Consider the following 56,460-nt stretch of genomic DNA (forward strand, 5'->3'; position numbering starts at 1 on the left):
CCGCCACGATGAACAGCACCGGGCTTTGATCAGCCACCGCCGGGCGGCGGGGTGGAACGGCGCAGGCGCTGGCGGGAGTGGGGCGCCGTAGCGGTGCGGCTCGGGGCTGCCCGGTGAAGCTGCAGAACGGCGCCGGGCCGATGACCTCGATCTCGGTCTTGTCACGGCTCCCGGTTTCGACGCCGTGGCCGGACCTGGCACCGATGTCGTCTTCGGGACGTGGATGCGGCCGCTGGCGGCGGCGTGGATGACGGTGTGGGTTGGAGGGGCGTCGTCCGGGTGGTCATGGCGTGGGTGTCCGGCTGTGGGGGGTGTGGAGAAGGTCGTTGATGAGCTGGGTGGTTTCTGGTTCGGGTGAGCAGTCCAGGTCCCGGTTGATCTGTTGCACGCGGGTGATCGCGGTGTGCAGTCCGGAGCGGTTCCCGCGGGCAGCCTCCAACCTCATCCAATCCCGGTAAAGGAGCTCCGCCGTGGGGTCGACGTCGAGGCCAGTGGCGACAGCCTGGCGGGCGGCTGCGAGGTCGTCGTGGGGGCCTGTGGGGGTGCGGTGGGTGGCCACGGTGCGCGCGACGTCGATGATCCGGGTGGTCATTTCCTGCTGCAGGGGTTCGGCCCAGGGCAGTGGCTTGCCGCCGAAGGGCTTGCCTCGTACCAGGCCCAGTGCGCGCTCCAGGTTGCCCAGTCCGGCGGGGCCCAGCGGCAGCGCGCGCTCGACGAGTCGGAGGAAGCGCGCCCAGTCGCAGCGGACGCTGGGGGCGAGCCGGTAGGGGGCCTCTCCGGTCTTGCGGCGCGGCACGTAGAGGTTGCCGGATGAGTCGCTGCCCAGGCAGCTGCGCAGGCCCTGCATCCGCGCGTTGAGGGTGCTGGTCGACCACGGGCTGACGGGGTCCATGTCGGCACACAGCACGTCTGCGCTGCGTCCGGGCCGGAAGAGCAACGGTGCGGCCAGCTGTGCCATTCTCGGGCCGTGGCCGGTGCTGTCGACGCCCGTCACCTCGACCGGCCCGAGGACCCGGATCTCCGGGGCATGCAGATCCTGCGCTTCACCTCCTTCTTCTTCTTCGATCGTGGTGGGCTCCTCGACGGCGGCCGACGGATCGTCACCTTCCGCCGCCTGCGCCCGGCCGGCAGCTCCTGCTTCGGTCATAGACGGTGGGGCTGCAGGCCGACTGCTCCGGTTTCACCGGTTGGGCCGTGCGACCAGGCGGCGGGGGAGAGGAGCCGGGCGCGCTGTCGGGCTCGTTCGGAACGCCTTCCCAGGGCCCCTCCGCAGGGTGGGGCGCTGAGCCGCCCTGCCTAGTCCTGCGGTGCCAAGGTGCGCAGGACGTCGAACTCGTTGCCCTCGGGGTCGGCCATGACCACCCAGCTCCGGTCGGGGCCCTGGCCGACGTCGACCTTGACGGCGCCTAGACTGAGCAATCTGGTCACCTCGTCCTCGGTGCTTGCGTCGATCGGGCTGACGTCGAGGTGGAGCCGGTTCTTGACGGTCTTGCCCTCGGGCACCTGGATGAACACCAGGGTGGGCGGCATCTGGCGGGCCCGGACCTCCTCGACGGTCGGCATCCACGAGCCGATCTCGACCTTGCCCTCGCTCCGGTCGATCACCTCGAAGTCCAGGACCTCGCACCAGAAGGCCGCGAGTCTCTCAGGATCGTGGCAGTCGACGGTCAACTCGGTGAACCTGCTTGTCATGCTTCTCCCCGATAGTGCGGACGGGGCCCAGAGTAGGTCGCCCGCCCCGCAGATCCGGGGTCTTGCCGACGACAGACCTTCAAGTGGGCTTGATCCGGACGCCGTTGCTACCGTGCGGGGATGGAGGAACTGGGAAGTGTGCCGTGGCCGCCCGAGCCGATCCGGACCGAGCGGCTGGTGCTTCGTGCGCCCGAGGCACGGGACCGTGGGGCGTTCGTCGACCTGCTCGCCTCGCCGGAGGTGCACGCCTACCTCGGTGGTCCCCGCCCGCGTGACGAGCTCGAGCGCGACATGCCCGAGGTGCCCCAGCAACGGCCCGGGAGCCTCGTCGTCGTTCTCGACGGGGCGATGATCGGCCAGATCCTGCTCAGGAGGAATCCGGGCACTGCCCGCCCGGCCGCCGCGGGGAAGGCCGATCTCGGCTATCTGTTCCTGCCGCGGGCGTGGGGGCGCGGATACGCGACCGAGGCGTGTGCGGCGGCACTGGGCTGGCTGGAGGGCGTGCTTCCCGGTGAGCCGGTCGTGCTCACCACCCAGACCGCCAATCGCGGCTCCCTGCGTCTGGCGGCGAAGCTGGGGTTCAGCGAGGTGGAGAAGTTCGAGGCCTGGGGGGCCGAGCAGTGGCTCGGCATACGGTGGCCCCGCACGCCGTCCGGCTGAGTACGGTGGCGGGCCCTGGCCACCGTACTCGCGCGGCGGCGTCAGGGCGTGGCGTGCGGCTGTACGGCGGCTTCGGTGAGGCGCTGGAGGACCCGCCGTTCGGAAGGGGTCAGCGGGGGCTCGGCCAGCTGGGGCAGGGGAGAGCCGTTCACCGTGGCCAGCAGGGCTCCTGGGCGCAGGGCCCGTGCCGGACCCGCCGTCAGGCTGGTGATGTCGTAGAGGGCTGCCGCCGCTTGGAGGGAGCCGGTCGCCGCTCGCGTCAGCCGGCGGGCGAACGCCGTGGTCAGACGGTCGGCGAGCGTCGGCGTGCCGCCCTTCGTGTCCGGGTAGAGGACGTCCATCGCGACCGCGGTGGACCAGGCCGTGTCCACGTGACGGGCCGCGTCGTGGAGCACGCGACGGGCGAGGCCCGGCCGGGAGAGGCCGTACTGTCGCAGTGCCCGCAGGAGGTCCTGCGCGCCGAGCGCGGCCACCGACATGCCCTGCCCGTACGCCGGGTTGAAGGTCGCCAGCGCGTCGCCCAGGACGAGGAACCGCTCGGGCCACACCGGCGACTTCTCGAAGTACCGGCGGACGTTGCTGGTGCTGCGACTGACCGCGACGTCCGTGAGGGGTTCGGCGGCGGAGAGGAGCTGACCGACGATCGGGTGCGGCAGGCTGGAGATGTACTTCAGGAAGCCCTGCGGGTCGCTCGGCGGTTCGCCGCCCCTGGTGCCGCCCGCACTGACCATCCACCGGTTGCCCTCGATCGGCAGCACCATGGCGCTTCTGCCGGGGCGGCCGCTGTAGGGGTTCGCCTGGAGCATGGTCAGCGGGAAGGACTCGGCACCCGCGGGAGTGCGGTAGATGCGGGTGGCGTTGGTCAGTCCGCAGTCGACCTGACGCTCCTCGACGCCCTCGACACCGATGTCGCGGAGCCAGCGCAGGTTGTGCGAACCCCGTCCGCTCGTGTCCACCACGAAGTCGGCTTCGATCCGGCTGCCGAGGTCGGAGCCGGCGCCGCTGACGCGCACCCCTCGGACGCGCCGCGCGTCGCCGATGAGCCCCTCGACGGTGGCCCGGTGGATCGAGAGGTTGGGTGCCTGTTCCGACAGGCCGTCGCGGACGACCCAGTCCAGCAGGGCACGGGTGCAGGTGATCATGCGGGAGCCGTTCCACCGGTAGCGGTGGAACCAGCCGGCGTCCGCGGTGAGGGCGAGCATGCCGCTGCCCAGGGAGATCTCGCGGGCACCCGCATCGAGGAGGCGCTCGCGCATGCCGCCCTCGAAGAGGGTCTCCATGGCGGACCACCCTCCGGCCATGAGCAGGTGGGCGTGCCGGCCCTGGGGAACGCCCCGGCGGTTCTCGGGGCCGTCGGGGAGTGCGTCCCGGTCGAGCAGGAGGATCTCCGTCTCGGGCGCGGCCCGGGACAGCGCCGCTGCGGCGAGCAGACCCCCTATGCCCGCTCCGATCACGACAGCTTTCTGCGACACTCGCTCTCCTTGGTGCAGGTGAAACGTCTTCAGTGGGCGCGTACCTGATGGGACGTCAGGTCGTGCAGCGGGCTCACGGCGAGTGCCAGCTCGGCGAGATCGACGGTGAGGCGGAACTCGTCGGGCGGATCGGCGGCGCCGGTGGTCCGGCCCGAGGCCCGCAGGATCGCGTCGACGATCATCGCCTTCTCCGCGGCCACGCGGGCCTCGTCCTGGCTCTTGCCGGCCTCCAGCGCGGCACCTCGGGCGGCCTCGCCGACCCCTTGGTCGAAGTGAGCCGTCAGGTCCAGCAGGGCGTCGTGGATCTGCGCTTCGAGCAAGTACAGACGGATGCTGGGCAGTTGTCGCCACAGTCGGCGCCGCGGCTCGGTCCGGGGCGTACTGGTGATGTCCTTGAGGGCCGCCCAAAGGGGCATCAGCGCACGGTAGTCGGCCAGGCTCTGTTTTTCCGACGCGGCCGAGACCAGGCGTGGCAGGACGAAGCCCGCGGAGTAGATGAGGGCGCCGAGGGACACGGCGGGCGGTGCCACCGTGGTCGACAGGAAGTCGAGGTCGTATCCGTACCAGCGCGCGACGACCGCGGTGACCTTGGTCAGTTCGAAGCCGAGGACGTCCAGGAGCAGTCCCGCGAGGATCAGACGCAGGCCGACGCGGAGCAGACCCGTCACCTCGCCCCGTATCCACTTCAGGCAGACCACGCTCAGCACGATGGTGCTGGCCAGGTGACCCAGCAGATAGAGAACGATCATCTCGCGCATGTACGGGGTGTTGGCGTAGTACGTGTCCAGGTCCCGGAGCCGCTCGGTGTCCGCGTCCGCGAGGAAGAACAGCACGATGATGGCGACGATCAGGGCCGAGTAGACCGCGATGCTGAGGCGGACCATCCGGCGGATCCGGTCGCGCGGTCCACCCCGCCAGTAGATCAGCAGGATGATCAGGGAGCAGCTGAACGCGGAGATGACGCTGTACGTCAGGGGCGCGCCGAAGTTGGGGATGCCCGTGGCGCTGTTGACCGCGGCCAGTGTCGCCGGCGCCGCGCAGATGAAGCACACGGCGCCGAGGAACGCGGTCGCCCGCGTGGGTACCGTCAGCGGCGTCCGCGGAGTCGTGCGGGACCGGCGGATCATCATCGCGGCCACGACTAACAGCACGGCCGCCGCGTAGACGACCAGACTCATGTCGGCGGCTCCGTTCCCCCCGCTGCGGGGGTGTGTCCGTGCGGGCGCGTCACAGCGACCCGGCCCTGGCCGGGCCCGCCGCGAGGCAGCGTGCCCGGCGTTCCGAGCGCTTCACGGCGTCGGCGATCTGGACGAGCGCCTTGGGGTCCCGCGGCAGCGGCAGCGGGGCCGTGTCGCCGAACGGGCCGGCGGACGGCTGAGCGCTTCGCCGGGCGGCCGCCGTGATCGTGACCGCCCACGCGGACGCCACGGCCCGCCCGTGCGCCCCGTCCTCCGGGTCCGGGCCGCCCGCCCCGCCCGTCTCCCGCAGTCGCTTCAACTCGGCGTCGTGGACCTGTTCGTAGAGCGCCTTGTCGAAGAACACCTCGATCTCGTGGAGGCCGTTGAGGATGGTGCTGCGGCGCCAGGTGCCCCACAGCAGTGGCGAGCGGGGCCGTTCGACGCGCAGGGCGCGGTCCTCGAGGACCGGGTCGAGCAGGGCGTCCAAGGGCGCGAGCCGCACGAAGTCGGCCCACGCCGACAGGTGGTGGCCCGCCATGGGCAGGAGGAATCCGGCGACCGTCAGCAGCGCGCCCAGGCCGGCGCACAGCGAGGACACCGACGTTCCCACCGTCACCCAGTCCTGGCCGGACCACCGCGCGGCGATGGCGGCCAGTTTGCTGATGCTGTATCCGGTGCTGAGTGCGGTGCCGGTGCCGATCGTCAGCAGGCTGGCCCGCAGCCAGGGCCGTCGGCGCACCTCCGGCTCGCGAGCCCAGCGCAGCGACCACACGGCGCTGACGGTCGCGGCCGTCAGATGTGCGAGCAGGTACAGGACGACCATCTCGGCGACCCAGGGAGTGGTCGCGTAGTAGATGTCGAAGTCGGTCCGCCGCTCCTCGGCGGGGTTGCCCACCGCGAAGAGGACGGCGATCCCGATGAGGACGCCCGCGTAGCTGCAGATCCAGTTGCGGGCCGTCCGGCGGATGGACGGGCCGCCGCGCCAGCAGGCGATCAGGACCAGTGAGGACGCGCTGTACGCGGTGATCGCGGCGTAGGTCAGCGGGGCGGCGAGGTTGGGTGTCCCGGTGACGCTGTTGATCAGGGCGACGGTGGGGGGTGCTCCGAGCAGGAAGCACATCGAGGCGAACCCGAGCACGGCGATGATGGCCCGCAGGGAGGGCTCGGACCAGTGGCGCCTGAGGTCGGGCAGCCGGAACAGCAGCGCGATCCAGAGCAGACCGCAACTCAGGTAGTTGATCGCCCCGCTCATCTGCGGTGCCTCTGATAGCCGAGGGAGTCGGCGATGCGACGGGCCGTGTCGCCGACGATCACGTCGCGGTCCATCAGCGAGCGCATCTGCTGGCCGATCAGAAGGCCGAACAGCTCCGCTTCCTTCTCGGGGTCCTCGTCGAAGCGGGAACGCGCGGCGGCGGGCCGGACCTCGTGCGGATGCCCCGAGGCCAGGGCCGAACAGCCGTCCGCCGCCGAGTCCTCGGGTGACAGGCTGTCCTTCTGCCGCATGTGCCACAACTCGTGGCCGAGGATCTGGGCCTGGTGCCAGACCTCGGCGTCCTGCTCGACGATCACGTCGTCCCGCTGCTTCCGCTCGACCCACATCCCGGTGGCGTGGAACGTGCGGGGAATGCGCACGCGGTGGACCTCCAGCGTGCGGTCACCGCGCCACCGCCGGGCGGACTCCACCAGGGCCGCGAACAGCGCCTCGGGGTCCACCGGATGCTGCTGTCCCGATGCGGCGTCCTGCTCGGCGAAGAGCTTCTCCCGGATGGGAGCGATGAGTTCCTCGGCGAACTGGTGCATGTCCCTGTCGCGCTGCCGCAGGCGCCGCCACTGCCGGAAACCGGCGAGAGGATTCACCGCCTCACCGACCACGATGTCTCCCCGCCCCTCTTCGCGCGTAACGTCGTTGACGTTGACCTGACATTACCGGAGAAGGGCTGGGTAAGTCGGCCCGGAAGGAGAGAGCTTGTGGGTCCGTCAGGACCCGGACGTCACGGGTGAGGCTGCGCGGGTAGGGAGGGGCACACGGGTCGGCCTTCGCCTGCGGTCAGTTCGTGATCTCCGGCTGTGGTTCCCCGCTCTGGGAGCGCAGTTGTTCGTTGATGCGCTGGGCTTCCTCGAGCTGGTCCTCGAGGACGACTATGCGGCAGGCGGCCTCTATGGGGGTGCCCTGGTCGACGAGTTCGCGGGCGCGGGCGGCGATGCGCAGCTGGTAGCGGGAGTAGCGGCGGTGGCCGCCCTCGGAGCGCAGCGGGGTGATCAGGCGGTGCTCGCCGAGGGCGCGCAGGAAGGCGGGGGAGGTGCCGAGCATCTCGGCGGCCCGTCCCATGGTGTAGGCGGGGTAGTCGTCGTCATCGAGGGCGGTGACGGGGTGGGTACTGCGAGGGGGCATAGACCTCTTCTTCCGGGGACGCGTCGGGGGGCCCGGGTGCCGTCCTGGCACCCGGGCCCCGAGCTTTCAACACCATCTACCGGCTTACTGCGCCGGCCTTCTTCGTCCGCGGCTGCCGCCGGTACGGCGGGGCTGCGGGGATCGTTGATGCGTGACCGAGGATCACCTTCCAATCCGGGGCCTGCGATACCCGGGCGGACAGTTTCTTCGCCCGGGCGATCCTGATGGCGTGTCGCTCCTTTACCTTCGATTACTCGGCTGTACTGCTCGATACTGCGGTACTGCTCACGGACCCGAAGGTCCGCGTCCTGCTGTCCTGCTTGCGGCATTCCGTGCCTGCCGCGTCTTCTTCGACTTCCTGCGTACACCACATACGGTAGCCCCGTGACGGGCCAATGTCTACCGCCGCCGCGACAGATTTTGTCCGCTGCCAAGGCGTGATCTTCTGCGTCCCCGAACGGAGGGGCCGTCGGGGTCCCGTCGGCGCGGCGCCGCTGTCGTCCGCGGCGTGCGGTGCTGAAACGGCGCTGGTAGGTGGCGGGGCTGATGGACAACACGCGCGCGAAGACCCGACGCAGGCTCCAGGCGAGCGATCACCGCACCGAACCGCGACGCCGGCGTCGCCGGGCTGGCCCTCGGACGGCTGGACGTGCGGATCGGGGCGATCCGCGCGATGACCGAGGCGGCTGCCGCCTTCGCCCCCGAGAAGCGCGTCTCCGGCCGGACGATCATCCAGGTCGCCGAGGAATGAGGGTCACATCGAGCTGGTGTCCAGCCGGGTGTCCACGGAGGGCTCGGTCGTGGGTGATCCGAGAGCGGCGTTCACCGTCGGGGCGATGGGGAACATCGTGTCGAGACCGAGTACGTGCCACACCTGCTGGTAGTGGTCGCTGAGCTCGGCGATGCGCAGGGCTCCGTCGTGCTCCTCGAGGGCCCGGGTCACCATCAGCAGCATGCTGATGCCCGAGGAGTCGAGGTACTGCACCTGTGAGGCGTCCAGGACGAGAGTGCGGCAGCCCAGCTCGATCAAGGACCTGCACTCGTCACCGAGGTGGGAAGCGGTGTCGTAGTCGACTGCCTCGGGCAGCCGTGCCACTGTCGTTTTCCCTTGCCGCATCCGCACTGTGAGCATGGATTGCCTGCTCCCGTCTAGACCGTTCACGCCTTGCCGTCGTTCTTCCGCGTCCTTGAGCCCTTACCCGGAATTTGAGTTCTGTCGCATTTTTCTTTGCACCGGCCCTCGTTCACGGCCGCTCGGGCAGCTCCGTGTGAAGGCGTATCGTCGTGCCCTCGGCGGGCGTGGAGCGGATCTCCACGAGGTCGCAGAGCTGGTGGATGAGCCACAGGCCGCGTCCGCCGACCTGGGTGGCGGTCGGCCTGATGCGTCCGGCCAGCGGATCTGCGATGTAGCCGGCGTCACGGAACTCGCACACGAGCCGGCCGTCCTCACTCCACAGGCGCAGCACGCCACGTCCGCCGCCGTGGTGGATGCTGTTCGCGGCCACCTCCGTGGCGGCCAGATGCAGTTCGCGCAGCCGCCGCTCGGCCAGGCCGTGTCGTTCGGCGCAGGCTGCGATCTTGTCCCGCAGAGCGGGCAGGTCACCGTTGCCGTAGGCGAATTCGTCGTGCGGATCGCAGGGATGGGTGAGCGGGGCGAAGGCGTACGCTGCCTGCGGATCGTAGTCCTCGCACGGCGACGTCCGGCCGTCCCTGCGCATCTCGGGGTGGCAGCGGGCCATCTCCCTCAGCGCGGCCCTGCTGTCGGCGACGTCGTAGGGGCACAGCAGCCACCAGGCCGGGCCCTGCGCGAAGGCCTTGTTGAGCAGCCACTCGTGGTAGCGCAGTTCCGCGGCCTCGGCCGGGCTGCGCACGTCCTCCCAGGGGGATTCGCCGATGCCGCGGACGGGCCGCCCGTCCGACGCGTGCCCTTGGAGCCACTCCTGCCAGGCCGCGATGAGCCTGCCCGGATGATGCGCCACCTCGCTGGTGTCGACGTAGCGCACGGCCTCGTCCTCGCGGATCTCGGCACGCAGCAAGGACGCCTTGTGGTGCGGAACGGCCACCACGACGGCCTCGCCGCCGTCCAGGGCGTCCTGGATGAAGCTCGCGGTGCCCTCGACGAACTCCTCCCGGCCGGAGTAGGGATACAGCTCGTGCCGGTAGCCCGTGTCGGGTGCGGTGGGAAGGGGAGGGGAGGACGTCACGACGCGATCACCACCGGGATGTCGGGTACCGCGAATCCGGACAGCTCCCAGGCCAGCCGTACGGTCTCGTTGGTGCCTTCCAGGATGACCTTGCGTTCCGGAAGGTGCCTGGCGGCGTCGGCGAGCGCGCTCATCCCGGCGGCGTCGAAGAACTCCACCGCGTGGCACAGCAGACGGACCGTCGCCGTCTGGGCGAGGAGCGTGCACAGGACGGTGCTGAAGGCGGTGGCGCCTTCGCTGTCGATGATTCCGCTCACCGTCCATCCCTCCTTCCCCGTCCGGTAGACCTGGAACGCGGGTGGCCCGGAACTGCTGCCCAGTCGGTGGGGGTGTACGCACCGGATCTGCTGCAGCGTGAGGAGGTCGAAGTCGCCGCTGTAGGCGCACACCACCATGGCCCCGGTGTCCGCGGCGAACTCCTCGAGATCGAGTTCGCTGCGCAACAGCTCCTTCGTACGTCCGGTGCGGCAGCCGAGCGTGACATGGCGCAGCACGCGCAGTGAGCGGAAGCCCTCGCGGTCGGCGTTGGCGGCCTCGCGACGCACCGCGGCGAGGAGGGAGCCGCCCAGCCGGGCCGGATCGAGGACCAGAGAGCCGAACTCGCTGTCACGGTGGAGGGCCGGTCCCACGATCACCACTTTGTCGCCGTGGAGTGCCCCGTCCGCCACGAAGGCCCGGCTGCGGTCGACGACGTCGTCGGTGCGCTTGAGCATCTGGCAGACGTGATCACCGGCGTCGACCTCGTCCAGGGTCGCCAGGGTGCGCGACGCTCTCAAAGCTTCTCCCCTCGCTTGCCCGTCAACTTTAGAGGACCGGCACGCGGCCCCGGCCGTCGGTGTGGCGGTCCGTGACCGGCTGACCTCGATGGTTGCGGGCGGGACGCGGTGCGGCTTGACCTCAAGCGCTTGAAGTGTCGGAGGCTTGCGGCATGGCAGCGATCGAAGAGCACGCCGCGGGGCTGACCATCCAGGAGATGGCACGCCGGTCGGGCTTCAGCGAACCCACGCTCCGCTACTACGAGAAGATCGGCCTGCTCGGAACGGTCGCCCGCGAGGACTCCAGCGGGCACCGCCGGTACGGGCCGGCGATCGTGGAGCGCGTCCTGGCGCTGTCCTGCCTGCGGTCTTCGGGCATGACCGTCACCGGGATGCGCCACTACCTGGACCTGCGCGCCCGCGGAGACGCCGCCGCGGCCGAGCAGCACGAGTTGTTCGCCGCGCACGCCGACAGGCTGGCCGCCGAGATCGACCGGCTGCGCCTCCGCCTCGCCTATCTGCGCGGCAAGGCGGACCTGTGGGACGCCCGGGCCCGCGGGGACGAGGACGCCGAGAAGCAGGCCATCGACGACGTCACCGACGTCATGGACCGATTCACCGACTGAAGGACCGCACCTTGAGCACAGACCATGTCACCGCATCCCCCGCAGCCGTCGGAACGGTGCTCGTCACGGGAGGCACCGGTTTCGTCGGCGGTCATTCCGTCGCCCGGCTGCTCGCCGAGGGACACCGGGTCCGGGTGACGGTCCGCGAGCCCGGACAGCAGGCCCAGGTCCTGGCCGCGCTGCGGCGGGCCGAGGTCGACCCGGCCGGCCGGCTGGAGTTCGCCGTCGCCGAACTGGGCGCCGACCGCGGCTGGGCGCAGGCCATGGACGGGGTCGGCCACCTGCTGCACCACGCGTCCCCCTTCCCCGTCACTCCGCCCGAGACGGAGGACGAACTCGTCCGTCCGGCCCGCGACGGCGCCCTGCGTGTCCTCGCCGCGGCCCGGGCCGCCGGCATCCCGCGGGTGGTGATGACGTCGTCCTACGCCGCCGTCGGATACACGCCGAAACCCGGCGACCACTACTCCGAGACCGACTGGACCGACCCCCACACCCCGGGCCTGCCCGCGTATCACAAGTCCAAGGTGCTGGCCGAGCGAGCCGCCTGGGAGCATGTGCGCGCCCACGGCGACATCGAGCTGACGGTCGTCAACCCCACCGGCATCTTCGGTCCGCAACTCGGCGACCGGCCGTCGGGCTCCCTCGGCCTGGTCAGAAACATGCTGACCGGGCGGATGCCGGTGGTGCCGGTCATGTACTTCGGCGTCGTCGACGTGCGGGACGTCGTGGACCTGCACCTGCGCGCCATGCTGCACCCGAAGGCGGCGGGCGAACGTTTCATCGCCGTCGGCGGGCCGGCCGTCAGCCTCCTCGGCATGGCGCGGATCCTGCGCGAGCACTTCCCCGCCGCGGCCGGACTGCTGCCCTCCGCGGAAATGACCATCGAGCAGGTACGGGAGGCCGCCGAGACCGAACCGGCCCTGCGGGACGCCGCTGCTCTGGGCGGCCGCATTCCGGTCATCAGCAACGACAAGGCGCGTGCGGTGCTGGGATGGCGACCCCGGGACGTCGTGGAGACGATCGTGGCGAGTGCCGAGAGCCAGATCCGACGGGGACTGGAGCTGCCGGACGCCGGCTGAGCCACCGGGCGGGACGAGTCTGCCCTGCCCCGTGCCGCGGACTTACCCGATTCTTGACGAACGCGCGGGACTGGCAGGCCGATCCAGGGCAATGAGCGAGGGGTGATACGCAAGGCAATCGTCGCTCTGTTCCTGGCGGGCGGCATCGCGGCCGCCGTCGCCGCGGCCGTCCTCTCGCCCTGGTGGTGCCTGGCCGCCGTACCCCTGTGCCTGCTGGGGCTCGTCGGCGCGGCCGACCTGCTGCAGCGGGAGCACTCCGTGCTGCGCAACTACCCGGTCCTCGGGCATGCCCGCTTCCTCATGGAGCGCATCCGCCCCGAGCTCCAGCAGTACTTCATCGAGCGCAACTACGACGGGCGGCCCTTCGACCGGGACGTGCGCAGCATCGTCTACGAGCGGGCGAAGGGCACCGAGGCCGAACAGCCCTACGGCACCGAACGCGACGTCTACCAGCCCGGTTACGAGTTCCTGGTGCCGTCGATGGCTCCCTGCCCGGTGCCCGAGACGCCGCCGCGGGTGCGGATCGGCGGCCCGGACTGCGCGCGCCCGTACGACATGGCGCTGCTGAACGTGTCGGCGATGAGCTTCGGCTCGCTCTCGGCGAACGCCGTCCTCGCCCTCAACGGCGGCGCCGCCGCAGGGGGTTTCGCCCACGACACCGGAGAGGGCGGACTGTCGGAGTACCACCTGCGGCCGGGCGGGGACCTGGTGTGGGAGATCGGCACCGGGTACTTCGGCTGCCGTACTCCCGACGGCGACTTCGACCCGGGCGAGTTCGCCGACAAGGCGGCGCACGACCACGTCAAGTGCGTGTCCCTGAAGCTGTCGCAGGGGGCCAAGCCGGGCATCGGCGGGGTGCTGCCGGGCGCGAAGGTCAACGCCGAGATAGCGAAGGTGCGGGACGTGCCCGAGGGGAAGACGGTGATCTCACCGCCGTACCACCGGGTGTTCTCCACCCCGCGCGAACTCGTCCGGTTCATCGCGCGGATGCGGGAGCTGTCCGGCGGCAAGCCGACCGGGTTCAAGCTGTGCGTCGGCTCGCGCCGTCAGTTCCTCGCCGTGTGCAAGGCCATGCTGGCCGAGGGGACCGCGCCCGACTTCATCATCGTGGACGGCGGCGAGGGCGGTACCGGCGCCGCGCCCCTGGAGTTCGCCGATCATGTGGGCACGCCCCTGACCGAGGGGCTGCTCACGGTGCACAACGCCCTTGTCGGCACCGGCCTGCGCGACCGTGTCCGGATCGGCGCGAGCGGCAAGATCGCCACCGGTACGGATCTGGTCAAACGTCTGGTGCAGGGCGCGGACTACGGCAACGCGGCCCGGGCGATGATGTTCGCCGTCGGCTGCATTCAGGCCCAGCGCTGCCACACCAACACCTGTCCCACCGGCGTGACGACACAGGACCCCCGGCGGGCCCGCGCCCTCGACGTGCGCGACAAGACGCCGCGCGTCCAGCGGTTCCAGGAAGCCACCGTGGCGAGCGCCCTGCAGATCATGGCGTCCATGGGCGTGACCGACCCCGCCGACCTGCGCCCGCACATGCTCCGCCGGCGCATCGACCCCTACACCGAACGCTCCTACGAGGAGCTGTACGAGTGGCTGGAGCCGGGGCAGTTGCTCGCCGGGTCCCCGCAGTCCTGGGCGGCCGACTGGAAGGCCGCCGACCCTGACCACTTCACCGTCTGACCTTGGAGGAGACCATCGTGGCCCGTACCGTCGCCCGCGTGATCGTGGACGCACTGAGCGAACTCGGCGTGCGCCAGGTGTTCGGCGTCGTGGGAGACGCGCTCAACCCCCTGACGGACGCCGTGCGCACCACCGAGGGCCTGGAGTGGGTGGGCTGCCGGCACGAGGAGGCCGCCGCGTTCGCCGCGAGCGCCCAGTCGCAGCTCTCGGGCACCCTCGGAGTCTGCATGGGCACCGTCGGACCCGGCTCCGTCCACCTGCTCAACGGGCTGTACGACGCGGCCAAGAGCCACACCCCCGTCCTGGCGATCGCCGGGCAGGTGCCACTGGCCGAACTCGGCACCGACTACTTCCAGGAAGTCGACAACGACGCCCTCTTCAGCGACGTCGCCGTCTTCCGCGCCACCATCACCTCGGCCGACCAGATGCCGCAGATGCTGGAGACGGCAGTCCGCCACGCCCTGGGCCGCAAGGGCGTCGCCGTCCTGACGGTCCCCGGCGACCTCGGCGAACGCGAACTGAGCACCGACCGCCCCGCCCGGTTCGCGCTCGACGCGCCGCTCAGCCGACCGGAGGAGCCCGCGGTGCGGCGCGCCGCCGAGCTCCTGGACCGCTCCGAACGGATCACGCTGCTCGTCGGACGGGGCGCACACGGCGCCCGCGAGGACGTCCTCGCCCTGGCCGACCGGCTGGCCGCGCCCATGGTCCTCACCCTCAAGGCCAAGGAAGGCTTCGAAGGCGACGCCAATCCGTTCCAGGTCGGCCAGACGGGCCTCATCGGCAACCCGGCCGCCGCGTCCGCCCTCCAGGAGGCGGACACCCTGCTGCTCCTGGGCACCGACTTCCCCTACCGGGACTGGTATCCGGAAGGCAAGACCGTCATCCAGGTGGACACCGAGGCCGCCCACATCGGACGGCGGGTGCCCGTCGAGGTCGGTCTCGTCGGCGACACCGGTGCCACCGTCCGCGACCTCCTCATCCACCTCACGGCCGCCCCCGCCGGGTCGGACGGCGCACGGGACCGTTCGCACCTGGACAAGGCCCGGGAGCGGTTCGAGCAGTGGCGCGAGGGGCAGGCCCGGCTGGCCGACCCCGCACACGACAAGGGCCTGCTCGGCCGCATGCGCTCGTCGTTGGACAACCGCACCCACGACATCCGCCCCGAGGCGCTGGCGGCCGTGGTGGACCGGCTGGCCGCCGACGACGCCGTCTTCACCTCCGACACGGGCATGGCGACGGTATGGCTCTCGCGCTTCGTGGAGATGCGGGGAGAACGGCGCCTGATCGGCTCCTACAACCTCGGCTCCATGGCCAACGCCATGCCCCAGGCGCTCGGCGCACAGTGCCTCGACCGCGAGCGGCAGGTCGTGGCCTTCTGCGGCGACGGCGGGCTGAGCATGCTCCTGGGCGACCTCATGACGCTCAAGACGCAGCGGCTCCCCGTGAAGCTCGTCGTCTTCGACAACCGCCGTCTGGGCATGGTCAAGCTGGAGCAGGAGCAGGCCGGGCTCCCGGAGTTCGGCACCGTCCTGGACAACCCCGACTTCGCCGCCGTGGCCACGGCCATGGGCATCACCGGCATCCGGGTCACCGACCCGGGCGACCTGGAGAAGGCGGTGCGCCGGGCCTTCGACACCCCCGGCCCGGTGCTGCTCGACGTCCTCACCAACCCCGACGAGATCGCCGTACCGGCCAAGCCGACCGTCGAGCAGGGCTGGGGATTCGCGGTGGCCAAGGTGAAGGAGATCGTCCGCAGCCACGGGGACGGCGACGCGCGCTGAACCGGGCAAGATGGTGCGTTCGAGGCCGTCCGGGGGCGGTCCGATTTAGAAATCGGCGTCTGTGGGGACACGTAGCTGCGTGGTCTCGATGACGTGAGGCGGTGACCTGCCGGTGAGCGACGTGCCGCGTCGGCCGCCCCGACGTCCGGGTGCGGGCCCAGGAGCCGGCCGCGGGGCGAGTCGTGGCCCGCGGCGGATGCGGTACGTCGTGCTCGGCAGCCGGCCCGCGCGTGGCGTCGGAACCGTGGCCCGGGCCCGCAGGGCCGCTACGGAAGAACGGTGCCCCGACGGCGTGGCCGTGCACCACGGGCTGAAGGTGGGCGCCGCGTACGCCTGGCGGCTGCTGGTGTGCGGGGCGGCCGTGTACGCGGGCTTCGTGATCCTCGGGCGGCTGCAACTGGTCGCCGTGGCGCTGTTCCTCGCCCTCGTGGTGACCTCCGTCCTGCGCCCGCTCGCCGATCTGCTGGCGCGCCGGCTGCCCCGAGCCCTGGCGGTCGTGATCAGCGTCGTGGGCAGCCTGATGGCGGTCCTCGGCCTGCTGGCGCTGATCGGTGAACTGGTGGCGAGCGAGTGGAACAAGCTCGGCCGGGAGTTCAGCGGGGGCATCGGGCGCATCGAACGGTGGCTGCAGGGACCGCCCTTCCACGTGAGCCCCACGGTGATGTCGGACCTTCAGGGCAAGCTGAACACCTTCGTCTCCGAGCACCGCTCCACACTGATCAGCAGCGCCGTGAGCGGCGCCGGACGGCTCGTGGAGGTGCTGACGGCAGGCGTGCTGGCGCTGTTCTGCTCGCTGTTCTTCATCCATTCCGGCGACCGCTTCTGGACCTGGTTCCAGGAGTGGCTGCCGCATCCGGCCCGGGACCCGTGGAGCCGTGCGGGCCGTGCGGCGTGGCGGACCTTCGCCGGGTACACGCGGGGCATCTTCATCGTGGCGGCGACCAACGCGGTACTGGTCGGCGTCGCCCTGTTCGTGCTGCGGGTGCCGCTGGCGCTGCCGCTGACGCTGCTGGAGTTCTTCGCCGCGTTCATCCCGCTGGTGGGGTCGCCCATCGCGCTGGGCGTGGCCACGGTGGTCGCCCTCGCCTCGCGCGGTCCGGTCATCGCGATCGTGGTCCTCGCGCTGATCGTCATCGTCGGCCAGATCGAGGGCCACGTCCTGCACCCGCTGGTGATGAGCTGGGCGGTCCGGCTGCACCCGGTCGTCGTGGCCCTGTCGGTCATCGCCGGCGGCGTCCTGGCCGGCGTGGTCGGAGCGGTGGTGGCGGTGCCGATGGTCTCGGTGGCCTGGGCGGTGCACGGCGAACTACGCGGCCGCCCGGTGCCGTGAGGGAGAACTGCGCCGTCGCCGCACGTCGCGCCGGTCAGGGACTGGTGCTGGTGTAGCGCACGCCGGGACCCCACTTCTCCTGGGCCGCCGCCATGCACCACCGGCACAGCGGGCTGCCGCCGGAGCCGTACTTGTGGGTCTTGCGCTGGCAGGCGGCGCACGGGCCCACCTTGTCACCGGGGCAGGTGAGCGCGGACGGATCGGGCTCGCTGACCGGAGGCGGGGGAGTCGTCATGGGGAGAGATCCTGTTCTGGGCGATTGGTTCATATCGCCCAAGATTCAGGATATCGGGCGATATCGTGCGTCGATCGAACGGCGGCCGGTCCTCCGCGGGGATAAGTCCACGACGTCGAGCTGGACGTCGGGCCGGCAGTGGGTGCAGGCCGTGAGGCCCGTGGCGAGGAGGCGGCGGGCCTCGTCGCGGCCGACGGGCCGGCGCCGCGAGCCGGCCATGTGGCAGTCGCCGGCGTGGACCTGGACGGGCCGGCGGCCGGTGCCGATGCCGAGTTCGACGATCCACTCCGGTGGCCGCGGCCGGGTGCGCCGGCCGTGTTCGGCCTCGGCCTGCCGCAGTCGCAGCGCCTCGATCTTCGCGTCGATCCTGGCCAGCCACAGGGCGTGCCAGACGCGCAGGGTGTGCAGGCGGTCCAGGTCGGGCGGCAGGTCATCGAACACGTTTTTGATTCTATGCTCATGATCCCCGCCGCGCGCCCTCGCGTGTTCGATTTAATGTTCGATAACGTGGGGTGCGGGAGGTGAGGGTCGTGACGAGGGCTCGTGAGGTGTCGACGGTGATGCATGTGCGCTGCCCGGACGGGCTGGGGGAGGAGGGCTACCGGCAGGTCCTGGAACAGCTGGCGGAACTCTCACCGGTGGTACGGGCGCTCCCGCCCGGCGCGGCGCTGGTGGAGCTGAAAGGTGCCCTGCGCTACCACGGCGCGGACGCGCGCCGCCTGGGGGAAGTACTGCGCGTACGCACCCTCTCCCGCCTCGGCGTCGACATCAGGGTCGGCATCGGCCCCACGATCACCGTCGCCGCCACCGCCTCCGCCAGGGTTCCCCGCCCCGGCGGCGTCCTCGCCGTCGACCCCGACCAGGTCGCCTCCTGGCTGGGCCCGCTGCCCGTCGAGGCCCTGCACGGCATCGGCCCCCGCCAGGCCGACGTACTGCACGACTACGGCATCCACAGCGTGGGCCTGCTCGCCGCCGTCGAGCCCGCCACCGCGCAGCGTCTGCTGGGCGGGAAGGCCGGCCGCACGGCGTCCGACCGGGCCCGCGGCATCGACCCCCGGCCCGTCGTCCCGCGCGAGCTGCCCACCACGGCGGCCGTGAGCCGCGCCTTCGACCGCCATGTCCTGGACGGCGCCGACGTCCGCGCCGCCCTGCTGGAACTGGTGGTGCGCCTCGGCCTGCTGCTGCGCCGCCGCGACCAGGCCGCCCGCGCCGTGACCCTCACCCTGCGCTTCGCCGGCGGCAGCCGCTGGGAGAAGACCCGCCGCCTCGTGGAGCCGTCCGCCCACGACGACGACCTGCGCGTGCTCGCCTACCGGCTGATGGACGCCGCCGGTCTGCAGCGCGGACGGCTGACCGGGCTCGCGCTCAAGGGCGAGGACCTCGTCGACGCCGGCGAGGTCGCCCGGCAGATCAGCCTCGACGACGCCCGGGAAGCCCGCCTGGTGGCCGAGGAGGTCGTCGACCGGGTGCGGGAGAAGTACGGGCCCGACGTCATCGGCCCGGCCGCGGTCTTCCGCCACGCCTCCTGACCGATCCGTCGCGCCGGTGGGGCCACCGCCGGCCCGGTCCGGGCTCGCCGGTTGACCGCCGACCCGGGAAACCCCAGCTCACAACCGGTTTCCCGGCCGGTCTCGGGACGGGCAACAGGAAACCCGTCGACCCCGGCCGTGGCCCGGGACAGGCTGATCCCCGTCAGCTCGAAGCACGGCCTGCGACGACGCAGGAGACCCATCAGGGGGAAACATGCGCAAGATGTTCAGTGCCGCCGCCGCGTTCGCGACCGCGGCCACGGTGGTGGTGGCGATGAGCGGCGCCGCCCACGCCGCGCCCGCCGGCGACGCGTGGGACGGATGCCCGTACGGCGCGGTCTGCGTCTACGGGCAGGGAGTGGAGCCGACCGACAACCCGCACCCGACCGACGTGTACTACAGCTACGGCGCCCACAACCTGAGCAACCAGTTCGGCAACCACTGGGTCTACAACAACCAGTACGGCGGCGCGTCCATGAGCCTGTGCAAGGGCTACAACGGCACGAACTGCGGTACGCCGGTCCCTGAGGGGTACGCCGTCTACGCCGACCTCACACCCGTCAACTCCATCACCCTCAACCGCCCGTAGCGCATCCAGCGCCCTTCGCCACGGGGGAGCGACCGCCGGGACCGGCCCCACACCGGTCCCGGCGGTCCCGTTTTTTCGCCACTCCGGGTGAAAGGCTTGGTTCCGTGTCCGACCCCCGCAGTAGCCTGGGCATCCGCCGTCTCACGATCCGGGCAGGCCAGTGCCATGGGGGACGTCTTGGGGGACCAGGAACACGTACACGCGGGCGTCGACCGGACCGACCAGCCGGAGAACCCCGCACAGGCCACTCAGTCATTTCCCGCGCAGCTGAGACGGCTGCGCCGGGAGCGCGGTCTGTCGCTGGCGGACCTCGCGCGCCAGACCCACTACAGCAAGGGCTATCTCAGCAAGATCGAGACCGGCGTCAAGCGGGCGACCCTCGACGTCGCCCGCCAGTGCGACCACATCCTGCGCGCCGACGGCGAGTTGCTCCGGCTGGTGCGGGAGAGCGCCCCGGTGGAGCGCGGCGGCGGGCCGGCCGCCGACACCGGTGCGGCCGCCTGCCCGTACCGCGGCCTGGCGGCGTTCACCCCGCAGGACGCGGCCTGGTTCTTCGGCCGGGAGCAGGCCACGGCCGCGCTCGTCGAACGGGTCTTCCAACGCGTCGGCAACGGGCCGCTGTTGCTCGTCGCCCCGTCCGGCGCCGGCAAGTCCTCCCTGCTGAACGCCGGTCTCGTCCCGGCACTGCGGCGCCCCGGCGGCTTCCCCATGCCCGGCGCCGACCGCTGGCCCGTCATCGCCCTCACCCCCACCGCCCACCCGCTCGACGAACTCCTCGAACGGGCCACGAAGGTCCTCGGCAGCGATCTCGACCTCACCGCGGCACGGGTTGCCGACCACCCCGAGGCCCTTCTGGAAGCCGTCCGCGCCCGCTCCCACGACCCCGCGCCCGACCCTGACGGCCGCCGACCGCCACCGGTGCGACCCGTGCTGCTCGTCGACCAGTTCGAGGAACTGTTCACCCTCTGCTCCGACGAGGACGAGAGACGGACCTTCGTCCGGGTCCTGCGCGCGGTGTCCACCTGCCCCGACCCGGCCGTCGTCGTGCTCGGCGTCCGCGCCGACTTCTCCGGGCACTGCCTCGAACTCCCCGAACTGGCACCACTGTTCACCGACGGACTGTTCGTACTGCTCCCCATGACCGTCGCGGAACTGCGCCAGTCCATCACCCGCCCCGCCGAACTCGCCGGGATCACCCTGGAACCCGGCCTCGTCTCCCTGCTCCTGCGTGACGCGGGCCTGCGCGACGAACCGGCCGGCGCGAGCGGCGCCGCCGCCCCCCAAGGCGCCCCGTCCGGTGCGCTGCCCCTCATCTCGCACACCCTTCTCGCCACCTGGCAGCAGCGCGAGGACACCACCCTCACCGTGGCCGGCTACGAACGCACCGGCGGCATCCAGGGCGCCGTCGCCCGCACCGCCGAGACCGTGTTCGCCCGTCTGTACCCGGCCGAGCAGAAGTCCCTCCGGCGCATCCTGTCCCGCCTGGTCCACGTGTCCGACGACGGGACCGTCGCGACCCGGCGCCGCACCGGCCGCAACGCCCTCATGGAACAACTCGGCGACGCGGACGCCGCCGCGGCCGCCCTCGACGCCTTCGTCCGGGCCCGGCTGATCACCGTGGACCGGGACACCGTCGAGATCACCCACGAGGCCCTGCTGCACGCCTGGCCCCGGCTGCGCGACTGGATCCACGCCGACCGGGCCGGTCTGCTCGTCCACCAGCAACTCGCCCACGCCGCCGCCGAATGGGAGCGTGAGCACCGCGACCCGTCCGCCCTGTACCGCGGCACCCGCCTCGACACCGTCCGCTCCTGGGCGGACGAACTCGACACCCGCAGCCGTCTCGGCCCGGGCGAAGAGGCCTTCCTTCTCGCCAGCCAGGCCGAGGAGGACACCCGCAGGCTGCTGGCCAGGCGTCAGACACGCCTGAAACAAGCCCTGTCGGTCGTCCTGGCCGTCCTGCTCGGGCTCGCCGTGACCGCGGGCGGCCTCGCCTACCAGCAGCGCTCCGCCGCCCTCGACCAGGAACGCGTCGCCCGCTCCCAGGCACTCGCCGTGCAGTCGACCTCCCTGGCCGGCGGCCAGCCCGAGGCGTCCATGCTGCTCGCCGAGGAGGCCTACCGCGCCGACCGCACCCCCGAGGCGCGCGGCGCGCTGCTGAGCACCCAGGCCCAGGCGTTCTCCGCCCGCCTCGTCGGCCACGACGGGCCCGTCAACGCGCTCGCCTTCGCCCCGGACGGCCAACTGCTCGCCGCAGCCGGGGCGTACGGCACCGTGCAACTGCGCCGTACCGCCGCCGACCACCGGACCGTCGCCACCTTCACCGTCCCCGGACGGGTCCGCTCCGTCGCCTTCAGCCCCGACGGGCGCACGCTCGCGGCGACGTCGACGGACGGGCCGGTACGGATCTGGGACACCGCCCGCCACCGGCTGCGGACCCTGCTGCCCGCGGCCAGCGGCGGAGCCCGGTCGCTCGCCTTCGACCCCCGCGGCCGTACCCTCGCCGTCGCCGCCCGCGACGGATCGGTGCAGCTGTGGGACACCGGCGGCGACCACCCCACCGCCAGACGGCTCGTCGGCCACACCGGACGGGTCGACTCGCTCGCCTACTCCCCGGACGGGCGGACGCTGGCCTCGGGCGGCTCCGACGGGACCGTACGGCTCTGGGACACCGACCGGGCCCGCCCCCTGGCCGTCCTCAAGGGACATACCGACGAAGTGCTCGGGGTGGCGTTCGCCCCGGACGGGCGGAGCGTGGCCTCCGGAGGCGGTGACCGGACCGTGCGGCTGTGGGACGTGGCCACGCACCGGGCCACGGCGACGCTCACCGGACACAGCGACGACGTCAACGCGGTCGCCTACACACCGGACGGCACCACGGTCGTCAGTGCGGGCGGCGACGGCACCACCCGCCTGTGGGACGTGCGCACCGGCCGCCCGGCCGCGATCCTCGCCGGGCACACCGACTACGTGATGTCCGTCGCCGTGAACTCCACCGGGACGACGCTCGCCACCGGGGGGTTCGACCAGTCCGTGGTGCTGTGGGACCTGCGCGGCCCGGTGCTGACGGCGCGACCGTTCACCGAGGTCTCGCAGGCCGCGTACAGCCCCGACGGAAGACTCCTGGCCACCGCCGACGCGGACCACACCGTACGGCTGTGGGACGTCGCCCGGCACCGGATCGTGAAGACCTTCACGGGCCACCGCGAGAGCGTGTTCTCGGTGGCGTTCGCGCCGGACGGCCGCACCCTGGCGTCCGCGGGCGCGGACGGCACGGTCCGGCTGTGGGACATCCCGGCGCACCGCGCGCTCGCCACCCTCACCGGCCACACCGGGAACGTCTTCTCGGTGGCCTTCGCGCCGGACGGCCGCACCCTGGCGTCCGCGGGCTCGGACGGCACGGTCCGGCTGTGGGACATCCCCGCGCACCGCGCGCTCGCCACCCTCACCGGCCACACCGGGAACGTCTTCTCGGTGGCCTTCGCGCCGGACGGCCGCACCCTCGCGTCCGCGGGCGCCGACCGCACGGTCCGCCTGTGGGACGCCGGGACCCACCGTCAACTCGCCGTGCTGCACGGGCACACGGACTTCGCCAACGATGTCGCGTTCAGCCCCGACGGCCGCACTCTGGCCAGCGCGGGGGACGATCTGACGGTACGGCTGTGGGACACGGCCGGCCACCGTCTGCTCGCCACCCTCACCGGCCACACCGGCGCCGTCCGGGGCGTCGCCTTCAGCCCCGACGGAACGACCCTCGCGAGCAGCGGCAACGACGGCACGGTCCGCCTGTGGGACGTCCGCCACCGCCGTCTCGAGGTCTCCCTGACCGGTCACGCCGGCTCGGTCCGCGGCATCGCGTTCTCACCGGACGGCCGACTCCTCGCAAGCAGCGGCAGCGACCGTACGGTTCGGCTCTGGGACGTGCCCGGACGGCGCCCCTGGGCCACGCTCACCGGGCACACGAACGCGGTGTGGGGCGTCGCGTTCGCCCCGGACGGGCGGACGGTGGCCAGCGGCAGCACCGACGGGACCGTACGGCTGTGGGACCTGGACCTCGGCGCCCGGCTCGCGCGGATCTGCCGGCTGCGCCTGGCGATCGGACCGGAGGAACGCAGGGCGCTGATGCCGGGACTGCCCGTCCCCCTCGACCCGGCGTGCGCGCGACCCTGATCGCGGCGGGGCCGGACTCCGCTGGTCGCAGGGGGTTTCCCAAAGGTTTCCCGTTGCCTCTCGGGGTGGGGTGACGCCGGGTCCTCGACCGGCCGGTGCCCGGTGGGCAGGCTGAGGCACGACCATTCACGCATCACGGAAAACGGGGGTCCCGGCATGCTCCGGCGGACCGGAATCATCGGCACACTCATCGGGTTACTGACTCTTCTCCTCTGGGCGCCCGCGGCAGTCGCCGCGCCCGCAGCCCCGGCGGCGAGCGGCTGCGGCGTCCTCGCCTCCGGCGGCTCCGCGGCCGCCGAGCGCGCCATCGCCGCCGCCTGCGCCCAGGTCGACGCGGGCACCTGGTACACCTGGGGCGGCGGCCACGGCGCCCAGCCCGGCGCCACCTACGGCCAGGTCGACCCCACCGACCCGGCCAGCGCACACGACCCCGAGCGGCTCGGCTTCGACTGCTCGGGCCTGGTCCGCTACGCCTACGCGCAGGCCGCCGGCTCCGACATCCTCAACGGCGACGCCGGCCAGCAGTACTACACGGTGCGCGCCGCCGCTCGCTTCACCGCCGACCAGGGCACCGCACCGTTGCTCCCCGGTGATCTGCTGGCCTACGGGACGTCGGCGGACCTGCACCACATCGCGATCTACCTCGGCGCGGGCAAGATGGTCGAGGCGAAGCAGTCCGGCACGCATCTGATGGTCAGCGACGTCCGCCTGGGCGGCGACTACTTCGGTGCCGTCCGCGTCGACACCGGCGCGGTCACCGGGCACGTCTTCAAGACCTGGGGCACCGGCGTCTGGACGAAGAAGGCGCCCTCCGTCGGCGCCGGCCGCGTCTACGCCTTCCCCGGCCCCACCACCATCCGCGTGGAGTGCCAGAAGCACGCGGAGGTCGTCACCTCCGACGGCTACACCAACGACGCCTGGGCCTACCTGCCCGACTACAAGGCATGGATGACGAACATCTACATCCAGGGCCCGGCCTGGCTGGACGGCGTGCCCACCTGCGCCTGAACCGACCTCGGCCCCACCGCGCAGGGCTCCTCCCGCACGTCGCATCCGTCGGCGCGTGGGAGGAGCCCGCCCTCATGAGGGCTGAGGTGCGATCCTGCCTCGATGAACGACTTCGGCGACGCGCACCTGCGCAGGTGGACCCTGCACATCACGGCCCTCCTCGCGGCGGACGCTCAGGACCAGCTCGCCTGGCTGGGGAAACGGGAGTGGGACACGGGATCCGTGGTCTACTAGAAAATCAGCGCCATCTCCAAGCCCTCGGCCGCTGCCTCGCCGAGATCGACACCGCCCGGCGCGCCGGCCTCTGGAACGACGCCCTGACCACCGACCCCGCGTGGTCCGACATACGCACGCACGCCCGCCGGTTCCTCCTCACGACGCTGGGCGACTGGCACCAGCCACTGCCACGCCATTTCCCCTCACACACGGTGCACCGCTGACCGCCCGGGTGCGGCGGCCGCCGAGGCGACATCGCCAGTGGGGGATCAACGGGCGTCGGCTGCAAGGAAGGTGGAGACTCGCAGGGGCGCTTCGGTGCGGGCGATGACGTCCTCCACCGTGACGCCCGGAGCGGTCTCGGCCAGGCTCAGGCCGCCGGGGGTGACGTCTAGGACGGCGAGGTCGGTGATGACCCGGTGGACGCACCGTTCTCCGGTGAGCGGGAGGGTGCACTCCTGGAGGATCTTGGGGCTGCCGTCCTTGGCGGTGTGGTCCATGAGGACGATGACGCGGCGCGCGCCGTGGACGAGGTCCATGGCGCCGCCCATGCCCTTGACCGTCTTGCCGGGGATCATCCAGTTGGCGAGGTCGCCGCCGGCCGAGACCTGCATGGCGCCCAGCACGGCGGTGTCGATGTGGCCGCCGCGGATCATGGCGAAGGACAGGGCGGAGTCGAAGAAGGCGGCGCCGGGCCGCACGGTGACGGTCTCCTTGCCCGCGTTGATGAGGTCGGGGTCGACCTCGTCCTCGGTGGGGTAGGGGCCGGTGCCGAGGATGCCGTTCTCGGAGTGCAGGGTGACGTGCACGCCGGGCGGCAGGTGGCCGGGGATCAGGGTGGGCAGGCCGATGCCGAGATTGACGTAGGAGCCGTCGGTGAGTTCGGCGGCGGCGCGGGCGGCCATCTGGTCGCGGGGCCAGGCCATCAGGAACGTACCGTCCTCTTCTCGATCTGCTTGTCGGCGGCCTGAACGGCCGTCAGTTCCACCACGCGCTGCACGAACACGCCGGGCAGGTGGACGTCGTCGGGGCGCAGGTCGCCCGGTTCGACCAGTTCCTCGACCTCGGCGATGGTGACGCGGCCGGCCATGGCGGCGAGCGGGTTGAAGTTCGCGGCGGCCTTGCGGAAGCGGAGGTTGCCGTGGCGGTCGCCGCGCCAGGCCCGTACGAGGGCGAAGTCGGTGGTGATGCCGTGTTCCATCACGTGCGGGCGGCCCGCGAAGTCGCGGGTCTCCTTGGGCGGGGAGGCCACGGCGACGGAGCCGTCGGGGGCGTGGCGCCAGGGCAGGCCGCCCCGGGCGACCTGGGTGCCGACGCCGGCCGGGGTGTAGAAGGCGGGGATGCCGGCGCCTCCCGCGCGCAGGCGTTCGGCGAGGGTGCCCTGCGGCACCAGTTCGACCTCCAGCTCGCCGGAGAGGTACTGGCGGGCGAACTCCTTGTTCTCGCCGACGTAGGAGCCGGTGACGCGGGCGATGCGGCCCGCGGCGAGCAGCACGCCGAGCCCCCGGCCGTCGACGCCGCAGTTGTTGGAGACGACCCGCAGGCCGCTCGCGCCCTGGTCGTGCAGCGCGCGGATGAGCGTTTCGGGCACGCCGCTGAGGCCGAAGCCGCCGACGGCCAGCGAGGCGCCGTCGGGGATGTCGGCGACCGCCTCGGCGGCGCTCGCGCGGACCTTGTTCATACGGGGAGTCCTTTCAGGGGGTCGCGCCGGGCAGGACGGCGGACCAGCCGCCGTCGACGACGAGGTTGGCGCCCGTGATGTACGCGGCTTCGTCGGAGGCGAGGAAGACGGCGGCGCTCACGACCTCGTCGGGGAGTCCGACGCGGCCGAGGGGGATGTGCCGGGCGATCTCGCGCATCGGATGGTCGTCGGCGAGGAGGTCTGCGCGGGTGCCGTCGGTGTCGATCATTCCGGGGCTGACGCAGTTGGCGCGGATGCCGTGCGGGGCGCCCTCTGCGGCGAGTTGGCGCGTCAGGGCGATGACCGCGCCCTTGGAGGCGGAGTGGGCGGTGCGCCGGTTGGTGAGGGAGCCGGTGAGGCCCGCGGTGGAGCCGACGGTGAGGACGCAGCCGCGACTGCTGGTCAGGTGCGGCCAGGCGGCCCGCACGGTCAGCCACACCGAGTCGAGCTCGGCGCGCATCGTGAACGCGAAGTCCGCATACGGCTGGTCGGCGATCGCCCCGAAGCGGACGGCACCGGCGTTCGCGTAGACGATGTCGATGCCGCCGAACGCGTCCACGGCCGCCTCGGTCCAGGCGCGCACGGAGTGCTCGTCGGTGACGTCGAGCGGGCCGGGGGTGAGCGCGGTGCCGCCCTCGCGGGCGATGAGCCGCTGGGTGTCCAGGGCCTGTTCGTGCAGCAGGTCGCCGCCCACGACGAGCGCGCCCTCGGCGGCGAAGCGCAGCGCCGCGGCCCGGCCCGGCCCCGTGCCGTCCCGGAGATCAGGGCCACCTTGCCGTCGAGCCGCTTCACCGGCCGCCCCCCGTCATGAGCGCGTCCGAGAGGGACTTCACACCGCCGTGCGCGGTCAGGCCGCCGTCGACGGGGATCTCGGCGCCGGTGATGAACGAGGAGTCGTCCGACAGCAGGAACACCACCAGCGGGGTGATCTCGTCCACGGTGCCGGTGCGGCCCAGCGGGGTCTCACGGATGTTCGCCTCGCGGAAGGCGGGGGCGGCGGAGGCGGTCATCTCGGTGTCGATGTAGCCGGGGTGGACGGTGTTGACGCGGATGCCGCGCGGGCCGAGTTCCAGGGCCGCCGTCTTCGACAGGCCTCTGAGGGCCCACTTGCTGGTGGTGTAGGCGACCGGGTAGTGGGCGGTGAGGGCCGCCGAGGAGCCGATGTTGACGATGGAGGAGCCGGGCGGCATGAGCGGGGCGAGGTGCTGGATGCCGAGCAGCGGTCCGGTGACGTTGACGGCGTGCACGCGGTCGAGGTCCTCGGGCCGTACGTCGCCGAGCCGGGCGCGCCAGGTGATCCCGGCGTTGTTGACCAGGCCGTGGACCTGCCCGTACGCCGCCTTCAGCTCGGCGGCGAGATCCGTCCAGTCCTGGTCGCTGGTGACGTCGAGGCGTCGGCAGCCGTCGGCGGGTTCGACATCGGTGGCGATGACGCGGGCGCCCTCCCGGACCAGGGCTTCGGCCTCGGCGGCGCCCTGGCCGCGGGCGGCGCCGGTGACCACGACGACCTTGCCGAGGAGCCTCTTGGGGTGCAGGTCGCTCACGGCCGCTCCCGGGAGCGGCGCCGGCCGGCGGGCAGGGGGACGGGGGCGGCGCCGGGGACGACGGTGTTGGTGAGGGTGCCGATGCCGTCGACGGTGAGGGTGACGGTGTCTCCGGGCTTGAGTGGCGGGGGGCTCTGCTCACCGCGACGGCCCCACAGTTCGGCGAGGCAGCCGCCGTTGCCGCAGGTGCCGGAGCCCAGGACGTCGCCGGGCAGCACCCGGGTGCCGCGGGAGGCGTAGGCGACCATCTCCTCGAAGGTCCAGCTCATGTTGGACAGCAGGTCGCGGCCGACGATCTCGCAGTTGACCTCGGCGGTCAGCGCGAGCCGCAGGAAGCCGTCCTCGTCGCGGTGCTCGTCCAGTTCGTCGGCGGTGACGAGCCAGGGGCCGAGGGTGGTGGCCGTGTCCTTGCCCTTGCAGGGGCCGAGGCCCACCCGCATCTCGGCGGACTGCAGGTCGCGGGCGGACCAGTCGTTGAGGACGGTGTAGCCGACGATGTGGTCGCGGGCCTGCTCGGGGGTGAGGTCGCGGCCCTCGCGGCCGATGACGGCGGCGACCTCCAGCTCGAAGTCCAGGACCGTGGAGCCGGGCGGCATCGGGATGTCGTCGCCCGCCGCGTGGACGGCGTGCGGGTTGGTGAAGTAGAAGGTGGGGGCCGCGTACCACTGCTCGGGCACTCCGGCGGCCCGGTCGACGGACCGTCGTACGCCTTCGACGTGTTCCTCGAAGGTGACGAAGTCCCGTATCGAGGGGGGCTGGAGCGGTGGCAGCAGGCGAACCTGGGAGACGTGCGGCCCGGGCGGGACGTCGAGGGTGGCGGCGCCGAGGTCGAGGAGTGCGGGCAGGCCGTCACCGGCGGCGAGGGCTTCGGTGAGGGAGCGGACGCCGGGCACCGGGTACAGCACTCCGTCGTCGTCGACGACCGCGAGGCGGCGCTGGTCGTGGTGGGCGTAGGCGGCGAAGCGCATGAGCGGGCTCCTGGCTGTGGGCTGGGCCCGGGGGCACGGCGGGCGGTGCGTCAGGGCAGTTGACAGGGCTGCCGTGCCCCCGGGAGTCGGGGCGGGGGGTCAGACCGGAGGGGCGACGAAGCAGCCGCGGTCCGGGTCGTTGAACGACTCCTTGGCGATGAGTTCGTTCATCGGGTTGGCGGTGCCCCACTGGTCGGTGACCTCGGGCCGGGAGAAGTCGTAGACGTGCGGGTGCCAGGTGTCCTCGTCGAGGAGCTCCAACTCCGTCGTGTACTCGACCGTGTTGCCGTGCGGGTCGAGGAAGTAGGTGAAGGTGTTGTCGCCCGCCATGTGCCGGCCGGGGCCCCAGATCTTCTGGAAGCCGGCGCGGATGACGCGGCCGGAGCCGCGCATGTACTCGTCGAGTCCGCGCATCTCGAAGGAGACGTGGTGCAGCGAGGTGTGCGGGCCCTTGGCCAGGGCCATCGAGTGGTGCTGGTTGGAGATCCGCATGAAGTGCATGACCTCGCCCATGTGCGGCGAGCTGAGGGTGTCGGACAGCCGGAAGCCGAGGTGCCGCTCGTACCACTCCCTCGTGCAGTCCAGGTCGGGGGAGTTGAGCACGACGTGGGACAGCTTGACCGGGATCGCCTCCTTCTCCTCGATCTTGCGGTGCCGGCGGACCTCGACGTCGGCGGAGACCTCGATCGTGCGGCCGTCGACGTCGAAGAAGCGGAAGCCGTAACCACCGCCGGGCGTGTCCACCTTGCCCGGCCGCGTGATCAACTGCACTCCACCGGCCAGGAGTTGCTCGGCGAGCGTGTCGACGTCGGCCGCGCTCGCGGCGCCGTAGGAGACGAGGTCGAGGCGCTTCTCGTCGGCCTTGCGCAGCCGGACGACGTACTGCTCGGGGGAGCCCTCGGCGGCGAGGAAGGAGATGCCGGAGTCCTCCTCGACCTTGGTGAGGCCCCAGACGCCGGCGTAGAAGTCGAGTTGCCTGTCGTAGTCGGGCACGGCGAGGTCGACGTGCCTGAGGTGGGTGAGAAGGCGTGCGCTCATGATGTCGCTCCCAGGGAGAGGAGGGCGGCGGCGTTGCCACCGCGTACGGCGTGGAAGTCGGCCTCCGGCAGGCGTGCCGTGCGCAGGGCGCCGACGGGGTCTTCGGTGCCCATGTCGAAGGGGAAGTCGGAGCCGAGCAGGACCCGGTCGGGTCCGGCGATGCGGATCAACTCCCGCAGCACCGACGGGTCGTGGACGAGTGAGTCGAAGTACAGGCGCCTGAGGTAGCTGCTGGGCGGGTGGGCGCAGCCGGCGCCGGCGTCGGAGCGGGCCGTCCAGGCGTGGTCGGAGCGGCCGATGTGGGTGGGCAGGTAGCCGCCGCCGTGGGCGGCGATCACCTTCAGCCCGGGATGGCGGTCCAGTACGCCGGAGAAGATCAGGTGCGACAGCGCGACGGCGTTCTCGGTGGGCTGGCCCACGGTGTTGGACAGGTACCACCGGTCCAGCCGCTCGTCGAGGGTGCAGCCGAAGGGGTGCAGGAAGACGAGCGCGCCCGTCTCCTCGGCCCGCGTCCAGAAGGGTTCGTACGCCGGCTCGGACAGCTCCCGGCCCGGCGCGTGGCTGGAGATCTCCACCCCGGCCAGCCCCTGTTCCAGGGCGTGGTCCAGGGCGGCCACCATCAGGTCCGGGTGCTGCAGCGGGACGAGTCCGAGGCCGCGCAGCCGGCCGGGGGCGGCCGAACAGTGGGCGGCGGTCGCCTCGTTGGCGAGGCGGCACAGCTTCTCGGCGGTCTCCTCGTCCGTCCAGTAGTGGTAGTGCGAGGGGGAGGGGCTGACGAGCTGGACGTCCACGCCCTGGGCGTCCATCGCGGCGAGCCGTGCGGTGAGGTCGAGCAGCAGTGGGACGCGTTCGCGCACCATGGGGCCGTTGACGGCGAGGGCGGCGGGGCCGTTGCGCCGGGCGTCCAGCGCCTTGGCCTCGGCCAGTCCGGGCAGGCCCTCCACCAGGGCCTCGACATCGGGCAGCAGCAGGTGGGCGTGCACGTCGACGGTGGGGGAGGCGGGTGCGGGGTACGTGGTCACGGCAGCTCCCTGAGCAGGGTCATGGTGCGGCCCATCAGGCCGGGCAGGTCCGCGTCGCGTACGCCGTCCAGCTGCCACTGCCCGATCTGCACGGACGCCTCGACGACCGGCCGGACGCGCGCGATGCGCCGCTCGTAGTACGCCTGGAACAGCGCGTCGTCCCAGTCGTCGGACGCGGTCAGCAACTGCGCGAGCACCCAGGAGTCCTCCAGGGACATGGCCGCGCCCTGGGCGAGGGTGGGCGGGCAGCAGTGCGCCGCGTCGCCGACCAGCACGACCCGGCCGCGATGCCAGGACCCCTCCACCAACAGCCGGTCGAACCAGGTGTAGTTGACCTTCGCGGGGTCGGTGATGTGCCGGGTGATCTCCGGCCAGAAGCCGCCGTACGCGGACGCGAGGCGCCGCATCTCGTCGGCGTAGGTCTCCGGGGGGATGGAGGCGCGGTCGCGGTTGGCCTCGACGACGTAGGCGTAGATCGTCGTGTCGCTCGTCGGGCAGTAGCCGGCGATATAGGCGGGGCCGCCGTAGGCGAGGTCGGTGCGGGTGACGCCGGCCGGGCGGGGGGTGGCGACGCGCCAGATGGCCATGCCGGTGGGTTCGGGCTTGGCGGTGATGCCGAGGGCGGCGCGGGTGGCGGAACCGACGCCGTCGGCGGCGATCACCAGGTCGTAGCGGCCCCGGGTGCCGTCGGTGAAGGCGACGGTCACGCCGTCGCCGTCCTGCTCCAGGGACTCTGCGCGGGTGCCCAGCCGTACCGAGGCGCCGCTCGCCCGGACGGCGTCGATCAGGACACGCTGGAGCCGGGGGCGCTGCATGCCGACGGTGGCGGGCAGGTCGTCGCCGCCGGTACGGATGTCGCGGGCGACGTGCAGGACCGTGCCGTCGGGGGCGGTGATGCCGACGGACCCGAACCCGAAGCCGGAGGCCTTGACCTGCTCCCACACCCCCAGTTCGCGCAGCACGCGCAGCGCGTTGCCCTGGAGGGTGATGCCGGAGCCGGCGGTGGCGTTCCAGTCGTCCTTGGCCTCGATCAGGTCCACGGCCAGGCCCGCGCGCCGCAGCAGGATCGTGGCGGCGTTGCCGGCCGCGCCGCCGCCGATGACGAGGACCGAGCGGGGTGCGCTGCGGGGTGTGCTCATAGGGGAACTCCTTCGTTCCGCTGGTTACTTGACGGCGACGGGGCTGACGGGCGAGCCGACGGCACCGGTGATGGGCAGGGGAGCGGCGGTCAGCCAGAACTCGTGCACGCCGTCGGCCGCGCAATCCTCGGCCAGGGCCTCCAGGTCCCACATCTCGCCGATCAGCAGGCCGATGTTGGGGATCGCGACCTGGTGCAGGGGCTGGAAGGCGTGCTCGAACTCGTTCGGGCGGACCTCGAAGCCCCAGGTGTCGGTGGCGATCGCGGCGATCTCGCTGCCGTGCAGCCAGCCGGCGGTGGTGAACGACAGACCGGGCGCCGGACCGCCCGCGTAGTCGCCCCAGCCCTCGCGGCGCACCCGGGCGAGCTGGCCGGTGCGCACCAGCACGATGTCACCGCGTCCCACGCTCACCCCGTGCGCCTCGGCGGTCGCCGTCAGGTGCGCGGGGGTGATCGCGAAGCCGTCGGGCAGTTCTCCCGCCTCGCCGGCCACGCGTCCGACGTCCAGCAGCACGCCGCGCCCGGCGACGTGCGGGGCCATGTGCTCGATGCCGGTGACGAGGTCGCCGTCGGAGGTGACGACCTTCTCGGCCGGGCGTCCGTTCCAGGCCTTGCCGTGGTCGAAGATGTGGCCGAGGCCGTCCCACTGCGTGGAGCACTGCAGCGGCATGGCGATCACGTCGTCGGCGCCGCCGATGCCGTGCGGGAAACCCTGGTTGCCCAGGGCGGCGTCGGTACCCGTGTCGAGCATGGTGTGGACGGGGTTGGTGCGCCGCCGCCAGCCCTTCTGCGGGCCGTTCATGTCGAAGGACTGCGACAGCGAGAAGCTGACTCCGCGCCGGACGAGGGCCGCGCCCTCGCGACGCTTGGCCGCGTCGAGGAAGTTCAGCGTGCCCAGCCGGTCGTCCTCGCCCCAGCGTCCCCAGTTGGAGTACGCCTTGGCGGCCTCGGCGATCGCGCCCTCGGGATCGAGCCGGTTCACGACGCCTCCGCGACACAGCGGGTGCGCTGCGCGCCGAGGCCGGTGATGGACCCGTCCATCACGTCGCCGTCGCGCAGCAGCCGCCCCCAGTGCATTCCGTTGCCGGCCGGGCTGCCGGTCAGCACCAGGTCACCGGGCAGCAGACGGGCGGTCTGCGAGGCGTACGACACCATCCGCGCGACCTTGAAGATCATGTCCTTGGTCGACTCGTCCTGCATGGTCTCGCCGTTGAGCTTCAGCGTGACGCGCAGGTCGTCCGGGTGGGCGATCGACTCCGCGGGCACGATCCACGGGCCCAGCGGGGTGAAGCCGGGGGCGTTCTTGCTGCGCAGCCAGTCGGTGCCGATCTGCGGCATGTCGCGGCGGAAGACGGTCGCACGATCGGTGAGGTCGTTGGCGATCGTGTAGCCCGCGATGCACGCCGATGCCTCCTCGACGGACACCCGGTGCGCCGGCCGGCCGATCACGACCGCCAACTCCAGCTCCCAGTCGGGCTGTTCGGCCCAGGCGGGCAGCACGACGTCGTCGTAGGGGCCGGTGATCGCGCTGGGCAGGCCGATGAAGACGTACGGCAGGTCCTCGGCCGCCCGCCGGTCCATGATCTCCGCCGCTTCGGCGCGCCGCTCGGCCTCGGGCCGGTCGTCGCCGGGCGCGCGGTGCGCCACGTGCAGGTCGATCACGTGCTGCCGGTAGTTCGCCCCGGACTGGAACACCTGGCGCGGTTCGACCGGCGCGTGCACGTGGAGGTCCGCGAGCGGAGTCCGGGCGAGGCCGGTGTCGGCGGCCAGCGCATGCAGCCTCGGCAGCGTCGCCGGCCAGTCCTCCAGCAGGTGCCGCACGGTCAGCCGCTCGTCGCCGAACGCGGACCGCAGATCGAGAACCAGGCCGTCGGGGGTGACGAGGGCGGGGAAGCGAGGCCCGTCCGGGGCCGAGAGCGTCGCGAGAGCGAAGGGTCCGGCGAAGAGGGCGGACGCGGATTCGGGTTTCACGGACATGTCCTCCTGATTGCGGTGCGACTAATCTGGACCCCGCACCCGCGATCAGGGAAATAGATTGTGTGGATCACCCCGATCCGTCACATGGATAGTCCCCGATCGGCGCCGCACTGCCGAGGGAAGCGCATGAACCTGGCCCGACTCGATCTCAACCTCGTCGTCGCCCTGCGGGCCCTGCTGGAGGAGCGCAACGTCACCCGTGCCGGACAGCGCGTCGGCCTCAGCCAGCCCGCGATGAGCGCCGCCCTCGCCCGGCTGCGCAGGCACTTCGACGACGACCTGCTCGCCCGCGTCGGCGGCCACTACGAGCTCACCGCACTGGGCCAGATGCTCCTGGACCGCACCGCCACCGCCTACGACGTGCTGGAACGGCTCTTCGCCAGCCAGGCCGACTTCGATCCGGCCAAGGAGAACCGCGAGTTCAAGCTGCTGGCGTCGGACTACGCCGTGGCCGTCTTCGGCACCGAACTGGCCCGCGTGGTGCACGAGGAGGCTCCCGGCATCCGGCTGCGCTTCACCCACACGCCGACGACCGTCGTGGACGACACCGCCACCCTGCTGAGCGCGAGCGACGGGCTGCTCATGCCGCACGGCGTCATCAGCGACTTCCCCGCCACCGACCTCTTCGACGACCGCTGGGTCTTCCTGGTGGCGCGCGACCACCCGAGCGTCGACGACCGCCTCACCCGCAAGGACCTGGAACGGCTGCCCTGGGTGACGTACCAGCGGACCTACGACGCCCCCGCGGTGCGCCAGCTCGGCATGCTGGGCGTCGAGCCACGCGTCGAGGTCTCCGTCGACAGCTTCCAGCTGCTGCCGCTGCTGGTGGCCGGCACCCGGCGGGTCGCCCTCGTGCAGTCGCGCCTGGCCCGGCTGCTGGAACCCATCGCCGACGTCCGCGTGGTGGAACCGCCGTACGAGGCCGTACCGCTGCGGGAGGCGTTGTGGTGGCATCCGGTGCACACGCACGACGCCGCCCACATCTGGCTGCGCGAGACGGCCGCGCGGGTGGGGGCGCGGGTGCAGTCGGAGAGCTGAGGGGCGGGGCGGGTGACCGTGTCACCGCGCCATCCACGCGCTGGATCAGCTCCATCGCAAACTTGGATGACGGAGGGACTGGGCAGGCCGGGGCCCGGAACGCATAGTCGTGGCACACCGCCGCGCCGCCGCAGGCCGCCACCGGGCGCCGTCCGCCCGTCCGCCGCGCGGTGACCCTCCCCGCCCACGTTCCGGAGTGCCGCCATGCCCGCTTCCGCCGCTCTGCCCGCTCACGAACACACGGAGGACCCGGCCGTCGGGGGCAGGCTGCCGGCCGTGCTGCTGATGGCCGGCAGCTGCCTGCCGATCCTGGGCGCGGTCCTGATCGCCCCGGTGCTTCCCCGCATGCAGGACCACTTCGGGGACGTTCCCGGCAACGCCGTCCTCGTCCCGCTCGTCCTCACCGTCCCGGCCCTCTCGCTGGCCGTCCTCGCGCCGTTCGCCGGCGCCCTCGTGGACCGGCTCGGCCGCAAGCGCCTGCTGGTCACCGCCACCGTCCTGTACGCCCTGTTCGGCACCGCGCCGCTGTGGCTGTCGTCGCTGTACGGCATCGTCGCCAGCCGGGTCCTCGTCGGCGTCGCCGAAGCGGCCATCATGACCTGCTGCACCACGCTGATCGGCGACTACTACACCGGACGCACCCGCGACCGGTACCTCGCGCTGCAGACCATGTGCGCGTCGGCGTCCGCGACCCTCTTCTTCGTCCTCGGCGGCGCGCTGGGCTCGGCGGGCTGGCGGGCACCCTTCTGGCTCTACCTCGTAGGACTGCTGCTCGCCCCGGCCATGGCGCGTGTGCTGCCCGCCCCGCAGCCGGCCGCGCTCCCGGCCGGTGAGCCGACGGCGGCGGACCGGCGTCCCTTCCCGCTGCGGCGCATGGCCGGCATCTGCCTGCTGACCGTCTTCGGCGCGGCCGTCTTCTACACCGTGCCCGTGGAGATGTCCTACCTCATGGACGACCTCGGCGTGCACTCCACCGGCGTGGTGGGCGCCGCCACGGCGCTCGCCAGCGCGGCCACCGTCCTCGGCTCGGTGCTGTTCACCCGGCTCGCCGACCGGGCGCGCCGCCGCCTTCCCGCCGTACTCGCCGTGTGCGCCGCGGGCTTCGTCCTGATGGGCGCCACCGACCGTCTTCCCCTGCTCATCGCCGGGGCCGTCGTCAACTGCGTCGGTACCGGGATGCTGCTGCCGTCCCTGCTGACCGTGGCGCTGTCCCGGCTCGCCTACGCCGACCGCGGGCGGGGCACCGGCCTGTGGACGTCGGCCTTCTTCCTCGGCGAGTTCGCCTGCCCGCTTGCCCTGCTCGCCGCCCAGAACACCCTGGGCACCCTGGCCTCGGCCGTCCTGCTCCTCGGCATCCTGACCCTGCTGGTCTCGGCGGCGTTGCTGCCACTGACCCGCCGGGCGCCCGAGGCGCTGCCGCAGGCCGCTCCCGAGAGCGTCTGACGGTCCCGGGCGGGGGCGCCAGGGGCCTACCGGGGCTCGGGTTCTTCCCGGGTGATCTCCGGTTCCAGGCCCTCGGTGACCGCTGTGCGGTCCCGGCCCACGTCCGAACGCCAGGCCTCGAACGCCCACGCGGTCACCGCGACCACGGCGAGGCCGAGGAGCCAGCCGCCCAGAACGTCGCTGCACCAGTGCACACCGAGGGCGACCCTGGTGAAACCGACGCCGACCACCGAGAACACCGCGACGCACCAGCACACGACCCGCCAGGCCCGCGGTATCAGCGGCAGCAGCACCAGCAGGAAGATGCCGAAGGACGTGGTGGCGGTCATGGCGTGGCCGGAGGGAAAGGAGTACCCGGGCGCATGGGCCACCGGGTCCTGCAGCGCGGGCCGCGCCCGCTCCACCACCGTCTTGACCAGCAGGCCGATCAGGCCGCCCGCCACGGCGGTCACCGCCGCCCAGGCCGCCAGGCGCCAGGCCCGGCGGTACAGCAGCCACGCCGTGAGTACGGCGACCGCCAGGCGCAGCGTCACCGGGTCCCAGACCCAGTCGGACAGCAGGTGCAGCACGCTCCTCCAGGCCGGATGGCCGATCACCTGCGCGTGCAGTCGTCGCGCGGCGCCGGTGTCCAGGCGTTGCAGCGGCCGCCACCGGTCCTCGACCAGGATCAGCAGCAGTCCGAACAGGACCGCGCTGACGGCGGCGATGCCGGCGGAGACGAGCAGTCGCGCACCGAACCTGCGGTCGGCCTGGCGGGGCTGTCGAGTTGATGGACGCAGGGTGGAGTTGGTGCCCATGTCAGACTCCCGGATCTTCCTGGATCGGCCCGGGACGGAGGCCGCGTACCGCTTCCAGTTGTGCTGCGAAGGACAGGCCCAGCAGCAGCGCGATGGAGGTGAGGTAGGCCCACAGCAGCAGCGACATGAAGGCGCTGAGGGGGCCGTAGATGGTGTCGAAGGAGCCGCTGATGTTCAGGTAGAGGCTCAGCAGCCAGGTCAGGGTCATCCACAGGACGAGGTACACGGCGGCTCCGAAGGCCAGCCAGGTGTAGCCGGGCTGGTTGCGCCGTGGTGAACGGCGGAAGACGGCGCTCGCCGAGATGAGGGCGAGCAGCAGACCGAAGGGCCAGCGCAGGACGGTCCAGGCGCGCAGCGTGCTGTCGTCCAGGTGGTAGACGGTCACGGCCGCCGAGGCGATGTCGCCGCCGGCGATCATGGCGATGAACCCGAGGCCCAGGGGCAGCCCGGCGCTGAGGGACATCACCAGGCCGCGCAGGTACTTGCGGTGGAAGGGGCGGTCGCGTTCGTTGCCGTAGATGCGGTTCGCGCCCCGCTCGATCTGGCACATGGCCGTGGTGACGTTCATCAGGGAGAAGACGGCGCCGAACCAGAGGGCGACCTCGGCGCCGGAACCGGACTTGTGGCGGCTGCGGTCGAGTGCGTCGTCGACGACCTGCGCGCTGGGGCCCTGGGCGATCCGGTGGATCGTCAGTTCCGCCAGCCTGCCGACGTTCTCGGTGTGCAGGCTGGCGGACAGGCCGACGAAGGCGATGGCCAGCGGGATGACCGCCAGGACCGTCTGCAGGGCGAGGGCACGGGCGTGGCTGAAGCCGTCGGCGTAGCGGAAGCGGACGAAGGCGTCGCGCAGCAGCGACCAGCCGCCGTAGCGGCGCAGCGTGGCCCAGGCCTCGTCGGCGGACAGCTCCTCTCCGCTCATGTCCCGTGTCTCGGGGACCCGTGTGGCAGTACCCATCACTTCCCCCGGGCGGGCAGCAGCATCTTCAACGCGCCGGGGCTCGCCTCCACGGTCAGGCGGCGGCCGGGGGCGGTGGGATCGCCGTCCAGTTCGCGGGGCTGGTCGCGCTCGAAGGTGAACTCGGCGTGCCGGAAGGTGAAGAACGCCACGGGGGCGTCGCCGGCTTGGCCGGCGGGGGCGTCGGCGGCCGACCGGGGCGTGGCGGTGCCGCGCAGCAGCGTCCACAGGGCGCTGATCCACCCTCCGAGACCGTGCGGATCGAGGATGAGCAGATCAAGCCGCCCGTCGTCGGGACGCGCGTCCGGCAGCAGCCTCATGCCGCCCTGCACCGCGCCGACGTTGCCGATCAGCACCATGCGGGCGGTGCGTCGATGAGCCGGGGCTCCGTCCAGGCTCACGTTCACGCTCATCCGCGGAGTGCGCGACCAGACCCGGGGGAGTGCCAGGACGTAGGCGAGCCAGCCCAGGCTGGCCTTCGTCCGGTCGTTGGCGTTGGCGCGTTGCAGCATCGCCGCGTCCAGGCCGGCGCCGCACATGGCGGCGAAGTGGGTGGCGGGCAGGCCGTCGCCCTCGACGCGGCCGAGGTCGACGCGGTGTTCGGTGCCGCGCAGGGCGGCGTCGAGGGCGTCGACGGGTGACAACGGCAGGCCCAGATTGCGGGCCAGGAGGTTGCCGGTCCCGCAGGGCACGAGGGCGAGCGGGACCGTGCTGCCCGCGAGGGCGCCGGCCGCGGCCCGCAGGGTGCCGTCCCCGCCGCAGACCACCACGAGGCTCGCGCCGTCGCGCACCGCCTCGGTGCTCTGGCCGCCGCCCGGGTCGTCGGCGGTCGTCTCGATGAACTTCGGTGCGCCGTAACCGTGTTCCTCGAGCACCTGCCGAAGAGCGTCGCGGTCGGCCTGATCGGTGACCGTGGGGTTGAAGACCACCGCGGCGTGCCCGGTGCGCTGTGGGACACCGCCTTCCGCCACGACCCCGGCCGCCCCTGTGGACCGGGAAGCCGGCGGAGCGGTCACGAAACCGTCCGTGAGCACGGCGCGCCCCACGATCCACAGGGCCAGACCGCCGTTGACGAGGCCGCCCATGACGTCGGTGGGGTGGTGCATGCCCCGGTAGAGCCGGGCGAGGCCGACCACGATGGGGATCAGGAACACTACGCCGGCCACGACGCGCCGCCACGGGCTGCGCATCCGGGACAGCGCGAGCACCGCGAGGCCGCCGTAGACGGCCGTGGCCGCGCCGGTGTGGCCGGAGGTGTAGCTGGAGGTGGGCAGCGAGCCGTCGAGACGGTGCACCTCGGGCCGGTGCCGGTCGACGGCCACGGTGATGACCAGGAAGACCAGTGACTGCAACGACACCGCGAGCGCGAGGAAGGCGGCCTGCCGCCACATCGGCAGCCTCGGTATCCAGAGCAGCCCCAGACAGCTCACCAGCGTGACGGCGATCACCGTCCCGGTGTTGCCGGCTTCGGAGGCGAACCACGACAGGGTGGTCAGGGAGTGCGTCCGCATCCCCTCGAAGCCGGTGTTGACCCTGTCCTCGACCGTCAGCGGCCACAGGTGCCGGGCGGGGCCGGTGATCAGCAGACCGATGCCCACCATCAACGCCGCCTGGCAGATGGTCAGCGCCGCGATCCAGCGAACGGACCAGCCGATTCCGCGCGGTGCGGTGCGGCCGTCGCCGGCGGCTGTGCGACCTCCCGCGGGTCTCTCCCCGGGCAACTCGGCTGGTCTTCCCGATACGGCGGTCGGCATCCGCACTCCCTGATCGACGTGTCGCGGCCGTGGCCGGCCCGAGGCGTGTCCTCCGGCTCACCGCCGTATGCCCGCAGAACCTCGGTACAGACGCGCCGCGAGGGGGTCGGTCGACGGGGGGTCGGTGCAGGCGGCGGGGGAGTGCACCGACGGCGCAGGCAAGTCGTCCCGGTGAGAGGTGAGTTGGCGGAGCCGACCCCGGACGGAAGCGGCGTGGCAGAAGAATTCGATTCCTCACGGGACGCCCAGGTGGCCGGGCGGGGCGGGCACGAAGGGGGCGGACTTCGGGAGTGCCGCCGTATTCGCCGGGCACGTGGCTTTTCGGGCTGGCTCGTCAGCCCGCACCGAACCACCCCTGAAGGTCAACGGGAGACAGACGTGATTCTCGACGGCATACCGGCAGCTTCTTCTGCTCCTGTCCATGCCCCCGCCACCGGTGACGCGCTCGATGCGCGCAAGCGCCGCCTGCGCCGCCGCCTGGAGCGGCTCATCGGCGTGGCCGCGACCGAAGGCAACGAACTCGTCCCGCTGCGCAACGGCGACCAGATCTTCCCCGCCATGCTCGGGGCGATCCGTTCGGCCCGCCACACGATCGACATGATGACGTTCGTGTACTGGCGCGGGCAGATCGCCCGGGACTTCGCACGCGCCCTCGCCGACCGGGCACGCGCGGGAGTGCGGGTCCGGTTGCTGCTGGACGGCTTCGGGGCCCAGAAGATCGAGCAGCGGTTGCTGGAGGAGATGGACGACGCGGGCGTGCAGGTCGCCTGGTTCCGCAGACCCGTGTGGCTGTCACCCTTCAAACAGAACCACCGCTGCCACCGCAAGGCCCTCATCGTCGACGAGACCACCGCGTTCACCGGCGGCGTCGGTATCGCGGAGGAGTGGTGCGGCGATGCGCGCGGGCCCGGCGAGTGGCGGGACACCCATGTGCAGGTGCGCGGTCCGGCGGTCGATGGCGTGGCGGCCGCGTTCGCGCAGAACTGGGCCGAGTGCCACGACGAACTCTTCGACGACCGCGACCGCTTCACCGAACACCGGCAGCCCGGCTCGTCCGTCGTCCAGGTCGTGCGCGGGTCGGCCAGCATCGGCTGGCAGGACATGCAGACCCTCATCCGCGTCATGCTCACCTCCGCCGAGGAACGCTTCCGGCTGGCGACCGCCTACTTCGCCCCCGACACGTACTTCATCGACCTGCTGTGCCAGACCGCCCGGCGCGGTGTGGAGGTGGAGATCCTCCTCCCCGGGCCGCACACCGATCAGCGTGCCTGCCAGCTCGCGGGCCAGCACCACTACGAGCACCTGCTGGAGGCCGGCGTGCGCATCCGGCAGTACCAGCCGACCATGATGCACGCCAAGATCATCACGGTGGACTCGGTGGCGGCCCTGATCGGTTCCACCAACTTCAACCGCCGGTCCATGGACCACGACGAGGAGGTCATGCTCGCCGTCCTCGACGAGGACTTCACCGCGACTCTCGACCGCGACTACGAGGCGGACCTGAAGAACAGCGTGGACATCGACCTCCGTCGCTGGAGACGACGGGCGGTGCTGCAGCGCGCGAAGGAGGCGGCGGTCACTCCGATCCGACGGTTCCTGTGATCGGCGAGCGCCGCCAGGGCGGGTGGCCGACCGTGCCGCGGTCGCTCAGGCCCCCTCACACGCCATGCCACTCGCCCAGCCGGCCGGGCGCGCCTGTTGCGACGAAGCGGCGCACCAGGTCCCATGCGCGGTCGACAGCGAGGACGAAGTCGCCGCTGAACGCCGCGAGGTCATCCATGACGGGGACGTGGAGCACGGTGTCCGCCGCGGCGGTACCGTCTCCGGCCAGAAGGAAGGTCCTGTCGGCGTCCATGAGATGCAGGACTCCCCGATCGCCCTGGAAGCCCAGCGCCAACAAGGGGAACTCGGCGTCCGGCAGGCGGACTTCGAGGTACCCCCGGCCGCGGGAGCGCAGTTCGCCGAAGTGCTTCGTCAACTCCGACATGTCGGAGCATCTCTCCACCGCGCGGAACCGCCCCGACTCCGGTGCCGTCGCCGCCCACGTCACACTCATCCCCGCACCTTCGACGCGCGTCTGCTGACCGGCCCTCACTCTTGCCGCTCCGTGGCATCGGTCGGGGGGCGATTTCGTGCGAGTTTCGTCACGTCCGGTGCCGCCGGCCTGTGTGAATCCTCCGCGCCGGGCCCCTGATTCGGGCGTCTGTGCCGTGGTGGGGCGGGCTTCTGCCACGCACGGAACGCTTTCGAGGTCAAGGGAGCTGCACTGTAGATTTCCGGGTCATGCTCAGAGTGCAGGTTCTGGGACCCCTCCGCGGCGACATCGACGGTGTTCCGGTCCACCTGGGAAGTCCCCGGCAGCGCGCCGTCCTCGCGCTCCTGCTGGCCGACCGTGGGCGTGTCGTATCCGTCGACCGGCTCGTCGACGGCCTGTGGCGGGGCCGTCCGCCGCGGAAGGCGGCTGCTTCCCTGCACGCCTACGTGTCGAACCTGCGCCGCGTACTCGAACCCGGCCGGGCGCCCCGTACCCCCGCCGGTGTGCTCGTCAGCGCCCCGCCCGGCTATGCCGTGCGGCTGCCCGAAGACGCGGTCGACGCCTGGCGGTTCGAGGCGGCCGTACGGCGGTCTCGCACCGCGCCGCCGGCCGAGGCCCGGCGCTTGCTGGAGGAAGCTCTGGGGTGGTGGCACGGGGCGGCCTACGGCGAGTGGGCCGACGAGGAGTGGGCTGCGACCGAAGCGGCCCGGCTGGGCGAACTGCACGCGGTGGCACGGGAGTTGGCGGTCGGTGCGGCCCTCGCGTCCGGTGACCCGGCGGAGGCGGTGCCGGCGGCCGAGACGCTCGTACGGGAGCATCCGCTGCGCGAGGAGGGCTGGCGGCTGCTCGCCCTGGGCCTGTGGGCCTCCGGTCGCCGTGCCGACGCCCTGGCCGTGCTGCGGCGTGCGGCCGCCGTCATGGCCGACGAACTCGGTCTGGGCCTGGGCGAGGCCCTGACCGAGTTGGAGAGCGCCATGCTGACGGGGCGGACCGAGGTGCTGCGCACGGCGGTGCCCGCGGCCTCCCACCCGGTGAGCGCGGAGTCCCGTCCGGGCGCCTCGAAGGTCGTCGCCCCTGTGGCCGACGACCTGTTCGTCGGCCGGGACGACGAACTGCGCGTCCTGGAGGAGGCCGCACGCGACGCGCTCCACGGCGGTGGCGTCGTCCTCGTGACCGGGGAGCCCGGAGCCGGCAAGTCGGCGCTGCTCGCCCGCTGCCGGCGGCGGCTGAGGGAGCAGGGCTGGACCGTGGTCGTCGGCCGCTGCCCCGAGTTCGACGGCGCCCCTTCGGCCTGGGCGTGGGTGGAGGCGCTCGGCGCGCTCGCGCGCCGCACACCTCCCGCCGACCCGGACGCGCTCGGCGCCCTGCTCCCCGAGACCGGACACCGCCGGCGATCCGACCGCGGTGACGGACCGGCGGACGGAACCACCGGCAGCAGCGACGCGATACGGCGGGGGCGGCAGGGGGAGTGCGACTGCGGAGAGGAGGCACGGTTCGACGAGGAGGGCATGCCGGCCGACGCAGGGACCGTGGTGGCGTCCGGCGGGCGCGGAGACGGGGCGTTCGCGGGGCGGTTCCGGCTGCACCAGGCGTTCGGCCACTGGCTGCGCAGCGCGGCGGCCCAGGCGCCGCTGGCGGTGATCGTCGACGACCTGCACCGAGCCGACAGCGAGACCCTGGCCCTGCTGGAAAGGGCCGCGGGCCTGGTGGGATCGCCGGTACTGGTGATCGCCGCGTACCGCCCGGTCGACGCGGAGGACCGCCTGACCCAGACGCTCGCCGAACTCGCCCACCGCTCCCCGCACCGGCTGACGCTCGACGGACTGCCCCTGTCCGGCGTGGACACCCTGGTCCGGGCCGTGTGCCGGGACCAGGTCGACGCCGCGACCGTGCGGGCCCTGGCCGAACGCACCGGCGGCAATCCCTTCTACGTCCGCGAGAGCGCCCGGCTGCTCGCCAGCGAGGGCGCCCTGGTGGCCACCTCTGAGGTGCCGCAGGGCGTACGGGACGTCCTGCGCAGGCGGCTGCGGCAGTTGCCGCCGGGGACGTCCGCCGTCCTTCAACTGGCCGCCGTGGTCGGCCGGGAGACCGAGGTCGGGCTGCTCGTCGAGGCCGCGGACCCGGCCCAGCACGAAGAGCACGACGTGCTCGACGCCCTGGAAGTGTCCGTGACGGCGGGGCTGCTGACGGAACCGGCGCCCGGCGTGGTGCGGTTCGCGCACGCACTGGTCCGCGACACCCTCTACACCGACCTCGTCGGTGTGCGCCGCGCACGCCTGCACGCCCGCGTCGCGGACGCTCTGCGACGCCGTCGCCCGGACGATGTCGCAGCCCTGGCACACCACTTCGCCTGTGCCGCCAGTCCGCGCACCGCCGCCCTCGCCGTCGAGTACTCGCTGGCGGCGGCCGATCTCGCCGAGCGGCGCTACGCCCACGACACCGCGGTCGAACTGCTCACGCAGGCGATCGAGGCGTTCGCCCGGATCCCGGCCGTCGCGGACGACGGCAGGCCCGCCCGCCGCACGGGACAGCTGGTCGCCCTCCTCGGGCGGCTGCTGCGTGCCCAGAACCGGGCCGGGGCGATCGTCGCGGCGCGCGAGACACGTCAGCGCGCCATCGAGGCGGCCGAGGCCGTCGGGCACCAGGAGCTGACCGCGGCGGCCCTCGACTCGTGGATCGGGCCGGGGCGGGCCCTGAGCGGGCCCCGCGGCCTCGTCGAGCACGCGGCGCTGGACGTGTTCGTCGACCGACTGCTGGCACGCGCCGAGCTGGACCCCGCTGTCATCGGCGTGCCCCGGCCCGCTGTGGCGGACGGGCAGGGCCCGTGGGCGGCACCCGGCGAGGCGCGACAGGCCGACGGCGCGGATCAAGTGGGCGGTGTCGAGCGCCGGTTGGCCGTAGCCCGAGCGGTGGGGGACCCGCTGCTGCTCGCCTGCGCGCTGACCGCGGAGGCCGCCGTGGCGCCGCCCGGGACCGTCGACCGGCGCACGTCCCTCGCGACCGAACTGCGGGTGCTCGGGTACGCGCACGACCTGCCCGCCAACAGCTGGGTGCGCGAGCACATAGGGGCCATGGCCGCCGGAGCCCGCAACGAGGTCGCGAAGGTCCGCGAGCACGCCGGGCAGGGACTGGCCGTCGCCCGACGCCACCGGCTCGAGGAGTCGGAGGCGATCAACCTCACGACGCTCGGCATGCTGGCCCATGTCGAGGGCCGCTTCGGCGAGTCGGAAGCGACGTACACGCAGGCACGGGAGGTGCTGCGCGTCCACGGCTCGCCGCACGGCGACCTGGTGCGGGTCCTGGGCCTGACCACGGTACGGCTGAGCAGTGGCCGCCCCGGCGAGGCCGAACCCCTGCTGCGGACCCTCGCCCCCGGGGCCGTGCCCACGGTGGACCTGGCCCTGGCAGTGGTCCTCGCCCGGCAGGGGGAGGACGAGCAGGCGTACGCGCTGGGCCGTCGCGCTCCGGCCGCCGTGCCGGTCGTACCCGACCACCTGTACGGCATCGCCCTGTCCTTGCGGGCCGAACTCGCCGTACTGCTGGGGGACGTGGACAGCGCCCGCGAGCTCGTCCCGCTCCTGCTCCCGCTGCGCACGCAGCTCGCCGGAGCGGCGAGCATCTCCTTCGTCACCCGCCCCTACGCCCACTCGCTGGGCGAGTTGTACCGGCTCCTCGGTGACGAGCCGGAAGCGCGAGCGCAGTTCGCCCTCGCGGAGGACGTGGCGCACCGGTGGGGATCGCGCCACATGGCCGAGGCCGCCCGGGCCGCCTCGGCCCACGGGGTCCTGCACGGCTGACGGCTCAGGCCAGGTGCCACTTCTGGTTGGAGGTGCCGGCGCAGGCCCACAGCTGGAGCCGGGTGCCGTCGGCGGTGCCGGAGTCCTTGGCGTCGACGCACTTGCCGATCTTGGTGTCGACCAGCGGGCCGATCGGTGCGCCCAAGCCGCCACTCGGCTTCGTCCCGCATCACGGCCCCTCTGCCGCGCGGGTCGGGAGACGGTCCCCGAACCCGCTCACCGGCCTATCCAGGGTTGCTGCCCGTGACACCGCCGATGGCGACCCCGTCACGCGCACCACCGCGTGACGTCCTGGATCGAGGACGCGACCAGGCCCAGCACCGAGGAGAGCGCCGTGGTAGACGCGCTGCGGCGAAGCACACGGGACCACGCGCTGCCGGAGATCTCGGTCAGCGGGCACGGTACCGCCGCCGCGGCGGCACCGTGCGGCAGGGCACTGCGGCTCGGCGCCGAGTCGGCCGATGCCGGGACGCCATGGCGCACCGCCTCGACGCCCACCTGCGGGACCCGGGCTCCCCACTGACCTGCAACGCATTCACGATCACCACCGAGTCCCGTGGCTCGGACCTCCCGCACGGCACGGACCCGGCCTACGGCACCCGGAGGTCCGCCGCCAGGCGATCACCACCGTCGTCCACCGGCGGACCCGGACCCCCTTGGCGTTCCCGCCCGTCCGTCAGCCGGCGCGTCCTGTCAGACAGCCATCGGCTGCCGCCCGCGTCCGCCCGTACGCCCCGAAGGATGGCGGGGGCGTAGCGCGACCGCACCATCTGGGGCGTGCTGCGGACCGAGCGGTGGGACCTCGCTGATCGCCTGACGCCCGTGCGTGTGTCCGCTTCCGACGGCGGGACTCCCGGGAGGACCGCGAGGGTGCGCGAGGGTGACGATCGCGCCGGTGGTCACCTGCCGAGGGCGGTGCTGCGGATCGCTCTGCGCTGGCTCGCGGTGGTGTCGCCCCAGACGCCGTCCGTCTCGCCGTGGCTGATGGCCCAGTCACGGCAGTCGAGCAGGACCGGGCAGCGCCGGCACACCGCGCGAGCACGCGCTGTCGCGCGCTCGGTCTCCGCCAGTGGGAAGAACAGCTCCGGGTCCTCACCGACGCACAGCGCCCGCAGGCGCCAGGCGGAGTTGAAGTTGTCGAGCGAGGGTGAACGCCTCATACCGCACCTCCGCGGTCTCACCAGGGCATACGTAAGATCGCGGCCTGAAAGCCGCGATCCCGGCAGAGGTGTTCGAAATCCTATGTCACACGTCGCCCAAAGGCCATAGCCGACTTTCTGGACATTGCGGTACGGGGGTCCGCTGGGCGGAACCCCGCGCTCTCCGTCGGTCCGACCCCCGGGTCAGTGCTTGCCCGGAAGGGTCAGGAACCCCTCCGCGCGGGCGCTCGCCAGTCCGATGCGGGGGATGTCACTGCTCCTGGCGAAGAGCAGGTAACGGGGTTCCCATATCGGGCGGTACTTGGCGTTGGCGCGGTACAGGGACTCGATCTGCCACCAGCGCGAGAAGAACGTCAGGGTGGCGTGCCACAGACGCAGGACGGGACCCGCGCCGAGCCGGGAGCCCCGTTCGAAGACCGAGCGGAACATCGCGAAGTTCAGGGAGACGCGGCGGATGTCCAGTTCGGCCGCGCGCAGCAGGAGTTCGACGACCATGAACTCCATCAGCCCGTTCTCGCAGTCGCGGTCGCGGCGCATCAGGTCCAGGGACAGGCCGTGCTCGCCCCAGGGGACGAAGCTCAGCAGGGCCCGGGGGACGTCGTCGGCGTCACGGCACTCCAGCATCACGCACCGGCCGTCGGAGGGGTCGCCGAGGCGGCCGAGGGCCATGGAGAAGCCGCGTTCGGTGGAGCCGTCGCGCCAGTGGTCGGCGCGGTCGATGAGCAGCGCCATCTCCTCGGCCGGAATGTCCTCGTGGCGGCGGATGCGGACCGTGTAACCGGCCCGGCGGACCCGGTTGTGGGCCTGGCGCACGACCCGCATCGCGCGGCCTTCGAGGGTGAAGTCGGCGATGTCGACGATGGCCTCGTCGCCGAGTTCGAGGGCGTCCAGACCGTGGCGGCCGTAGATGGTGCCCGCCTCCTCGCTCGCGCCCATCACCGCGGGCGTCCAGGCATGCCGGCGCGCCTCCGTCAGCCAGGCGTCGATCGCTCCGGGCCAGGCCTCCGGATCGCCGATCGGGTCGCCGGAGGCCAGGCTCACGCCGCCCACGACGCGGTAGGTGACCGCCGCCTTGCCGGTCGGGGAGAAGATCGCCGCCTTGTCGCGGCGCAGGGCGAAGTAGCCGAGCGAGTCGCGGGCGCCGTGCTTGTCCAGCAGCGCGCGCAGCCGTTCCTCGTCCTCCTGGCCGAGCAGGCGGCGGCCGCGCGGGGAGCGGAAGAGCGCGTACAGGACCAGGCAGAAGGCCGCCGCGAGGAGGATGTTGATGATGATGTCCGTCCAGCGGGGGGCGTGGACGGTGGAGACGCGGTCGGCGAGCGGGCCGACGCTGACGCCGCGCAGCAGGGTGTAGCCGATCTCGTCGGCGAGGGTGGCGCCGGGGATCGTGTTCGTCGCGTGCACGAGGAGGGTGCCCAGGACGCCGGTCACCGCCAGGCCGCCCACGCCGACGCCCAGCGCCAGCTTCGGGTTGGACGGGTCGCCCACCGCGTTGAACTCACGGCGGCTGATCAGCAGCGCGGCGACGAACAACCCGGTGAGGGCGGCGGAGAGCCAGTTGAAGGCGTGGGCACGGTACTCGTGCTGGGTGAGCGCGAGGGCGTACAGGACGAACAGGGGAGCGGACAGGGCGAGGTTGACCACCCAGGCCGCCCGCTTGCGGCGGCGCATCACCAGCACGAAGAAGATCGCCAGGGCCGCGGAGATCAGACCCGCGGTGGCCAGGTACGGCGTGAAGAACTGGCCGGAGTGGTGGGCGTGTTGCCGGTGCAGGTGGAGCGTGATCCGGCCGTTGTTGTGCTCGTAGACCTCTTGCCGGAACGGGAGCGACATCACCGCCACGATGTTCAGTACGGCGATCAGCCGCAGGTACCAGACGGTGGCGTCCGCCGCCCGCCGGCGCAGGCGGCTCGGCTCGGTGCCGTGGGGGCGCTGTGCGGCGGCTTGGCGGGGGGATATCAGAGCGGACTGTTGTGAGGCCATGGTGAGCGACTACCTTGAAGGCGGCTGGGGGGACGGCGGAGCAGACCCTACACGCCGTAGGATATCGGCGCATGTAAGGAGGGAGTCCGGCCCGAGTACGGGAAACGGTGTGAATACGGGGAGCGTGACGTCACCGCCGCGCCCGTTCCACCCGCCACCGTGCCGCCAGGATCCACGCCAGGTTGCCGATCGCGGCTCCCGCCACCACCGCCGCGACTATCACCCCGCCCGTTGCCAGTCCGTCGCTGAACAGGTGCGGACGCCGGTCGAGGCTGTGCAGGCCGAAGCCGGACAGCTCGTAGACGCCCTCCATCGTGATCAGCAGGCTCACGACCAGCACCGCCACCGTGGGCGCGACACTGCGGCGGGCCTCCTGAGTGTCCGTGCCCTGCATGAGTACCCCCGAAGAGTTGACGGGCCGACGCGGCCGATGGGGGCCCTACAATACGTAGGGCTCGGCCGGTCCGGTGGTCACGGGGTCCATGAAGGGCGCCGGAAGCACCTCACCGCCGCGGCCGGGCGGCACCGTACTCCGAGGTGCCGTGCCCCGCGTACGGGACGGTTCACCGGTCCAGGAGGCGTGTCCGCCAGTGGGCGAGGCCGTGGGACAGCTCACCGTCGCCGGGAGGAAGCCTGAGCAGGGTGCTGTCGATGTAGTACAGGTACAGCGGTACGAGTTCGGCGTGGAGGAGTTCGGTGAGCCGCTCCGCCGAGGCGGGCTGTCCCTGGCGGGCGTGCGTCGCGGCCCGGACGAGTTCCCCTGCCACCGGCGCGGGCCGGGTGAGGTGGTGGCGGATGGCGTCGTCGGTGGATCCGCAGTCCGCGGTCGCGGCGGTGTAGAGGAACCTGAGGGGGAGCAGGACCGCCTTGGTGAACCGTCTGATGTCGCTCGCCAGGCGAGCGGGACGGTGGAACTCGGCCAGGACGGCGTCCGATGCGAGCATCCTCAGCGCGAAGCGGACGCTGTCGGTCACCAGCGTGTCGGCGCCCGGCCGTTCGACGTCCTGGCGTATCTCCTCGCCCAGGAGCAGCTTGCCGCTGTCCTTGAGGTCGAGCCGGTCCACGGCCGGGAACCTGCCGTCGTCGCGGTCCGCACGCAGGGCGGGCAAGGAGCCCCAGAACACCGACAGGCGTCCGTAGGAGCCGTCTCGCTCGTGGAGTTCGCGGGTCGCACGCGCGATGGTCAGGTCGTCGTCGTGACGGCGGTCCGCGAGGATCAGCGCGAGGTCGATGTCGCTGACGGCGGGCGCGAACCCTCCGTGCGCGAGGCTCCCCAGGGCGTAGGCCGCGATCAGCCGGTCGTCGATGACCTGTTGGAACAGCCGCGCGCAGTCCTCGGCGATCCGGGTGGCGGAGTCGGCGTCGAGGCTCTGCCGGGGGAGGGTGCTCATGCCGGTACGGCACTGTCGCGGCGGGCGCGTTCGGCGATCCGGTCGGAGACCATGGTGATGATCTGCCAGGCGTGGTCGAGGAGTTCGATGACCTCGTCGAGCCGCCACTCCGGGCGCTCGGCGAGCAGCCGGTAGCCCATCTCGATGTGTTCCTCGTCCGCTTCGTCGTGCAGGGCGAAGTAGGCGTTGCCGGGAAACGCCAGGGAGCCGGCGTTGCTGAAGGTGAGACTGCCTGCCTCCAGCACGAGGTGGGCCAGGACGACCCGGTGCAGGCCGGGCAGGGTGCGGAACTGCTCGACGAACCAGGCGGCCCCGGCTTCGACGACGGGGTCCCAGCCGGGTGTCCGGCCGGTGCGGTGGCTGTCCGCCAGGATGTCGTTGTGGCCGAGCTCCTCCTGCCGGTGCTGGAGGGCGAGTTCCTTGAGCTGGAGGTCGGTCTCGAACGCGGCCCGCACATCGATCATCCGCTGGAACGCGTCCGACCACGGTGCCACGTGGGTCAGTACGGCATCCCTGGTGGCCGCCGGTGTCGTGGGGTCCTCCAGCAGGACGATCAGGTCGCTGCACCGGTAGGCGCGGACGTGCTCCTCGTTCCTGTCGGCGACTTCCCGTAGGGGTGCGGGCATGGTGGTCATAGAGCGGCGTCCTCCTGGAGGCTCTGCCGGGCCGGCTGAGGCGGTGGGCCGGGCTCGACGGTGGGTGAGGGGTAGACCGGAAACCTGAAGTAGACGGATACGTCGCCGTGTTGCCCCAGTGACCGGTAGCTGACCAGCTCCTGCAGGCCCCGGATCCGGTCCAGGGGCCGCGGTGCCAGGGTGCGGAGCAGGGCGTGGTGACGTCGTGGGTCGAGGCCCTCGTGTGCCATCAGCGCGGCGATCCTGTCCGCGGCTTCCTCGTCGGACGCGGTGAAGCTGGGCACCCGGAAGTAGGTGGTCGACTCGTCGGCGCGGTCGGCGTCCGGCCGGTACGCCAAGCAGGTCAGCGGGGCCTCGCCGGCGGCTTGTGGAGCTGCGCCGAGCAGGGCGCGGAAGGCCGAGCGGGCCCTGCCCGGGTCATGGGCGCGGGCCAGGGAGGCCATCTGCTCCAGGACGGCGACGCTGCCGGTGTGGTTGCGGTAGTAGACCTTCGCCCGGGCCCGCGTGCCGGTGTCCAAGTCGAGGGCGAAGAACTCCAGTTCGCGCTCGACCCCGTCCTCCTGCGCGGCTCGGGTCACCCGGGCCGAGGTGTCGGCCCACGCGGCGTCCATCGCGAGACGGGCCATCGCCTCGCTCACCAAAGCATGCCGATCCGTCATCTCCCTGCCGTACAGACCGAAGTAGATCTTGAAGGCGGGCGGGTGTCCCGGCTTCCAGGCCAAGGAGTGCCAGACGGGGACGGGCGCTGTCTCCCGACCGGCGCCCGGTGCGAACATGTCGGCCACTTTCCCGTAGCGGTCCAGGCAGACCAGCGGCTCCCCGGCCAACCGGTCCGTCAGCGCCGCCGCGGCGGCCCGGTTGGAGGCCGCGGTGACGGGCCGGGATGTGCCGAGGGCCTCGAACAGCACGCGCAGTTCCGGTCGCCCCCGGGACCACTTCACCGACATCTCGGCGGGGAAGCCGTCGCCGGCGACGTAGGAGGGATACGGGGGCGTCTGCCCGACGGGCAGGTCGGCCCACGGCCGCAGCAGATCCTGGATCTGCTCCGTCACGGGCTCGCTCAGGTTCCGCGGCAGGCCGAGCCCGTCGCACATCTCGGTCCACCGTTCGCGAAGGAACGCGCCCATGGAACGCCCTTCACCCGAGAAGACGCTGTCCATTCACCCGTCCCTTCTCCGAGCGTGGCTGGGGTGACGCCGCGGAGGAGGGCCGCGCGAGGCCCCTCGCGGCCGCCGCCGGCGTTCCCGTGGAGCGAGCGCACGCGAACCGTTTCACCGCCGGTCTCGGCGGACCTCGCCGCGTCCGAGGCGATCACCACTGTCCAGGCGCGTCAGCGCACCGGCCATCCTTTCGACGAGCTTCGAAAGGTGGGCCTCGGCGTGGCGGCGCAGGGCGTCGGGGGCTCTGGCCGGAGCGACCGCGGTCACCGTCCTGGGACGACGGCGAGCTTCCGGGCGCGCTCGGCCCGCCGTCACCGAGGGGCGATCGGGCTGACCGGGGCGAGGGGTTCGATGCGACGGCCTGCCTGTGGTGGGGCGGGCGCGTCGACGCGTGAGGGCGGCCGGTCAGGCGGGGGTGCCGGGCAGGGGGCGCCGGGCGACCTCGTGGGCGTCGTCCGCCGGCACGCCGAGCATGAGCAGGACCATCTCGGCCAGGTTCACCGCGGCCTCGTCGCCGTCCAGGTCGGGGCGGGCGAATCTGAGCTCCACCAGGGACAGCAGGGTGCCGCCCAGTGCGGACAGGGCGACCGCCGGGTCGACGGCGGTGAAGCGGCCGGAGGCCATGCCGGCCTCGAGGTCACGCACCGCCCGGCGGGCCAGACCGTTGTCGGAGTGGATGTAGCCGAGGCCGCGACGGCGCAGGACCTGCATCAGCTCCGGTTGGCTGTCGGCCATGCGGGCGCTGAGCCGGAAGCCCGCCGCGACGAGTTCGGCCGGGTCGTCGAGCCCCGTCAGGCGTTCGTCGAAGCTCTGGCCGAACTCCTCCAGAGCGTCGATCACCGCCGCTTCGAACAGTTCGGTCTTCGATTCGAAGTGGTTGTAGAAGGAGCCGAAGCCGACGTCGGCGCGTTCGGCGATCGCCTGGATGCTGACGCCGGTGTCCCCGGTCTCGGCGAGGATCTGCCGGGCCGCGCGGATGAGCGCGCGACGGGTCTCGGCGCGGCGCCGTTCGAAGCGGTTGCCGGGCGGGGCTGACGTAGGCATACGCCGAGTCTAGCCGCGCGGCCGATGACGACAGCAACTCTGATGAATTCATCATTTCTCTCGGCCGACATCTTGACGAGGGAACTGTCAAACTTGATGATTTCCTCATTACGGCGATGTTGCTCGGAGGGCACCATGTCTGAAACCCGCGTCCACGGGCCCGATGCCAGGACGGCCCACCAGGACCTGCACAGCGAGGACGGAGCCCTGCGCGGCGAACACCCCGGTCGCTCCCGGAACCCGGTGATCAAGGTCGCCGATCTGGCCTGGCTGGAGTTCGAGAAGCCCGACCTGGACCGGGCCGAGGTCTTCGCCCGCGACTTCGGCTTCGGTGTCGCGGCCCGCACGGAGCGGGAGCTGTGGCTGCGCGGCACCTTCGCGGGCTCCCCCTGCATGGTGATCCGGCGCGGCCGGACCTCCCGCTTCATCGGCCCCGCGTTCCGTGCCGCGGACCGTGCGGACCTGGACCGGCTGGCCCGCGCCACCGGGTCCGACGTGCGCGAGGCCGACGTGCCCGGCGGCGGCCGGGCCGTCGACCTGCTCGACCCCTCGGGCGTCCCGGTGCGTGTGGTGCACTGCGGCGAGCAACTGCCTGCACTCCCCGAACAGCAGCCGCTGCTGCTCAACTTCGGTACCGCTCACCGTCGTACGAACGCCACACAGCGCCCGCCCCGCGAGCCGTCGCGCATCCAGCGCCTGGGCCATGTGGTCCTGGAGACACGGGTGTTCGGCAAGGCACTCGACTGGTACCTGGACACGCTGGGGATGATCGTCTCCGACTTCCTGTTCCTCGACGGGCAACGCGACCGCGGCCCGACCATGGCGTTCATCCGCTGCGACCTCGGCAGCGTCCCGGCCGACCACCACACCCTCGCCATGCACCTGGGACCCGGCACCGGGTACGTCCACTCCGCCTACCAGGTCACCGACCTCGACTCGATCGCCGCCGGCGGCGAATACCTCAAGGAGCGCGGCTACCAGCGCAGTTGGGGGATCGGCCGGCACATCCAGGGCAGCCAGCTCTTCGACTACTGGCGCGACCCGGACCGTTTCATGCTGGAGCACTTCGCCGACGGCGACCTGTTCTCCTGCGACGTCGAGCCCGGCTGGGCGCCCATGTCGACGAGCGGCCTGGCCCAGTGGGGACCGCCCGCCACCCGCGACTTCCTCGGCGCGAGCCCCTCCCCGCAGCGCATCCGCGACGTCATCGAAGCGCTGCGCGGCGACAACGAGATGGACCCCGCCCGCCTGCTCGGTCTGCTCAAGGCCACCAAGTCCTGACCCCCGCCCCCTGACGAAAGTACCGACATGAGCACGAACGTCCTGCGCACCGCCGACGGCTGGTGGGTGGTCCGCGGCGACCGGGCCCTCCCCGTCCCCACCAAGGCCCTCACCACCGCCGAGCTGATCGCCGACCGTGACGCCGTACGGGAGGCGGCCACCTCGGACGACCCCGGCACGCCCGTCGCCGGCCTTGCCGCCCTCTCGCCGGTCACCACCCCCTGCCGGGTGGTCGCCCAAATGGTCAACTACCGCAGTCACGCCCGCGATTCGGGCTTCACCGGCGACATCCCGGCCACCTTCTTCCGCAAAGCGTCCGGCTCGGTCAGCGGACCTCGCGACGCCGTCGTGCGGCCCTCCCACGTGAAGTTCCTCGACTACGAGATCGAACTCGGCCTCGTCATGGGCGCGCCCCTGCCCATCGGCGCCGTGGTCGAGGAGCGGGACCTGCCGTCGTACGTCGCCGGACTGGTGATCACCAACGACGTCAGCGCCCGCGACGTCCAGCTGACCAAGACCCAGTTCTACGAGAGCAAGTCCTACCCCACCTTCACACCGGCCGGCCCCTACCTGGCCCTTCTGGAGCCCGAGGACTTCACCCGTCTCCTCGATCTGCGGCTGCGGTTGTCCGTCAACGGCGAACTGCGCCAGGACCGCACCCTCGCCGACATGATCGTCCGCCCGGCGCAGGCCCTGACCCTGCTGGCCCGCTTCCAGACCCTCGACCCCGGCGACCTGCTGCTCACCGGCACCCCCGGCGGCACCGCGCTCAAGGCCCCGCCCAAACCGGTCGAGAAGATCGGCGCCCTGCTGCCGGCCGCCGTGAAATGGAAGGCGTTCTTCACGTCGCAGGCCAGGAACCCCCATTACCTGCGCACCGGCGACGTGATCACGGCGACGATCACCACCCCCGACGGCCGGATCGACCTCGGCGAGCAGCGCTCGCCCGTCACGGACGCGGAGTAGGGGACCGAGGTGAGCCGCACCGCACAGCACGTACCCGTCGTCATCGTCGGCGCCGGACCGGTGGGCGTGACCGCAGCCCTCCTCCTCGCCCGGCGCGGAGTCCGCACCGTGGTCCTGGAACGCCACCAGGACCTCTACCCCCTGCCCCGTGCCGTCGCCACCGACGACGAGGTCCGCAGAATCCTCCAGGCCGCCGGCGTGGGGGAGGAGTTCGCCGCGATCGCCCGCCCGGCGAACGGACTGCGGCTGCTGGACGCCCGCCACCGGGTGATGGCGGAGTTCCGCCGCACCGGGCACGGCCCGCACGGCTACCCGCAGACCAGCATGTTCGACCAGCCCGAACTGGAACGACTGCTGCGCGAGGCCCTCCTGCGGCACCCCGCATGCGAACTGCGCGGTGGCGTGGAGGTCACGGGCGTCGGACCGGACACCGCGGGCCGGGTGCGGGTGACCTACCGCGACGACGACGGCGAGCACCAGATGTGGGCCGAGGCGGTTCTCGGCTGCGACGGGGCGAACAGCCTCACCCGCGACGCCATCGGCGCGACCTGGGAGGACCTGCGCTTCGAGGAACGCTGGCACGTCATCGACGTCCGGACCAAGGCCGACGTCCGCTGCTGGGAGGGCGTCGACCAGGTCTGCGACCCGCGCCGCCCGGCGACGTTCATGCGCGTGGGCGAGGACCGCTACCGCTGGGAGTTCCGGCTCGGCGACACCGACGCACCGCTCCGCGACCTGGTCTCCCCCTGGCTGCCGCCCTCCTACGACGGGGACGTCGAGGTCGTCCGCCAGACGCAGTACACCTTCCGGGCCCGCATAGCCGACCGGTGGCGGAGCGGCCGCGTCTTCCTCCTCGGCGACGCCGCCCACCTCACCCCGCCGTTCATCGGACAGGGCCTGTGCGCGGGCCTGCGCGACGCCTACAACCTCACCTGGAAGCTCGCCCGCGTCCTTCGACAAGGCTCCGACGAAAGGCTTCTGGACACCTATGAAAGCGAACGCAGGCCGCACGCACGGCACATGATCCGCCTCGCCGTCGCCATGGGCTGGGCCA

General features: G+C 72.2%; 53 protein-coding genes (1 of these 53 only partly in view). 19 read left to right on the top strand and 34 right to left on the bottom strand.

The window, feature by feature from the left end; genetic code table 11:
* Nucleotides 1–283: 283 nt before the first annotated feature.
* Both M8J74_RS25910 and M8J74_RS25915 read right to left on the bottom strand, forming a co-directional pair.
* A complete protein-coding gene (locus M8J74_RS25910; protein ID WP_308406100.1) occupies nt 284–1,147 on the bottom strand; it encodes a bacterial transcriptional activator domain-containing protein in 864 nt (287 codons plus the stop codon).
* A gap of 149 nt (nt 1,148–1,296) precedes the next feature.
* Nucleotides 1,297–1,692, bottom strand: coding sequence for a VOC family protein (locus M8J74_RS25915; protein WP_249838758.1), 396 nt, complete (start codon nt 1,690–1,692; stop codon nt 1,297–1,299).
* Nucleotides 1,693–1,812: 120 nt separating this feature from the next.
* Between M8J74_RS25915 and M8J74_RS25920 the strand changes: the two genes are divergently transcribed.
* Nucleotides 1,813–2,352: a GNAT family N-acetyltransferase gene (locus M8J74_RS25920; protein ID WP_249838759.1), complete on the top strand. Its 540-nt coding sequence runs from the start codon at nt 1,813–1,815 to the stop codon at nt 2,350–2,352.
* A gap of 41 nt (nt 2,353–2,393) precedes the next feature.
* On the opposite strand, the gene M8J74_RS25925 is transcribed toward M8J74_RS25920, so the two are convergent.
* From M8J74_RS25925 to M8J74_RS25960, 8 genes are all read right to left on the bottom strand, one after another.
* Nucleotides 2,394–3,824, bottom strand: coding sequence for an FAD-dependent monooxygenase (locus tag M8J74_RS25925; RefSeq protein WP_249838760.1), 1,431 nt, complete (start codon nt 3,822–3,824; stop codon nt 2,394–2,396).
* A gap of 29 nt (nt 3,825–3,853) precedes the next feature.
* A complete protein-coding gene (locus tag M8J74_RS25930; RefSeq protein WP_249838761.1) occupies nt 3,854–5,002 on the bottom strand; it encodes a DUF6545 domain-containing protein in 1,149 nt (382 codons plus the stop codon).
* A gap of 49 nt (nt 5,003–5,051) precedes the next feature.
* On the bottom strand, nt 5,052–6,254 hold the full coding sequence (locus tag M8J74_RS25935; RefSeq protein WP_249838762.1) for an MAB_1171c family putative transporter: 1,203 nt from the start codon (nt 6,252–6,254) through the stop codon (nt 5,052–5,054).
* Nucleotides 6,251–6,874 carry a hypothetical protein gene (locus tag M8J74_RS25940; RefSeq protein WP_249838763.1) on the bottom strand — a complete coding sequence of 208 codons (624 nt, stop codon included), beginning with the start codon at nt 6,872–6,874 and terminating at the stop codon, nt 6,251–6,253. The genes M8J74_RS25935 and M8J74_RS25940 overlap by 4 nt, the downstream gene beginning before the upstream one ends.
* Nucleotides 6,875–7,049: 175 nt before the next feature.
* Nucleotides 7,050–7,394 (bottom strand): MerR family transcriptional regulator, encoded by a 345-nt coding sequence (locus tag M8J74_RS25945; protein WP_249838764.1) that lies wholly within the window; start codon nt 7,392–7,394, stop codon nt 7,050–7,052.
* 754 nt (nt 7,395–8,148) lie between these two features.
* Entirely contained in the window at nt 8,149–8,526 is a 378-nt protein-coding gene (locus M8J74_RS25950) for an STAS domain-containing protein (RefSeq protein ID WP_283948593.1), read from the bottom strand.
* A 112-nt stretch (nt 8,527–8,638) separates the two neighbouring features.
* Nucleotides 8,639–9,598 (bottom strand): anti-sigma factor RsbA family regulatory protein, encoded by a 960-nt coding sequence (locus tag M8J74_RS25955; RefSeq protein ID WP_249838766.1) that lies wholly within the window; start codon nt 9,596–9,598, stop codon nt 8,639–8,641.
* Nucleotides 9,595–10,374: an MEDS and STAS domain-containing protein gene (locus M8J74_RS25960; protein WP_249838767.1), complete on the bottom strand. Its 780-nt coding sequence runs from the start codon at nt 10,372–10,374 to the stop codon at nt 9,595–9,597. The genes M8J74_RS25955 and M8J74_RS25960 overlap by 4 nt, the downstream gene beginning before the upstream one ends.
* A gap of 152 nt (nt 10,375–10,526) precedes the next feature.
* On the opposite strand from M8J74_RS25960, the gene M8J74_RS25965 reads away from it, so the two are divergent.
* The 5 genes from M8J74_RS25965 to M8J74_RS25985 all read left to right on the top strand — a co-directional run bounded on the left by M8J74_RS25965 (nt 10,527) and on the right by M8J74_RS25985 (nt 16,855).
* Nucleotides 10,527–10,979, top strand: a complete 453-nt coding sequence (locus M8J74_RS25965; protein ID WP_249838768.1) for a MerR family transcriptional regulator — start codon at nt 10,527–10,529, stop codon at nt 10,977–10,979.
* Between the two features lie 11 nt (nt 10,980–10,990).
* The gene (locus tag M8J74_RS25970; RefSeq protein ID WP_249838769.1) at nt 10,991–12,058 is read left to right on the top strand and encodes an NAD-dependent epimerase/dehydratase family protein; all 1,068 of its coding nucleotides are present in this window, start codon (nt 10,991–10,993) and stop codon (nt 12,056–12,058) included.
* Nucleotides 12,059–12,160: 102 nt separating this feature from the next.
* On the top strand, nt 12,161–13,744 hold the full coding sequence (locus tag M8J74_RS25975) for an FMN-binding glutamate synthase family protein (protein ID WP_249838770.1): 1,584 nt from the start codon (nt 12,161–12,163) through the stop codon (nt 13,742–13,744).
* A 17-nt stretch (nt 13,745–13,761) separates the two neighbouring features.
* Nucleotides 13,762–15,525: a thiamine pyrophosphate-dependent enzyme gene (locus tag M8J74_RS25980; protein ID WP_249838832.1), complete on the top strand. Its 1,764-nt coding sequence runs from the start codon at nt 13,762–13,764 to the stop codon at nt 15,523–15,525.
* Nucleotides 15,526–15,631: 106 nt separating this feature from the next.
* Nucleotides 15,632–16,855 carry an AI-2E family transporter gene (locus M8J74_RS25985; protein WP_283948600.1) on the top strand — a complete coding sequence of 408 codons (1,224 nt, stop codon included), beginning with the start codon at nt 15,632–15,634 and terminating at the stop codon, nt 16,853–16,855.
* 34 nt (nt 16,856–16,889) lie between these two features.
* On the opposite strand, the gene M8J74_RS25990 is transcribed toward M8J74_RS25985, so the two are convergent.
* Nucleotides 16,890–17,090, bottom strand: coding sequence for a hypothetical protein (locus tag M8J74_RS25990; RefSeq protein ID WP_249838771.1), 201 nt, complete (start codon nt 17,088–17,090; stop codon nt 16,890–16,892).
* Nucleotides 17,091–17,135: 45 nt separating this feature from the next.
* Nucleotides 17,136–17,531 carry a DUF6233 domain-containing protein gene (locus M8J74_RS25995; protein WP_249838772.1) on the bottom strand — a complete coding sequence of 132 codons (396 nt, stop codon included), beginning with the start codon at nt 17,529–17,531 and terminating at the stop codon, nt 17,136–17,138.
* 119 nt (nt 17,532–17,650) lie between these two features.
* On the opposite strand from M8J74_RS25995, the gene M8J74_RS26000 reads away from it, so the two are divergent.
* The 5 genes from M8J74_RS26000 (at nt 17,651) to M8J74_RS44590 (ending at nt 24,620) form a co-directional block, all read left to right on the top strand.
* Nucleotides 17,651–18,619 carry a DNA polymerase Y family protein gene (locus tag M8J74_RS26000; RefSeq protein ID WP_249838834.1) on the top strand — a complete coding sequence of 323 codons (969 nt, stop codon included), beginning with the start codon at nt 17,651–17,653 and terminating at the stop codon, nt 18,617–18,619.
* 214 nt (nt 18,620–18,833) lie between these two features.
* Nucleotides 18,834–19,208 carry a hypothetical protein gene (locus tag M8J74_RS26005; protein ID WP_249838773.1) on the top strand — a complete coding sequence of 125 codons (375 nt, stop codon included), beginning with the start codon at nt 18,834–18,836 and terminating at the stop codon, nt 19,206–19,208.
* A gap of 165 nt (nt 19,209–19,373) precedes the next feature.
* Entirely contained in the window at nt 19,374–23,378 is a 4,005-nt protein-coding gene (locus M8J74_RS26010; RefSeq protein ID WP_249838774.1) for an nSTAND1 domain-containing NTPase, read from the top strand.
* A 156-nt stretch (nt 23,379–23,534) separates the two neighbouring features.
* Complete coding sequence (locus M8J74_RS26015) at nt 23,535–24,386, top strand: NlpC/P60 family protein (protein ID WP_058921070.1); 852 nt, start codon at nt 23,535–23,537, stop codon at nt 24,384–24,386.
* A gap of 102 nt (nt 24,387–24,488) precedes the next feature.
* Nucleotides 24,489–24,620, top strand: coding sequence for a hypothetical protein (locus tag M8J74_RS44590; protein ID WP_283948595.1), 132 nt, complete (start codon nt 24,489–24,491; stop codon nt 24,618–24,620).
* 251 nt (nt 24,621–24,871) lie between these two features.
* Here the strand turns inward: M8J74_RS44590 and M8J74_RS26020 are convergent, their stop codons facing one another.
* The 10 genes from M8J74_RS26020 to M8J74_RS26065 form a co-directional block, all read right to left on the bottom strand.
* The gene (locus M8J74_RS26020; protein ID WP_249838775.1) at nt 24,872–25,528 is read right to left on the bottom strand and encodes a CoA transferase subunit B; all 657 of its coding nucleotides are present in this window, start codon (nt 25,526–25,528) and stop codon (nt 24,872–24,874) included.
* Complete coding sequence (locus M8J74_RS26025; protein ID WP_249838776.1) at nt 25,528–26,283, bottom strand: CoA transferase subunit A; 756 nt, start codon at nt 26,281–26,283, stop codon at nt 25,528–25,530. The genes M8J74_RS26020 and M8J74_RS26025 overlap by 1 nt, the downstream gene beginning before the upstream one ends.
* Nucleotides 26,284–26,296: 13 nt before the next feature.
* Nucleotides 26,297–26,977 carry an SDR family NAD(P)-dependent oxidoreductase gene (locus M8J74_RS26030; protein WP_249838777.1) on the bottom strand — a complete coding sequence of 227 codons (681 nt, stop codon included), beginning with the start codon at nt 26,975–26,977 and terminating at the stop codon, nt 26,297–26,299.
* A 94-nt stretch (nt 26,978–27,071) separates the two neighbouring features.
* Nucleotides 27,072–27,827 (bottom strand): SDR family NAD(P)-dependent oxidoreductase, encoded by a 756-nt coding sequence (locus tag M8J74_RS26035; protein ID WP_249838778.1) that lies wholly within the window; start codon nt 27,825–27,827, stop codon nt 27,072–27,074.
* On the bottom strand, nt 27,824–28,795 hold the full coding sequence (locus tag M8J74_RS26040; protein WP_249838779.1) for a fumarylacetoacetate hydrolase family protein: 972 nt from the start codon (nt 28,793–28,795) through the stop codon (nt 27,824–27,826). The genes M8J74_RS26035 and M8J74_RS26040 overlap by 4 nt, the downstream gene beginning before the upstream one ends.
* A 99-nt stretch (nt 28,796–28,894) precedes the next feature.
* Nucleotides 28,895–29,833, bottom strand: a complete 939-nt coding sequence (locus M8J74_RS26045; protein WP_249838780.1) for a VOC family protein — start codon at nt 29,831–29,833, stop codon at nt 28,895–28,897.
* Entirely contained in the window at nt 29,830–30,855 is a 1,026-nt protein-coding gene (locus M8J74_RS26050; RefSeq protein ID WP_249838781.1) for an amidohydrolase family protein, read from the bottom strand. Before M8J74_RS26050 ends, M8J74_RS26045 begins: the two co-directional genes overlap by 4 nt.
* Nucleotides 30,852–31,994 (bottom strand): FAD-dependent oxidoreductase, encoded by a 1,143-nt coding sequence (locus M8J74_RS26055; RefSeq protein ID WP_249838782.1) that lies wholly within the window; start codon nt 31,992–31,994, stop codon nt 30,852–30,854. Before M8J74_RS26055 ends, M8J74_RS26050 begins: the two co-directional genes overlap by 4 nt.
* 24 nt (nt 31,995–32,018) lie before the next feature.
* On the bottom strand, nt 32,019–32,975 hold the full coding sequence (locus M8J74_RS26060) for a cyclase family protein (RefSeq protein ID WP_249838783.1): 957 nt from the start codon (nt 32,973–32,975) through the stop codon (nt 32,019–32,021).
* Nucleotides 32,972–33,970, bottom strand: coding sequence for a fumarylacetoacetate hydrolase family protein (locus tag M8J74_RS26065; protein ID WP_249838784.1), 999 nt, complete (start codon nt 33,968–33,970; stop codon nt 32,972–32,974). Before M8J74_RS26065 ends, M8J74_RS26060 begins: the two co-directional genes overlap by 4 nt.
* A gap of 126 nt (nt 33,971–34,096) precedes the next feature.
* Between M8J74_RS26065 and M8J74_RS26070 the strand changes: the two genes are divergently transcribed.
* Together M8J74_RS26070 and M8J74_RS26075 are read left to right on the top strand one after the other, a co-directional pair.
* On the top strand, nt 34,097–35,008 hold the full coding sequence (locus tag M8J74_RS26070) for a LysR family transcriptional regulator (protein WP_058921062.1): 912 nt from the start codon (nt 34,097–34,099) through the stop codon (nt 35,006–35,008).
* A gap of 204 nt (nt 35,009–35,212) precedes the next feature.
* Nucleotides 35,213–36,451 (top strand): MFS transporter, encoded by a 1,239-nt coding sequence (locus M8J74_RS26075; RefSeq protein WP_372500269.1) that lies wholly within the window; start codon nt 35,213–35,215, stop codon nt 36,449–36,451.
* A gap of 26 nt (nt 36,452–36,477) precedes the next feature.
* Here M8J74_RS26075 and M8J74_RS26080 read toward each other — a convergent pair whose 3' ends face one another.
* The 3 genes from M8J74_RS26080 to M8J74_RS26090 are packed head-to-tail and all read right to left on the bottom strand — an operon-like array spanning nt 36,478 to nt 39,957.
* Nucleotides 36,478–37,248, bottom strand: a complete 771-nt coding sequence (locus M8J74_RS26080; RefSeq protein ID WP_249838785.1) for a phosphatase PAP2 family protein — start codon at nt 37,246–37,248, stop codon at nt 36,478–36,480.
* Nucleotide 37,249: 1 nt separating this feature from the next.
* A complete protein-coding gene (locus M8J74_RS26085; protein ID WP_249838786.1) occupies nt 37,250–38,203 on the bottom strand; it encodes a YihY/virulence factor BrkB family protein in 954 nt (317 codons plus the stop codon).
* Complete coding sequence (locus M8J74_RS26090; protein WP_249838787.1) at nt 38,203–39,957, bottom strand: bifunctional phosphatase PAP2/diacylglycerol kinase family protein; 1,755 nt, start codon at nt 39,955–39,957, stop codon at nt 38,203–38,205. Before M8J74_RS26090 ends, M8J74_RS26085 begins: the two co-directional genes overlap by 1 nt.
* Nucleotides 39,958–40,335: 378 nt before the next feature.
* Here M8J74_RS26090 and M8J74_RS26095 point away from each other — a divergent pair, with 378 nt between their 5' ends.
* Nucleotides 40,336–41,559, top strand: a complete 1,224-nt coding sequence (locus tag M8J74_RS26095; protein ID WP_372500270.1) for a phospholipase D-like domain-containing protein — start codon at nt 40,336–40,338, stop codon at nt 41,557–41,559.
* A 55-nt stretch (nt 41,560–41,614) separates the two neighbouring features.
* Here M8J74_RS26095 and M8J74_RS26100 read toward each other — a convergent pair whose 3' ends face one another.
* The gene (locus M8J74_RS26100; protein WP_249838788.1) at nt 41,615–42,013 is read right to left on the bottom strand and encodes a hypothetical protein; all 399 of its coding nucleotides are present in this window, start codon (nt 42,011–42,013) and stop codon (nt 41,615–41,617) included.
* A 227-nt stretch (nt 42,014–42,240) separates the two neighbouring features.
* On the opposite strand from M8J74_RS26100, the gene M8J74_RS26105 reads away from it, so the two are divergent.
* On the top strand, nt 42,241–45,789 hold the full coding sequence (locus tag M8J74_RS26105) for an ATP-binding protein (RefSeq protein WP_249838789.1): 3,549 nt from the start codon (nt 42,241–42,243) through the stop codon (nt 45,787–45,789).
* Between the two features lie 4 nt (nt 45,790–45,793).
* Here the strand turns inward: M8J74_RS26105 and M8J74_RS26110 are convergent, their stop codons facing one another.
* Nucleotides 45,794–45,934 carry an RICIN domain-containing protein gene (locus M8J74_RS26110; protein WP_249838790.1) on the bottom strand — a complete coding sequence of 47 codons (141 nt, stop codon included), beginning with the start codon at nt 45,932–45,934 and terminating at the stop codon, nt 45,794–45,796.
* 138 nt (nt 45,935–46,072) lie between these two features.
* On the opposite strand from M8J74_RS26110, the gene M8J74_RS26115 reads away from it, so the two are divergent.
* Nucleotides 46,073–46,312, top strand: coding sequence for a hypothetical protein (locus M8J74_RS26115; RefSeq protein WP_249838791.1), 240 nt, complete (start codon nt 46,073–46,075; stop codon nt 46,310–46,312).
* Nucleotides 46,313–46,688: 376 nt separating this feature from the next.
* On the opposite strand, the gene M8J74_RS26120 is transcribed toward M8J74_RS26115, so the two are convergent.
* From M8J74_RS26120 to M8J74_RS26150, 7 genes are all read right to left on the bottom strand, one after another.
* Nucleotides 46,689–46,949 carry a WhiB family transcriptional regulator gene (locus M8J74_RS26120; RefSeq protein ID WP_249838792.1) on the bottom strand — a complete coding sequence of 87 codons (261 nt, stop codon included), beginning with the start codon at nt 46,947–46,949 and terminating at the stop codon, nt 46,689–46,691.
* Nucleotides 46,950–47,132: 183 nt separating this feature from the next.
* On the bottom strand, nt 47,133–48,929 hold the full coding sequence (locus M8J74_RS26125) for a phosphatidylglycerol lysyltransferase domain-containing protein (RefSeq protein WP_249838793.1): 1,797 nt from the start codon (nt 48,927–48,929) through the stop codon (nt 47,133–47,135).
* 130 nt (nt 48,930–49,059) lie between these two features.
* Entirely contained in the window at nt 49,060–49,323 is a 264-nt protein-coding gene (locus M8J74_RS26130) for a hypothetical protein (RefSeq protein ID WP_249838794.1), read from the bottom strand.
* A gap of 169 nt (nt 49,324–49,492) precedes the next feature.
* Nucleotides 49,493–50,320 carry a hypothetical protein gene (locus M8J74_RS26135; RefSeq protein WP_249838795.1) on the bottom strand — a complete coding sequence of 276 codons (828 nt, stop codon included), beginning with the start codon at nt 50,318–50,320 and terminating at the stop codon, nt 49,493–49,495.
* Entirely contained in the window at nt 50,317–50,955 is a 639-nt protein-coding gene (locus M8J74_RS26140; RefSeq protein WP_249838796.1) for a hypothetical protein, read from the bottom strand. The genes M8J74_RS26135 and M8J74_RS26140 overlap by 4 nt, the downstream gene beginning before the upstream one ends.
* Complete coding sequence (locus M8J74_RS26145) at nt 50,952–52,082, bottom strand: tryptophan dimethylallyltransferase family protein (protein WP_249838797.1); 1,131 nt, start codon at nt 52,080–52,082, stop codon at nt 50,952–50,954. Before M8J74_RS26145 ends, M8J74_RS26140 begins: the two co-directional genes overlap by 4 nt.
* A gap of 438 nt (nt 52,083–52,520) precedes the next feature.
* A complete protein-coding gene (locus M8J74_RS26150) occupies nt 52,521–53,159 on the bottom strand; it encodes a TetR/AcrR family transcriptional regulator (RefSeq protein ID WP_249838798.1) in 639 nt (212 codons plus the stop codon).
* Between the two features lie 135 nt (nt 53,160–53,294).
* Here M8J74_RS26150 and M8J74_RS26155 point away from each other — a divergent pair, with 135 nt between their 5' ends.
* The 3 genes in view from M8J74_RS26155 to mhpA are tightly spaced (at most 27 nt apart) and all read left to right on the top strand, a layout consistent with a single transcriptional unit that may run on beyond the window.
* Nucleotides 53,295–54,440: a VOC family protein gene (locus M8J74_RS26155; RefSeq protein ID WP_249838799.1), complete on the top strand. Its 1,146-nt coding sequence runs from the start codon at nt 53,295–53,297 to the stop codon at nt 54,438–54,440.
* A gap of 27 nt (nt 54,441–54,467) precedes the next feature.
* Nucleotides 54,468–55,406, top strand: coding sequence for a fumarylacetoacetate hydrolase family protein (locus M8J74_RS26160; protein WP_249838800.1), 939 nt, complete (start codon nt 54,468–54,470; stop codon nt 55,404–55,406).
* 9 nt (nt 55,407–55,415) lie between these two features.
* On the top strand, nt 55,416–56,460 hold the 5' portion of the coding sequence (gene mhpA / locus M8J74_RS26165; protein WP_249838801.1) for a bifunctional 3-(3-hydroxy-phenyl)propionate/3-hydroxycinnamic acid hydroxylase MhpA. The gene runs 533 nt beyond the window's last position; only the first 1,045 of its 1,578 coding nucleotides appear in the window; it begins with the start codon at nt 55,416–55,418; its stop codon lies off the right edge, out of view.

The organism is Streptomyces panaciradicis (assembly GCF_023516615.1).
Classification (GTDB): Bacteria; Actinomycetota; Actinomycetes; order Streptomycetales; family Streptomycetaceae; genus Streptomyces; species Streptomyces panaciradicis.

Coding starts and splice junctions, on each gene's coding strand:
- M8J74_RS25920 (WP_249838759.1), top strand. CDS start 1,813: ATGGAGGAACTGGGAAGTGTGCCGTGGCCGCCCGAGCCGATCCGGACC.
- M8J74_RS26120 (WP_249838792.1), bottom strand. CDS start 46,949: ATGAGGCGTTCACCCTCGCTCGACAACTTCAACTCCGCCTGGCGCCTG.
- M8J74_RS26065 (WP_249838784.1), bottom strand. CDS start 33,970: ATGTCCGTGAAACCCGAATCCGCGTCCGCCCTCTTCGCCGGACCCTTC.
- M8J74_RS25915 (WP_249838758.1), bottom strand. CDS start 1,692: ATGACAAGCAGGTTCACCGAGTTGACCGTCGACTGCCACGATCCTGAG.
- M8J74_RS26055 (WP_249838782.1), bottom strand. CDS start 31,994: ATGAGCACACCCCGCAGCGCACCCCGCTCGGTCCTCGTCATCGGCGGC.
- M8J74_RS25990 (WP_249838771.1), bottom strand. CDS start 17,090: ATGACGACTCCCCCGCCTCCGGTCAGCGAGCCCGATCCGTCCGCGCTC.
- M8J74_RS25910 (WP_308406100.1), bottom strand. CDS start 1,147: ATGACCGAAGCAGGAGCTGCCGGCCGGGCGCAGGCGGCGGAAGGTGAC.
- M8J74_RS25945 (WP_249838764.1), bottom strand. CDS start 7,394: ATGCCCCCTCGCAGTACCCACCCCGTCACCGCCCTCGATGACGACGAC.
- M8J74_RS26075 (WP_372500269.1), top strand. CDS start 35,213: ATGCCCGCTTCCGCCGCTCTGCCCGCTCACGAACACACGGAGGACCCG.
- M8J74_RS26105 (WP_249838789.1), top strand. CDS start 42,241: ATGCTCAGAGTGCAGGTTCTGGGACCCCTCCGCGGCGACATCGACGGT.
- M8J74_RS26125 (WP_249838793.1), bottom strand. CDS start 48,929: ATGGCCTCACAACAGTCCGCTCTGATATCCCCCCGCCAAGCCGCCGCA.
- M8J74_RS26025 (WP_249838776.1), bottom strand. CDS start 26,283: ATGAACAAGGTCCGCGCGAGCGCCGCCGAGGCGGTCGCCGACATCCCC.
- M8J74_RS26100 (WP_249838788.1), bottom strand. CDS start 42,013: ATGAGTGTGACGTGGGCGGCGACGGCACCGGAGTCGGGGCGGTTCCGC.
- M8J74_RS26130 (WP_249838794.1), bottom strand. CDS start 49,323: ATGCAGGGCACGGACACTCAGGAGGCCCGCCGCAGTGTCGCGCCCACG.
- M8J74_RS26085 (WP_249838786.1), bottom strand. CDS start 38,203: ATGGGTACTGCCACACGGGTCCCCGAGACACGGGACATGAGCGGAGAG.
- M8J74_RS26080 (WP_249838785.1), bottom strand. CDS start 37,248: ATGGGCACCAACTCCACCCTGCGTCCATCAACTCGACAGCCCCGCCAG.
- M8J74_RS26015 (WP_058921070.1), top strand. CDS start 23,535: ATGCTCCGGCGGACCGGAATCATCGGCACACTCATCGGGTTACTGACT.
- M8J74_RS25965 (WP_249838768.1), top strand. CDS start 10,527: ATGGCAGCGATCGAAGAGCACGCCGCGGGGCTGACCATCCAGGAGATG.
- M8J74_RS25930 (WP_249838761.1), bottom strand. CDS start 5,002: ATGAGTCTGGTCGTCTACGCGGCGGCCGTGCTGTTAGTCGTGGCCGCG.
- M8J74_RS26040 (WP_249838779.1), bottom strand. CDS start 28,795: ATGCGCTTCGCCGCCTACGCCCACCACGACCAGCGCCGCCTCGCGGTC.
- M8J74_RS26160 (WP_249838800.1), top strand. CDS start 54,468: ATGAGCACGAACGTCCTGCGCACCGCCGACGGCTGGTGGGTGGTCCGC.
- M8J74_RS44590 (WP_283948595.1), top strand. CDS start 24,489: ATGAACGACTTCGGCGACGCGCACCTGCGCAGGTGGACCCTGCACATC.
- M8J74_RS26020 (WP_249838775.1), bottom strand. CDS start 25,528: ATGGCCTGGCCCCGCGACCAGATGGCCGCCCGCGCCGCCGCCGAACTC.
- M8J74_RS26010 (WP_249838774.1), top strand. CDS start 19,374: ATGGGGGACGTCTTGGGGGACCAGGAACACGTACACGCGGGCGTCGAC.
- M8J74_RS25950 (WP_283948593.1), bottom strand. CDS start 8,526: ATGCTCACAGTGCGGATGCGGCAAGGGAAAACGACAGTGGCACGGCTG.
- M8J74_RS26155 (WP_249838799.1), top strand. CDS start 53,295: ATGTCTGAAACCCGCGTCCACGGGCCCGATGCCAGGACGGCCCACCAG.
- M8J74_RS26145 (WP_249838797.1), bottom strand. CDS start 52,082: ATGGGCGCGTTCCTTCGCGAACGGTGGACCGAGATGTGCGACGGGCTC.
- M8J74_RS25935 (WP_249838762.1), bottom strand. CDS start 6,254: ATGAGCGGGGCGATCAACTACCTGAGTTGCGGTCTGCTCTGGATCGCG.
- M8J74_RS26045 (WP_249838780.1), bottom strand. CDS start 29,833: ATGAGCGCACGCCTTCTCACCCACCTCAGGCACGTCGACCTCGCCGTG.
- M8J74_RS26135 (WP_249838795.1), bottom strand. CDS start 50,320: ATGAGCACCCTCCCCCGGCAGAGCCTCGACGCCGACTCCGCCACCCGG.
- M8J74_RS26070 (WP_058921062.1), top strand. CDS start 34,097: ATGAACCTGGCCCGACTCGATCTCAACCTCGTCGTCGCCCTGCGGGCC.
- M8J74_RS26005 (WP_249838773.1), top strand. CDS start 18,834: ATGCGCAAGATGTTCAGTGCCGCCGCCGCGTTCGCGACCGCGGCCACG.
- M8J74_RS26000 (WP_249838834.1), top strand. CDS start 17,651: ATGCATGTGCGCTGCCCGGACGGGCTGGGGGAGGAGGGCTACCGGCAG.
- M8J74_RS26090 (WP_249838787.1), bottom strand. CDS start 39,957: ATGCCGACCGCCGTATCGGGAAGACCAGCCGAGTTGCCCGGGGAGAGA.
- M8J74_RS26150 (WP_249838798.1), bottom strand. CDS start 53,159: ATGCCTACGTCAGCCCCGCCCGGCAACCGCTTCGAACGGCGCCGCGCC.
- M8J74_RS26140 (WP_249838796.1), bottom strand. CDS start 50,955: ATGACCACCATGCCCGCACCCCTACGGGAAGTCGCCGACAGGAACGAG.